This window comes from Streptomyces sp. NPDC047130, assembly GCF_040643475.1.
Lineage (GTDB): Bacteria > Actinomycetota > Actinomycetes > Streptomycetales > Streptomycetaceae > Streptomyces.
This window is the reverse complement of sequence record NZ_JBEYUK010000012.1, coordinates 113418-171088: the sequence shown is the minus strand read 5'-3', so window position 1 is coordinate 171088 and position 57671 is coordinate 113418. Positions and strand designations below refer to the sequence as shown.

39 protein-coding genes and 1 tRNA gene (1 of these 40 only partly in view) are annotated in these 57671 nt (G+C 74.5%); 17 read left to right on the top strand and 23 right to left on the bottom strand.

What is annotated here, in order from left to right; genetic code table 11:
* The first annotated feature begins 1227 nt into the window (after positions 1-1227).
* The 4 genes from ABZ836_RS17135 to ABZ836_RS17120 all read left to right on the top strand — a co-directional run bounded on the left by ABZ836_RS17135 (position 1228) and on the right by ABZ836_RS17120 (position 6103).
* Complete coding sequence (locus ABZ836_RS17135; protein WP_356135808.1) at positions 1228-2517, top strand: extracellular solute-binding protein; 1290 nt, start codon at positions 1228-1230, stop codon at positions 2515-2517.
* 10 nt (positions 2518-2527) lie between these two features.
* The gene (locus ABZ836_RS17130) at positions 2528-3556 is read left to right on the top strand and encodes a sugar ABC transporter permease (RefSeq protein ID WP_361142926.1); all 1029 of its coding nucleotides are present in this window, start codon (positions 2528-2530) and stop codon (positions 3554-3556) included.
* Positions 3553-4455, top strand: coding sequence for a carbohydrate ABC transporter permease (locus ABZ836_RS17125; protein WP_356135812.1), 903 nt, complete (start codon positions 3553-3555; stop codon positions 4453-4455). Before ABZ836_RS17130 ends, ABZ836_RS17125 begins: the two co-directional genes overlap by 4 nt.
* Before the next feature lie 148 nt (positions 4456-4603).
* Entirely contained in the window at positions 4604-6103 is a 1500-nt protein-coding gene (locus tag ABZ836_RS17120) for an alpha-L-arabinofuranosidase C-terminal domain-containing protein (protein ID WP_361142923.1), read from the top strand.
* 21 nt (positions 6104-6124) lie between these two features.
* On the opposite strand, the gene ABZ836_RS17115 is transcribed toward ABZ836_RS17120, so the two are convergent.
* The 7 genes from ABZ836_RS17115 to ABZ836_RS17085 form a co-directional block, all read right to left on the bottom strand.
* Positions 6125-8446, bottom strand: coding sequence for a hypothetical protein (locus ABZ836_RS17115; protein WP_361142920.1), 2322 nt, complete (start codon positions 8444-8446; stop codon positions 6125-6127).
* Positions 8443-9636 (bottom strand): VWA domain-containing protein, encoded by a 1194-nt coding sequence (locus ABZ836_RS17110; protein ID WP_361142918.1) that lies wholly within the window; start codon positions 9634-9636, stop codon positions 8443-8445. The genes ABZ836_RS17115 and ABZ836_RS17110 overlap by 4 nt, the downstream gene beginning before the upstream one ends.
* Positions 9633-12017, bottom strand: coding sequence for a DUF5682 family protein (locus ABZ836_RS17105; RefSeq protein ID WP_361142917.1), 2385 nt, complete (start codon positions 12015-12017; stop codon positions 9633-9635). The genes ABZ836_RS17110 and ABZ836_RS17105 overlap by 4 nt, the downstream gene beginning before the upstream one ends.
* Before the next feature lie 7 nt (positions 12018-12024).
* Positions 12025-13137 carry an AAA family ATPase gene (locus ABZ836_RS17100; protein WP_356135820.1) on the bottom strand — a complete coding sequence of 371 codons (1113 nt, stop codon included), beginning with the start codon at positions 13135-13137 and terminating at the stop codon, positions 12025-12027.
* A 10-nt stretch (positions 13138-13147) separates the two neighbouring features.
* Entirely contained in the window at positions 13148-16495 is a 3348-nt protein-coding gene (locus tag ABZ836_RS17095; protein ID WP_361142914.1) for a DUF4132 domain-containing protein, read from the bottom strand.
* Positions 16496-16884: 389 nt separating this feature from the next.
* A complete protein-coding gene (locus ABZ836_RS17090; RefSeq protein WP_361142911.1) occupies positions 16885-17319 on the bottom strand; it encodes a hypothetical protein in 435 nt (144 codons plus the stop codon).
* A gap of 122 nt (positions 17320-17441) precedes the next feature.
* Complete coding sequence (locus ABZ836_RS17085) at positions 17442-17942, bottom strand: GNAT family N-acetyltransferase (protein ID WP_361142908.1); 501 nt, start codon at positions 17940-17942, stop codon at positions 17442-17444.
* Positions 17943-18378: 436 nt separating this feature from the next.
* Between ABZ836_RS17085 and ABZ836_RS17080 the strand changes: the two genes are divergently transcribed.
* Both ABZ836_RS17080 and ABZ836_RS17075 read left to right on the top strand, forming a co-directional pair.
* The gene (locus ABZ836_RS17080; RefSeq protein WP_361142905.1) at positions 18379-19488 is read left to right on the top strand and encodes a hypothetical protein; all 1110 of its coding nucleotides are present in this window, start codon (positions 18379-18381) and stop codon (positions 19486-19488) included.
* A gap of 81 nt (positions 19489-19569) precedes the next feature.
* Positions 19570-20436, top strand: coding sequence for a DUF3592 domain-containing protein (locus ABZ836_RS17075; protein WP_361142904.1), 867 nt, complete (start codon positions 19570-19572; stop codon positions 20434-20436).
* 225 nt (positions 20437-20661) lie between these two features.
* On the opposite strand, the gene ABZ836_RS17070 is transcribed toward ABZ836_RS17075, so the two are convergent.
* Both ABZ836_RS17070 and ABZ836_RS17065 read right to left on the bottom strand, forming a co-directional pair.
* Positions 20662-21174: a DinB family protein gene (locus tag ABZ836_RS17070; protein ID WP_361142901.1), complete on the bottom strand. Its 513-nt coding sequence runs from the start codon at positions 21172-21174 to the stop codon at positions 20662-20664.
* 156 nt (positions 21175-21330) lie between these two features.
* Positions 21331-21404, bottom strand: a tRNA-Pro gene (locus ABZ836_RS17065).
* 104 nt (positions 21405-21508) lie between these two features.
* Here ABZ836_RS17065 and ABZ836_RS17060 point away from each other — a divergent pair.
* Positions 21509-22042, top strand: a complete 534-nt coding sequence (locus tag ABZ836_RS17060) for a DUF309 domain-containing protein (RefSeq protein ID WP_361142898.1) — start codon at positions 21509-21511, stop codon at positions 22040-22042.
* A gap of 101 nt (positions 22043-22143) precedes the next feature.
* Here ABZ836_RS17060 and ABZ836_RS17055 read toward each other — a convergent pair whose 3' ends face one another.
* Positions 22144-22917: a sulfite exporter TauE/SafE family protein gene (locus ABZ836_RS17055; protein ID WP_361142895.1), complete on the bottom strand. Its 774-nt coding sequence runs from the start codon at positions 22915-22917 to the stop codon at positions 22144-22146.
* Positions 22918-23074: 157 nt separating this feature from the next.
* Here ABZ836_RS17055 and ABZ836_RS17050 point away from each other — a divergent pair, with 157 nt between their 5' ends.
* Positions 23075-24052, top strand: a complete 978-nt coding sequence (locus ABZ836_RS17050) for an ABC transporter substrate-binding protein (RefSeq protein WP_361142892.1) — start codon at positions 23075-23077, stop codon at positions 24050-24052.
* Between the two features lie 392 nt (positions 24053-24444).
* On the opposite strand, the gene lhgO is transcribed toward ABZ836_RS17050, so the two are convergent.
* From lhgO to ABZ836_RS17030, 4 genes are all read right to left on the bottom strand, one after another.
* On the bottom strand, positions 24445-25662 hold the full coding sequence (lhgO, locus tag ABZ836_RS17045; protein ID WP_361142889.1) for an L-2-hydroxyglutarate oxidase: 1218 nt from the start codon (positions 25660-25662) through the stop codon (positions 24445-24447).
* A gap of 319 nt (positions 25663-25981) precedes the next feature.
* A complete protein-coding gene (locus ABZ836_RS17040) occupies positions 25982-26209 on the bottom strand; it encodes a hypothetical protein (protein ID WP_361142886.1) in 228 nt (75 codons plus the stop codon).
* 12 nt (positions 26210-26221) lie between these two features.
* Entirely contained in the window at positions 26222-27316 is a 1095-nt protein-coding gene (locus ABZ836_RS17035; protein WP_361142883.1) for a 4-oxalomesaconate tautomerase, read from the bottom strand.
* A 48-nt stretch (positions 27317-27364) separates the two neighbouring features.
* Positions 27365-28015, bottom strand: coding sequence for a GntR family transcriptional regulator (locus ABZ836_RS17030; RefSeq protein WP_356134496.1), 651 nt, complete (start codon positions 28013-28015; stop codon positions 27365-27367).
* Between the two features lie 154 nt (positions 28016-28169).
* Between ABZ836_RS17030 and ABZ836_RS17025 the strand changes: the two genes are divergently transcribed.
* From ABZ836_RS17025 to ABZ836_RS17015, 3 genes are all read left to right on the top strand, one after another.
* On the top strand, positions 28170-28697 hold the full coding sequence (locus ABZ836_RS17025) for an NUDIX hydrolase family protein (RefSeq protein ID WP_356134643.1): 528 nt from the start codon (positions 28170-28172) through the stop codon (positions 28695-28697).
* A 154-nt stretch (positions 28698-28851) separates the two neighbouring features.
* The gene (locus tag ABZ836_RS17020; protein ID WP_361142880.1) at positions 28852-29085 is read left to right on the top strand and encodes a hypothetical protein; all 234 of its coding nucleotides are present in this window, start codon (positions 28852-28854) and stop codon (positions 29083-29085) included.
* Between the two features lie 536 nt (positions 29086-29621).
* On the top strand, positions 29622-32663 hold the full coding sequence (locus ABZ836_RS17015; RefSeq protein WP_356134500.1) for a BTAD domain-containing putative transcriptional regulator: 3042 nt from the start codon (positions 29622-29624) through the stop codon (positions 32661-32663).
* A 122-nt stretch (positions 32664-32785) separates the two neighbouring features.
* Here ABZ836_RS17015 and ABZ836_RS17010 read toward each other — a convergent pair whose 3' ends face one another.
* Positions 32786-34036: a saccharopine dehydrogenase NADP-binding domain-containing protein gene (locus tag ABZ836_RS17010; RefSeq protein WP_356134501.1), complete on the bottom strand. Its 1251-nt coding sequence runs from the start codon at positions 34034-34036 to the stop codon at positions 32786-32788.
* A 171-nt stretch (positions 34037-34207) separates the two neighbouring features.
* Positions 34208-34405 (bottom strand): hypothetical protein, encoded by a 198-nt coding sequence (locus ABZ836_RS17005; RefSeq protein WP_361142877.1) that lies wholly within the window; start codon positions 34403-34405, stop codon positions 34208-34210.
* A 197-nt stretch (positions 34406-34602) separates the two neighbouring features.
* Between ABZ836_RS17005 and ABZ836_RS17000 the strand changes: the two genes are divergently transcribed.
* From ABZ836_RS17000 to ABZ836_RS16975, 6 genes are all read left to right on the top strand, one after another.
* A complete protein-coding gene (locus tag ABZ836_RS17000; RefSeq protein WP_361142874.1) occupies positions 34603-36654 on the top strand; it encodes a BTAD domain-containing putative transcriptional regulator in 2052 nt (683 codons plus the stop codon).
* Between the two features lie 131 nt (positions 36655-36785).
* On the top strand, positions 36786-40178 hold the full coding sequence (locus tag ABZ836_RS16995) for an amino acid adenylation domain-containing protein (RefSeq protein ID WP_361142871.1): 3393 nt from the start codon (positions 36786-36788) through the stop codon (positions 40176-40178).
* Positions 40175-41554, top strand: a complete 1380-nt coding sequence (gene glyA / locus ABZ836_RS16990) for a serine hydroxymethyltransferase (protein ID WP_361142868.1) — start codon at positions 40175-40177, stop codon at positions 41552-41554. The genes ABZ836_RS16995 and glyA overlap by 4 nt, the downstream gene beginning before the upstream one ends.
* Entirely contained in the window at positions 41551-42234 is a 684-nt protein-coding gene (locus ABZ836_RS16985; protein ID WP_361142866.1) for a DUF2461 family protein, read from the top strand. Before glyA ends, ABZ836_RS16985 begins: the two co-directional genes overlap by 4 nt.
* On the top strand, positions 42231-43334 hold the full coding sequence (locus tag ABZ836_RS16980) for a GntG family PLP-dependent aldolase (protein WP_361142863.1): 1104 nt from the start codon (positions 42231-42233) through the stop codon (positions 43332-43334). The genes ABZ836_RS16985 and ABZ836_RS16980 overlap by 4 nt, the downstream gene beginning before the upstream one ends.
* A gap of 89 nt (positions 43335-43423) precedes the next feature.
* The gene (locus ABZ836_RS16975) at positions 43424-43912 is read left to right on the top strand and encodes a GNAT family N-acetyltransferase (protein ID WP_356134514.1); all 489 of its coding nucleotides are present in this window, start codon (positions 43424-43426) and stop codon (positions 43910-43912) included.
* Between the two features lie 115 nt (positions 43913-44027).
* Here the strand turns inward: ABZ836_RS16975 and ABZ836_RS16970 are convergent, their stop codons facing one another.
* The 7 genes from ABZ836_RS16970 to ABZ836_RS16940 form a co-directional block, all read right to left on the bottom strand.
* A complete protein-coding gene (locus ABZ836_RS16970) occupies positions 44028-45161 on the bottom strand; it encodes an acyl-CoA dehydrogenase (RefSeq protein WP_356134516.1) in 1134 nt (377 codons plus the stop codon).
* Positions 45158-46348 (bottom strand): acyl-CoA dehydrogenase family protein, encoded by a 1191-nt coding sequence (locus ABZ836_RS16965; RefSeq protein WP_356134518.1) that lies wholly within the window; start codon positions 46346-46348, stop codon positions 45158-45160. Before ABZ836_RS16965 ends, ABZ836_RS16970 begins: the two co-directional genes overlap by 4 nt.
* Before the next feature lie 16 nt (positions 46349-46364).
* Entirely contained in the window at positions 46365-47783 is a 1419-nt protein-coding gene (locus ABZ836_RS16960; RefSeq protein ID WP_361142858.1) for a condensation domain-containing protein, read from the bottom strand.
* Positions 47780-51139 (bottom strand): amino acid adenylation domain-containing protein, encoded by a 3360-nt coding sequence (locus tag ABZ836_RS16955; RefSeq protein WP_361142856.1) that lies wholly within the window; start codon positions 51137-51139, stop codon positions 47780-47782. The genes ABZ836_RS16960 and ABZ836_RS16955 overlap by 4 nt, the downstream gene beginning before the upstream one ends.
* Positions 51132-55238 (bottom strand): amino acid adenylation domain-containing protein, encoded by a 4107-nt coding sequence (locus ABZ836_RS16950; RefSeq protein WP_361142853.1) that lies wholly within the window; start codon positions 55236-55238, stop codon positions 51132-51134. Before ABZ836_RS16950 ends, ABZ836_RS16955 begins: the two co-directional genes overlap by 8 nt.
* 121 nt (positions 55239-55359) lie before the next feature.
* A complete protein-coding gene (locus ABZ836_RS16945) occupies positions 55360-56688 on the bottom strand; it encodes an MFS transporter (RefSeq protein ID WP_356134526.1) in 1329 nt (442 codons plus the stop codon).
* A gap of 62 nt (positions 56689-56750) precedes the next feature.
* Positions 56751-57671, bottom strand: partial view of a winged helix DNA-binding domain-containing protein gene (locus ABZ836_RS16940; protein ID WP_361142850.1) — the 3' portion only. The gene runs 183 nt beyond the window's last position; the window shows 921 of its 1104 coding nt (coding positions 184-1104); its start codon lies off the right edge, out of view; its stop codon occupies positions 56751-56753.

Here is a 57671-nt window from a genome sequence, read left to right as displayed (position 1 = left end):
GGCTCGTGGGGGCAGGAAGTGACGAGGTGGTGCGATACCAGTGGGAGCGCTCCCATGGTTCGCACGGGGTTTGAACACTGTCAACCCCCTGCGTTCGCCCTTCGAATACAGCGGTCGCGACGCGGTGGCCGGGCGATCAATTAGTGAATCCGGCAACGGGTCGGACATTCTCGCCCATTCGGCACTCCGGGCCGGAAAAGCGGAATCGACGCGGAACGCGGCGTGCGCTTCTTGCGATCGGAACGAACGCCCGCCGACCCGGCGCGACGCGCCCCAGGGCGCCCCCGCGGGCCGTCGGCGACCCCGCCCGGCACAACGGCCCCGGTGACACGCCATGAGGGCCGCCGGGCGGCCCGACGGGCCGGTGTCGGGGCATCGATCGGAATTCTTTCGTATACGGACCGCCCCGGACGGTGGGGCCGGACCGATCGCACGGACGAAACGGAAGCCCGGCCGTCATCGCGGGACCGCGACCGGACGCCGTGGCGCGGCCGGCGATCGCATCACCGTCACTTCCGGTGCCGTGCGCCCGTCCGCGCCGGACCTGCGCCCCCCGCGGGGCGTGCGATCGGCCGGGCGGCCCCGCGAGGGCCGGAAGGCCGCACGGGCCGCCGCCGTACACCCCGTTCCGTGCCGTGCGGCGGCCACGGGCTGCGGCGACGCGGCACTCGCGGGCCCTTGCGGTCGCCTCGGGAAGGACCGGGCGGGAGGCGCGGCGGCGGCGCGGCGATCCAAGGCGGCCCCGCCCTCCGGGGCCCTCGCCGCCACGCGCGGCCCAGGACCGGGAGGCGGGGACGGCGATGGCCGGATCGCGCGGGGCGGCGGGCGTCCGGGCGGGCGTGAGCGACGGACGGCGTCGAAATGTTTCGACGGTCCTCGCAGGCTGTCGCAGATAAGTTTCGACAAACTTTCGAAAACGAGTCATTGACTGCCGCTCTGCGGCGAGCGCATACTCTCGTGCGTTCGCAACCCCCAGTAACCGAGACGACTTCGTACGGTCATACAGTCCACCTGGCACGTTCACAAGCGCATGCCCGCAGCCGGAAGCACGAGTTGGCAGTGATCACGCGAATTGGCCACGTGCCCGAGGACCCTCATTGTTGTCGCGGCCGCTGTCTGACTGAGCACCGGATCAAGCCATCGCGCGATTACGGCGCCCGGCAGGCCATTACTTTGCGCACACCTATCGCAGCCATTGTGTCAAGAATCAGATCAGGGAGTTCCACGATGACGAGGAAAATACGCGGTGCGGCGGCTGTGGCGTTCGGCTTGGGCATCGCTCTCGTCGCCACGGGCTGCGCCGGCAACGGCGAGGACACCAGCGACTCGGCCAACGGTGAGGTCACGCTGACCGTGTGGGAGAACGCCTCCCCCGGCCCGGGCCAGGAGTTCTGGGAGTCCGCCGTCAAGGAGTACATGGCGGAGAACCCGAAGATCACGATCGAGCTGCAGACGGTCCAGAACGAGGACTTCGACGGCAAGCTGCAGACCGCGCTCAACTCCAACTCCGCTCCGGACATCTTCCTGCAGCGCGGCGGCGGCAAGATGCGGGCCATGGTCGAGGCCGGCCAGCTCAAGGAACTGCCCTTCACCGAGCAGGACAAGGCGAACGCGGGCGCGGCGGTCGCCGGCGCCACGATCGACGGCAAGGTCTACGCGGTCCCGCTGTCCACGAACCCCGAGGGCATCTACTACAGCAAGGAGCTCTTCGAGAAGGCCGGCATCGCCGAGCCCCCGAAGACGATGGACGAGCTCGAGGACGCCGTCGCCAAGCTGAAGAAGATCGACGTCGCCCCGATCGCGGTCGGCGCCAAGGACGCGTGGCCGGCGGCCCACTGGTACTACAACTTCGCCCTGCGCAACTGCAGCCAGGACACCATGAGCAAGGCCGCCGCCGAGCTCAAGTTCGACGACCCGTGCTGGACCAAGGCCGGCAAGGACCTGGAGAAGTTCCTCAAGGTCGAGCCGTTCCAGAAGGGCTACCTGACCACCCCCGCCCAGCAGGGCGCCGGTTCGTCGGCGGGCATGCTCGCGAACCACAAGGCGGGCATGGAGCTCATGGGCAACTGGAACCCGGGCGTGATCGCGGGCCTCACCCCGGACAAGAAGCCCCTCCCCGACCTGGGCTGGTTCCCCTTCCCGGCGGTGGACGGCGGCCAGGGTGACCCCAGCGCCATGATGGGCGGCAGCGACGGCTACTCGGTCGCGAAGGACGCGCCGAAGGAGGCCTTCGAGTTCCTCCGCTGGCTCGCCACGAAGGAGCAGCAGGAGAAGTACGCCAAGGGCTTCAGCACCATCCCGGTGAACAAGGAGGCCCAGGGCGTCGTCACCGACGACTACAACGTCTCGGCGCTGGAGGCCTTCAACAAGGCGGCCTACACCATGATGTTCCTCGACACCGAGTACGGCCAGAACATCGGCAACGCCATGAACACCGCCGTCGTGAACCTGATGGCCGGCAAGGGCACCGCCGAGGACATCGTCAAGAACACCAACGCGGCCGCCGCGAAGGGCTGAGTAGGGAACCATGAGCGACACCCTGGGTACTGACGCGGCCACCGGCCGCCAGTCGCAGGGCACGCCCGAAGCCGGGGACGCGGCCAAGTCCGCCTCCCCGGCTTCGCCGCGAGCGGCTGGACGCCGCCGCAGTGGCCGTGCCCGGATGCGGCTCGAGATCGCGATCCTCTCCGGACCGGCGATCCTCATCTTCTTGGCGTTCGTGATCTTCCCGGTGACCCTGGCCGCGTACTACGGCTTCTACCGGTGGAAGGGCTACGGAGACCCGACCGACTGGGTCGGGCTGGACAACTACAAGCTGATCCTCACCGACCCCGCCTTCCACGAGGTCCTCACGCACAACCTGCTGATCGTGGTGCTCTCCCTGGTGGTCCAGGGACCCCTGGCGATCGGCCTCGCCCTGCTGCTCAACCAGAAGATCCGCGGACGTTCGGTGATCCGCATCCTGATCTTCGTGCCGTACGTCATCTCCGAGATCATCGTGGGTACCGGCTGGGGCCTGATGCTCCAGTCCAACGGCGCGGTCAACGACCTCCTGGGCAAGCTGGGGCTGGAGTCCTGGCAGCGGGACTGGCTGTCCGACCCGGATCTGGCGCTGTGGACGCTGATGACGATCATCACCTGGAAGTACATCGGGTTCGCGGTGATCCTGATGCTCGCCGGCCTGCAGTCCATACCCGACGAGCTCTTCGAGGCCGCGGAGATCGACGGCGCCTCCTACTGGCAGATCCAGCGCCGCATCACGCTGCCGCTGCTGGGCCCGACGATCCGCATCTGGGGCTTCCTGTCGATCATCGGCTCGCTGCAGTTGTTCGACCTCGTCTTCATCATCTGGGGTCCGTACATCGCGGGCACCGCGGGCACCTCGACGATGGCGATCTACATGGTCGCCGAGGGCCGCAACGCGGCCAACTTCGGCTACGGCAGCGCCATCGCGGTCGTCATGTTCGTGATCTCGATGTTCGTGGCGCTGCTCTACCAGCGCTTCGTCCTGCGCCGTGACCTGCAGGGCGCCCTGACCGACGGAGGCTCCCGATGAGCGCGACGACCGCCAAGTCCGCGAACCTCACGGGGATCGCACGGCGCAGGCGCCCCGGCCGCGGCGACGACGGAGGCCGGCAGAAGTGGGGCAACCCCTTCACCTACATCGTCGCGCTGCTCCTCATCGGGGCGTGCATCGCCCCGGTGCTGTTCATCGTGCTCGGCGGGTTCCGCACCAACTCGCAGTTCACCACCGACCCGTCGGGTCTGCCGAGCCCGTGGTCCTTCGGCAACTACACCGACGTCCTGGCGACGCAGACGTTCTGGGGCCAGTTCGTCAACTCGATCGTCGTCGGTCTGGCGAGCACGGTGGGCATCGTGGTGCTCGGCCTGATGGTCAGCTTCGTGATCGCGCGCTACGACTTCAAGTTCAAGGGCGCGATGTACTCGCTGTTCGCCGCGGGTCTGATGTTCCCGCTGGTCATCGCGATCACGCCGCTGTACATCATGATCAAGAACCTGGGCCTGATCGACAACCTGCTCGGCATCATCATCCCGCAGATCGCGTTCGGCCTGCCGACGACCGTCATCATCCTGGTGCCGTTCCTGAAGGCCATCCCCAAGGAGCTCGAGGAGGCCGCGTCGATCGACGGGACGAGCCGGCTCGGGTTCTTCTTCCGGATGGTGATCCCGCTGTCGACGCCCGGCGTCGTGACGGTCAGCATCCTCGGCTTCCTGGGCAGCTGGAACAACTACCTGCTGCCGCTGTACGTGCTGAACTCGCAGGCGAACTACACCCTGCCGCTCGGCGTGCAGGCGCTGTCCGCCTCGCAGTACTCCCAGGACACCGCGAAGATCCTCGCGTTCACCTCGCTCGCGATGCTGCCGGCGCTCATCTTCTTCTCCATCTTCGAGAAGAAGATCGTCGGCGGTCTCACCGGCGCCGTGAAGGGCTGATCCCCCCAGGGGCCCCTCCCCGCGCACCGTCCGTCCTGCCTGCCCCCGTCGTGTCCACGGCGGGGGCAGGCCCGCTCCCCGGCCCCGCGGTCCCGCGGGGCCCGCGCCCCGCCCTGCCCCGTCCCGCCCCATCGAAAGGACCAGCGCCTTGCCCCGCGCCCACATCGAGCTCGACCGGAGGGCCGTGGTCGGCCCCGTCCGCCGCCGCACCTTCGGTTCGTTCGTCGAGCACCTCGGCCGCTGCGTGTACACCGGGATCTACGAGCCGGACCATCCGACCGCGAACGAGGACGGGTTCCGGATGGACGTCGTCGAACTCGTCCGGGAGCTCGGCACCACGACGATCCGCTATCCCGGCGGCAACTTCGTCTCCGGCTTCCGCTGGGAGGACTCGGTCGGCCCGCGGGACAGGCGCCCGGTCCGCCGCGACCTGGCCTGGCACTCGCTGGAGCCGAACCAGGTCGGCCTCGACGAGTTCGCCCGCTGGCTGAAGCTCACCGGCTCCGAGCTGATGCTGGCCGTCAACATCGCCACCCGCGGCATCCTGCCCGCCCTGGACCTGCTCGAGTACGCCAACCACCCCTCCGGGACGGCCCTCTCAGACCTGCGCGTCGCCAACGGCACGCCCGAGCCGCACAACGTGCGCATGTGGTGCCTCGGCAACGAGATGGACGGGCCCTGGCAGACCGGATTCATGACCGCGGACGACTACGGCAAGCTCGCCGCCCGCACCGCGGCCGCCATGCGGATGGCCGACAAGGACCTGGAACTGGTCGTGTGCGGCTCCTCCGGCTCCGGGATGCCGACCTTCGGCGACTGGGAGCGCACGGTCCTCGAGCACAGCTACGAGCACGTCGACCACGTGTCGTGCCACGCCTACTACCAGGTCCACGACGGCGACCTCGGCTCGTTCCTCGCCTCCGCGCTTGACATGGAGCACTTCATCGACACCGTCGTGGCGACCGCCGACCACGTGGGGCACAAGAAGCGCTCCCGGAAGAGGATCGGCATCTCCTTCGACGAGTGGAACGTCTGGTACCTCAAGGAGCACCAGGAGTCCGACGAGGTCAACGACGAGTGGCGCTTCGCCCCCCGCCAGCTGGAGGACGTCTACACGGTCGCCGACGCGGTGGTGGTCGGGAACCTGCTGATGACCCTGCTGAAGCGCAGCGACCGGGTCACCTCGGCGTCGCTCGCTCAGCTCGTGAACGTGATCGCCCCCATCATGACCGAGCCGGGCGGGCCGGCCTGGCGGCAGACGACGTTCCACCCGTTCGCGATCACGAGCCGGCTCGCCTCCGGAGAGGTGATCCGGCCCGTGATCGACGCGCCGTCGTACCTGACGGCCCGGCACGGCGAGGCGTCCCTGGTCGACGCCGTCGCGACCGTCGACGAGGACCGGGCCGCGGTGTTCCTGGTCAACCGGGACCTGCGGGAGCCGGCGCGGCTGACGGTCGACGTGCGGAGCCTGGGGTCCTCGCGGGTCGTCGAGGCGCTCACCCTCGCCGACGCGGACGCCTACGCGAAGAACACCCTGGCGGAGCCGGAGCGGGTGGCGCCTGCCGTGAACGCGAGCGCGGTGGTCGCCGACGGGGTGCTGTCGGTGGAGCTGCCGCCGGTGTCCTGGACGGCGATCGCCCTCCGGTGAGGCCGCGGCCCGCCGGGTCGCTCAGCCGGCGTTCCCGGAGCGCCGGTGGAGTTCCCGGGTGACGGCGAGGCGGATGGTGGCGTCGGTCCAGGCGGGGACGGCCGCGGCCGGACCCCGGGCGCGCAGGGCGGCCGGCAGGCCGGCGAGGGCGTCGGCGGCGGCCCGCAGCCCGGCGCGCCGCAGGCCGTCGCACGCCCGGTCGAGATCCGCGCGGGCGGTCCCCGCCAGGTGACGCAGACCCCGGTGGGCGGCCTGGGCGAGGGCGGCCAACGCCTCGTCGGCGGCGGCGGTCAGCGGGTCCCGCGGAGGGGCGGGAGCCACGGGCAGGGCACCGTCCCCGTCCCCCGGGGCCAGGTCGGGCACCAGGACGCCCTCCGCGGTCCGCACGGCGAGCGGGTCGACGACGATCCCGCCCGCCTCGTGCCTCAGGAAGCCGCTGACCTGGAGGACCTGGCCGCTCCTCAGGGCGACGGCCAGCGCGTCGAGGGCGCCGGGGCAGTACGGGTTGTGGTGGGCGCTCAGCAGGGCCTCATGCCCGGCCGGGTCCTGGAGGACGGCCTCCAGCCGCTGGCGGGCGGGGTCGTAGCGGACCGGCCCGACCTCGCCGACGGTGAGCACCCGCACCGACTCGGCCTCGACACGGGGCCGGACCAGGCTCGGCGGCAGTTCCTCCGGGGCGGGCAGCTGGGCGGCGAGGTCGTCGATCCGCAGGCCCGGGGGCAGGTCCTGCCAGGCGGAGCCGACCGGGGTGACCGTGGCGGCGGCGACGCGGCCGCGGGAGATCTCGACGGCCCGCCCGGCGGTGCGCGTGGTGTTCTCGCTGACCACGTTGGACGCGGCCAGGGTACGGAGCGTGGTGCCCAGCAGGCGCCGGGCGCCCAGCCGCTCGCCGGTGAGCGGAGGCCCGTCCTCGTCCGCATCCCAGCGGCGGCGGAGCGTGAGGACGACGCCCGCGGAGGGGTGGGCCAGGTGGATCGCCGCGGTCCGCTCGCCGTGCGAGCCGCCGACGCGGCAGCCGAGGGCGGTCAGCCGGACCAGGCGCAGCGGGGTGCGGGCGGCCTCGCCGGTGCCGAGCACGCCGGCCGGGTCGGTGGCCGCCGCGCGGTGGCGGGCGTGCAGTTCGGCGAGCAGCAGGGCGTACGCGTCGGCGTCGTGGCGGGCGGCGCGGTCGGCGTAGGCGGCCAGCTGGTCGCGGATCGCGGCGACCACGGCGGCGGGCCAGTGCTGCCCGTCGCGCGTCAGGTCCTCCTGTGCCCGGCGCAGCGTGCCGTCCAGCACGGGTCCGGCGGCGGGGACGCCGTCCAGCAGCAGGTCGTCGACGAGGTCCAGCGCGGCGACCCGCACGCGGTACGACCGGCCCTCCGCGGGGGGACCGCCGGGGGCCGGGTCCCCGGCCGCCCGCCGGCCCGTGGTCCTCGGGGGCGCGGGGGGTTCTTCCCGCGGGGCGGGGTCGACCCGGGCGGTGTGGCTGTCCGGCGGGGTGGGGGTGTCCGGGGCCGTGGGGCGGTCCTGCGGGGTGGGGCCTCCCGGGGCGGAGGGGCTGTCCGGAGAGAGTCTGTCCAGGGCCGTGGAGCGGTGCGGCGGGACGGGGCTGTCCGGGGCCGTGGAGCGGCCCGGCGGGGTGGGGCCTCCCGGGGCGGAGGGGCTGTCCGGGACGGTGGAGCTGTCGGGGGCCGTGGGGCTGTCGGGGGCCGTGGGGCGGTCCGGCGTGGCCGGGTGGCCCTGGGGGCTCGGGCCGCCGACGGTGAGGCGGTCGGTGCCGCGGGCGTCGGCCTCGCGGAAGGCCCACACGGCGAGGGCGACCACCTCGTCCCGCAGTTCGGGGACGGCGTCGGTGAGGGCGAGGCCCACCTCGTGGGGCACCGGGAAGCGGACGGTGCAGGCGGGCAGTTCGACGGCCGGCGTGGGCGACTCGGGGCGGGCCCGGTGGACCACGGCCACGTACCCCCGTTCCCGGGCCTGCCGGGCCGCCGCCGGTACCGGCCGCCCGAGGGCCGTCTCCAGCGCGGCGTCGTCGACGGCGCCCGGCGACCAGTCGGTGAACCCCCTCGGCCGCGGGTCGCCGCCCTCGGCCTCCCGCGTGTAGGCGAGCACCAGTCCCACCCGGTGGCGGCACACCCCGGTGGCCGCGCAGGAGCAGACGGCGCTCTCCAGCCCCTGCCGAGGCGGTAGTTCGCTCTCGGTGCCGTCGGGGTAGCGCCCCCGGACGGTGCCGTCGGCGGCGGTCTCGACGGTGGGGCCGGAGCCGGCCTCGAGGTCCTTGAGGGCCCGCTTGACCAGGCCGCGGCTGGAGAGCGCGGCGAGCAGGTCGGGGGTGAGGGCCAGCAGGTCCGTCCTGGTCATCCGCGGCCCACCTTCTCGGCGACGAACTCGGCCAGCCGGCCGGGGGTCATCGCCCCGACGTGGGCGCCCGCCTCGGCCAGCCGGGCGGCCAGTTCGCGGTCGTAGGCGGGCTCGGCCTCCTCGTCCAGCGCGGCGAGGCCGAGCACGGTGACGCCCTGGGCGGCCATGTCCCGCACGGTGCGCACCAGGCGGTAGGGGTCACCGCCCTCGTAGAAGTCGGTGACCAGGGCGACGACGGTGCGGCGCGGGTTCTCCACCAGTCCGGCCGCGTAGTGCACGGCCCGGGCGATGTCGGTGCCGCCGCCGAGCTGCACCCCCATCAAAAGCTCCACCGGGTCGGGCACGTCGGCGGTGAGGTCGACGACCTGGGTGTCGAAGGCGACCAGGTGGGTCCGCAGCCCGGGCAGCCCCCAGAGGCAGGCCGCGGTCACCGCGGAGTGGATGACCGAGCCGGCCATGGAGCCCGACTGGTCGACCAGCAGGATCAGTTGCCACTGCTCCAGGTGGCGGCGGCTGCGGGAGTGGAAGCGGGGCCGCTCGATCAGGACGCGCCGGTGCTCCGGCTGGTAGTGGGCGAGGTTGGCCCGCAGGGTGCCCTTGAGGTCGAAGTCGCGGGACAGCGGGATCCGGCTCGGCCGGCGGTTGCGGGACCCGGTGAGGGAGCGGCGGATCTCCGGCCGCAGCCGCCGTGTCAGGTCCTCGACCACGGCCTCCACGATGCGCCGGGCGGCGGCCAGCACCCGGGGGTTCATCAGGTGCTTGGTGCGCAGGACCGCGCGGAGCAGGCTCTGGCTGGGTTCGACGCGGGAGAGGACCTCGGGGTCGGTGACGATCTCGTCGATGCCGTACTGCTCGACGGCGTCCCGTTCCAGGCGTTCCACCGTCTCCTTGGGGAAGAGGCGGTGCACGTCGTCGAGCCAGTCCACGGCCGTCACCTCCGACGGTCCGTGACCGCCCTCCCGGGTGGCGGTGGGCCCGCGGCGGACACCGCGGCGGCCGAGGTCCGGGTCGCGGCCGTAGAGCCAGTCCAGCGCGGCGTCCCGGGCGGCGGCCTCGCCGCCCAGGGGGCCGGTGCACGCCTCGGCGGGGGCGCCGAGGATCAGCCGCCACCGCTCGAGACCGGGGTCGGGCGTGGGGGGTGGTGCAAGCGGTGCAGGCGGGGTGGAGGGCGTGGGCGGGGGTGCGGTCATCGGGGTGCTCCGAGTGCGTACCGGTCGAGCACGAGCGCGGCTCGTTCCTCCAGCGCGGCGGCACGGGCCCGCAGCAGCGGGTCGGCGGTGACGCGCAGCAGGGAGCGGGCGGAGCCGCGCAGGTGGCGTCGGTCGAGGAGGTGCTGGGCGAGGCGTTCGCGTTCGCGGGGCGGGAAGTGGGCGAAGGCCTGGCGCAGGGCGGGCAGGCCGGTCAGGAAGTCCTGGTCGGTGAGGGCGGTGACGACGTCGTCCAGGACGTCGAGCAGGGGGTCGCGCCGGTCCCGTTCCGGGCCGAGGACCTCCTCGCGGGCCAGGGCGAACAGCCCGGCGAGCCAGTCGCCGAGGGTGTCGGTCCCGGCGGTGGCGAAGCTCCGGGCCAGTGCGGCGGTGCCGCTGCCGCCGCCGCTGCCGCTGGGGCTGTCGCCGCCGCTGTTGCCGTCGCCGGCGAGCGAGCGGCGCAGGCCGAGGGCGGCCCCGCGCAGGTCGGCGGGCGCGCGGGGGTCCTCGGCGACGCGTGCGGCGGCCTCGGCGGCGTACCGCGGGGTGAGGGTGAGCGCCTCCGGCGCGTACCGGAGGGTGTCCCGCGCCGCCGCGAGGGCGCGCAGCCGGGGCCGGTCGACGCCGGTGCCTCCGGTGACCCCCTCGACGAGCCGGAACAGCCGGTCCACGGCCCCGTCGAGCACCGCCGCGAGCAGCGGTGTCCCGGCGACGCCGAAGACGCGGTCGTGCCGCCACAGCCCGAGGGCCGTGGTGAGCGTGTCGCCGAGCGGACCTGGCTCGCTCGCGCCGCGGACGCTGTCGGCGAGGGTGCCCAGCAGGTCGTGCGAGAGTCCGGTGACGCCGCAGAGCACGGCGTCGAAGAGCAGGCCGGAGAGGGCGGCGACGTCGGTGCCCGCGACGCGGACCTGTTCGGTGAGGCGCGCGGCGGCGGCCTCGTCGGGCAGGGCGCCGTACGCTCCGGCCTCGATCAGCGCGGCCTCCCGGCCGGTCCGCGGGTCGGCGTGCCAGCGTTCGCGGAAGACCGGGTCGGTGCCGTGCCCGGGGCCTCGGGCACGGGTGTGTCCGGGGATGCCGAGGACCCTGAGGCGGTGCAGGAAACGGCTGCGTGCGAGGCCGTCGCCGGTGGCGAGGTCCAGCGTGAGGGGGTCGTCGGCGGCGAGGCCGAGGCGCCGTTCCTCCTCGTCGACGGCGTGCACCAGGGGCGGCAGCGGGGTGTCGGGGTGGAGGCTTCCGGTGCGGTCGCCGGTGCAGGCCACCGTCATCTCGACGACCACGGGGTGGTCGTCGGGGGTCAGCGCTCCCCGGGCGTTCCAAGGCAGCGGCCGTCCGAGGTCCTCGCCGACCAGGGCGCCCGCCAGGCCGTCGAGCACGTCGACGCGGGCCGGGCGGGGGTGGCCGCGCAGGGCGGCGAGGCCCTCGGTCAGGGTGCGGGCGGCGACGAGGTCGGCGGTGGAGACGGGCAGACCGCGAGCCCGGAGCCGCTGGACCACGTCGCGCAGCAGCCCTCGCGCGGCCTCCTCGGGTCCCTCCTCCCACAGCCGCTGGTAGTAGGCGGGGGACGGCATGCCGGACTGGTAGCCGCCGAACGCGTCCATCAGCCGGAAGGAGTACGGCACCAGGAAGCTGCCGGCGACCGCGTCACCGGGCGGGCCGGGCACCTCGGGCCAGTCGGCGGGGGTGTCGTCGTGGCGGGCGAGGGCGCGCAGGGCGGGCCGGTGGAAGCCGCCGGTGACGACCAGGACGGGCCGGTCCCCGGCGTGCGCCGCGGCGGCGCGGACCCAGGAGGCCATGTAGGCCTCGCGGGCCCGGTCGCCGTCGTCGGCGCGGGCATCGCCGCGCACCAGGTCGAAGTAGGCGTCCAGGCGGCGGGCCAGCGGGTCGTCGAGCGGGTCCGTGCTGCCCGGCGGGGCGGTCTCCGCCGGGTCGTCCGCCACCTCGAACAGCCGGTCCCACAGGGCGTCCAGCGTGTCGACCGCGTAGTGGGCGCGGAGCCGTCCGGTGGCCTCGGCATGGCGGGCCTCGGCGTCGGCGTACCGGTTGGCCGCGCCGCCCGCGCGTTCGGCGAAGGCGGGGTGCCAGGCGGGCAGGTCGATGAAACGGACCTCGGCCCCGGCGGCCCTGCCCTCGGTGAGCGCGCACCACTCCGGGGAGTGGTCGCACAGCGGGGCCCAGCTGGTGGCGACCCGTCCGGCGTCCCGGTAGTGGCTGAACACGGCGACCGGGAGCCGGTGTCCGAGCAGCAGCTCGTCCAGCCGTGCGTTCATGTCGGCCGGGCCCTCCACCAGGACGTACGCGGGCCTGAGCGCGCGGACGGTCCGCCGGACCAGCCGGGCGCAGGCCGGCGAGTGGTGCCGCACACCGAGGTAGGTGACGGTGCTCATGCCCGGGTCAGCCGTCCACGAGCAGGTGGCGTGCCCGGTGCAGCGCCTGCCAGTGGTCGCCTCGCCGCCGGCCGGCCTGGTCGAGGAAGCGGCGCAGGCGGGCGAGGTCGTCGGGACTGTCCTTGGCGGCGGTCCCGGCGAGGCAGGCGACCACGTCGGTCGCGTCCCCGGGCTCGCCCCGCAGGAACCAGCCGCGCACGCCCACGGCGTGGGCGACGGAGACGGCTTCCGCGGTGCTCATCACGGCCGCGCCCCGCCCGGCGCGGTCCTCGGCGCCCCGCAGTTCGCGGAAGGCCCCGACGAGCACCTCCAGGACGCCCCGGTCCGGCGGCGCCTCCACCCCGGACGCCTGGAGCAGGGCGGTGGCCTCCGCCTCGACCAGGTCGAGTTCGGTGTCGAAGTCCGCGATGGGGAAGACCGTCTCGAAGGTGAAGCGGCGTTTGAGGGCCGCGCTCATCTCGTTGACACCGCGGTCGCGGGTGTTGGCGGTGGCGATCACGTTGAAGCCCTGCCGGGCGAAGACCATGCCGTCGGGGCCGTCGAGTTCGGGCACCGCGATCACCCGTTCCGACAGCAGCGAGAGCAGGGAGTCCTGGACCTCGAGCGGGCAGCGGGTGATCTCCTCGAAGCGGACGATCCTGCCCTCGGTCATGCCCTTCAGCATGGGGGCGGGCACCAGGGAGCGCCGGGAGGGGCCCTCGGCGACCAGGAGGGCGTAGTTCCAGGAGTACTTGATCTGGTCCTCGGTGGTGGCCGCGCCGCCCTGCACGGTGAGGGTGGAGCTGCCGCTGACGGCGGCGGCGATCAGCTCGGAGAGCAGGGACTTGGCGGTGCCGGGCTCCCCCACCAGCATCAGGCCGCGGTTGGTGGCCAGGGTGACCAGGGCGCGCTCCACCAGGGAGGGGCTGCCGGCGAACTTGGGGCTGATGCCGGTCTCCGGGTCGCCGCAGACGAAGCGGCGGGCGGCCCGCAGGCCGAGCTGCCAGCCCGGCGGGCGCGGTCCGGTGTCCTGTGCCCTCAGCGCGGCCAGTTCGTCGGCGTACCGCACCTCGGCGGGCGGGCGTTGGAGCCGTGCTCCGGCGGGGGCGGCCTCGACGGCCGCCGTGATGTCCGTGGTCATGGTCGGGGCGTCACTTCTCGGTGAGCTGGGTGAGGTCGGCGAGGAACTCGGAGGCGGTGACGGCGTCGACGTCTCCCAGGCGCAGCGTGTGGGGGTCGAACCCGCGGTAGTCGCCGGGGACGTCGTCCAGCCAGACCTCGCCGAGCGGCTGGTCGGGGAACTCGTCGACCATGCCGACGGCGATGCCCTCCTCGAGCTGGATCACCAGGAAGCGGTCGCCGGGGAGGCGCTTGGAGATCCAGCGCTCCACGCCGTTGTCCTCGGGGTTGCCCCGTTCCCAGCCGCGTTTGGTGAGGCCGAGCAGCTTGCCGACCTGCACGGTGACGCCCTCGAAGCGGGTCAGCCGGTGACCGCCGGCCTCCTCCTCGGTGAGGGTGTGCACGGGCCTGCCGAGCTGCGGGAACGGCTGGAGGATCTCGTAGTCGGCGAACAGCTCGGCCCACGCCTCCAGGTCGGCGCCCAGGTGCAGGGGGTGGGCGAGGCGGACGTCGGCGCCGTCGGGGAGGGTCCACTCGTCGTCGTGGACGTCGGCGAAGGTGCGGTCCTCGGCGACGCGGAAGGCGGTGGTGGCGCCGTCGTGGTCGGCGAGCCAGACCAGGCGGCGCACCAGGTGCCACACCAGGGGGTGGCCGACGAGCAGTTCGCGGAACTCGGCGGCGGTCCAGGAGCGGCCCGAGACCATGGCGGCCTCCAGGCGGCGCACCTGGTCGGAGGCGAGGGTGCGGACCTCCTTCTTGAGGGCGGCGAACCGCTTGCGTTCGGCGGGTGCGAGTTCCGGGTCGTCCTTGACGCCGGGCGCGGGCAGGGCCTTGCGGCGCTTGCCGTCGCCGTCGAGGACGTAGGGGCGCAGCTGTTCGTCGAAGCCGACGGTGAAGCGGCGCGGGCCGTAGTCGATGACGGTGCTGCCGTCGGCGGAGAGCCCGAGGTCGGGCACGAGGCGGTCGGCGAGCTGCTCGCCGGTGAGCCCGAGGCCCTCGGCGACCTCCTCGATCTTCTCCTGGGCGCGCTTCTTGAGTGCCTTGAAGGGCACGCGCTGGGAGATGCCGTGCAGGTGCGCCAGGGCGGCGTCGGTGCCGATGGCGGCGAGGACCGCGAGGCCCTCGACGGCGCGGTGGTGGGCGCTCTCGCCGGGCCAGGCGCGGATGACGGGGGTCAGGCGGCGCACGCTGTCGTCGTCGCCGAGCATGCCGAGCGCGTGCAGGGCCCAGGTGTCCTGGGCGGGCATGCCGTTGAACCTCCAGGCCTCGAAGAGGGCCCAAGCGAACTCGGCGAGGGAGCGGGCCTCGCAGTGCTCCTGGAGGAGGCGGACGCCCGGGTAGGGGTCGCCGGGCTTCGAGAGCTGCAGCATGGTGACGGCGTGCCGGACGGCGTCCGCGGGCAGGGCGCCGCCGCCGTCGGCGAGCAGGAGCTGCGGGAGCAGCGCGGGGTCGGCCCAGGCGCAGGGGGCGGGCATCTTCGCCGGGAGGGCGTTCACCAGCGGGTCGGCGGCGAGGGTCTCCGCCACCAGGCCGGCCACCTCCTCGCCGTGCACGGCGGCGATCCGGCCCACGACGGTCTCGGTGCCGAGCTGTCCGGCGAGCAGGCGCAGCGCGTGTTCCGCGGCGGCGCGGGCCTTGCCCGCGCGGCCGACGGCGTCGGGCGCGAGCAGCGGGGCGGCGGCCTCGCCGTGCCGCTGCAGCCAGGTGCGGGCGACGGCGGCCGTGGACTTGAGCCGGGTCAGCCAGTCCGCCATCCGGCGGGCCACCTCGACGCTGCGGTAGGGCAGGAGCAGCGGTCCCAGGGTGGCGGGGTGCCGGGCGGAGACTCTCAGCAGCATGGGCAGGGCGTGCAGGCCGTGGCGGGCGGCCACGGGCTTCAGGTAGGTCTCGCCGTCCCAGAGGTCCTCGGGGTCGAAGGCGGACAGCAGGGGCCGGACGACGTCCTCGGGGCAGACCACGAAGAGGTGGGCGTCCCACGCCCGGTGCGGGGACTCGCCCCTGCGGAGTCCTTCGATCTCGCTCTTCCACGCGTAGTCGGGGCGCCAGCGGGCGTGCCAGGCGGCCCGCTGGGAGTTGGCCGCCGCCCACGCCTCCTGCTCCTTGTCCGCCCAGTGGAGTTCCGGCTCGGGGTCGGCGCCCGGCTCGGCCGACCGGGGCTTGGCGCGCTTGCGCTCCCGCATCCAGGGCGGCGAGACCAGCACGTCGGGCAGCGCCTCGGCCGGCGCGTCCGCGACGCGGCCGGGCAAGCCCTCCAGCAGCGGGGTCACGAGGGCGGCGGTCCCCTCCGGGAGGTCGGGCAGCGCCTCCCGGACGAGGGCGGCGTGGGAGACGACGTGCGAGGTGAGCAACTGCTGGAGCAGGGCGGCCTCGTCCTTGTCCTTGTCCGCGGCGGTCACCGCGGCGGACAGCAGGCGCAGGGCGCGCAGGGGGTAGCGTCGCATGGCCTCGAGGAGGGTGGGGCGGACGGCGCGGTCGTCGGCGCGCTGGAGCAGCAGTGCGAAGGCCTCGTCGGTGGGCAGTTCGAGGAGCCAGCCGGCCGTCGTGCGGTAGCGCTCCGCGTCGTGCCACCTCCCGAACCGCTCGGCCAGCAGCGGCGCGAAGGCGGGGCCGACGCGGTCGGCGAGCGTGGCGACCAGCTGCGCGCTCCAGCCGCTCCACTGCAGTCCGGCCTCACCCTCGAAGCAGTCGAGCTGGTCGGGGCGGTACACCAGGGAGAGCAGCATCAGCCGGAGTTCGGCGTCGGCGGGCAGCGGGGCGACGCAACACGCGTCGATCCATTCGCGCTCGTCGGGCATCAGGTGGGCGGCCAGGATGCGGCGGGCGGCGGTGTCGCCGCAGGAGGCGAGTTCCTCCCTGGTCCGCCGGTACGTCTCCTCGTCGGCGGCGGCGATCAGCAGGCGGAGCCGGTCGGCCATCCCACCGCGCAGCCAGGAGAGGTTCGGGGCGTCGGGTGCCGTGCGGCGCAGTTCGGGGTTGCCGCGCACCTGGCCGGCCTGCCGGTAGTGGGCCTCGACGGCGGTCATCTCCACCAGCGTCCGGGCGGCGAACGGCAGTCCGTGCTGCAGCACCCAGAAGTCGACGAAGAGACTCTGCAACTGGTGGTGGAAGGCGATCCGGGTGAAGACGGCGGCGCCGAGGGGGTTGTGATCCCCGTCCACGTAGGCGCGGGCGGCCGCGACCAGACCGGGGTCGCTCTGCGGGGCGTTGAGCATCCGCCCGATCCACCCCGCCTCGTCGCTGAGCTGCCGTGAGATCCGCGCCGGCGCCTCTGCCGACGGACGCGCCGTCCCGCCGCGCCGCAGCGGGGCCGGGACCGCCCTCCGCCAGGCGGCGGGCATCTCGAACAGGTCCTCGGCGGCCAGTTGCTCGCGCACAGTCATCGCACGCCCTCCCCCACCGGCCACGACGGGGCCGGCTCGATCGCTCGCTCGTTCATCCATGCATTCGTTCGTTCGTTCGTGGATCACGCTAGCCCCCACCACCGACAAACAACCGGCCGGCCCGAACGCCCCCGCTCGAACGCGCCTACCGCGGAACTGGGCGGTTGGCGGCTGCGTACTCGTCCGCGATGCCGAAGACGCCGGCGCACTGCGGGCATGCGGCCCGGCCGAAGAGGTGGGCGACACCGTCGGCGAGGATCTCCTGCCCGTCGCCGACGGCGGTCCACGTCGCCCCGGTGCCAGTCCCGGATCGGACGGCTGCGATGCCGTGATCACACGACCCGCTACGGGAGCCTCACACGGTTCTCGCCCTGACTGGTGCGTTGATATCACTTGCTCGACAGGCAGAGGTCGCCGGACCAGGTTTCGCATCGGACACGGCCGGAGTCGAAGGTGATCTCCAGGGCGATCCGGCCAGTTTCCGGGATGCTCTCCTCGCTGACTGCCCGCACCGTCTCGCCAAGGTGATCTGCGAATGGGGTCTCGCCACCGACAGGCGCCACCTCGACGCGTCCTGACTCCGCCATGTCGTACCCGGCGAAGGGTGCCGATGCCTCCACGATCAGGCACCAGTCCGAACCGGTCGTGATCAGCGTGGAGACTGCTTCGCTGTCGATCAGCCACACGTCCAGTGGGCCGGACGGAGCCTCCGAGCCATACAGGTGCCACGAGGCGACTACTTGCTCAAGACGGCGTCCGACCAGGTAGTCGGGACGCACACCGCCCCCGTGCAACGGGCACTCGCTTCGTGTCGTCGACTCCACGCGTCGACCGTACTGCCAGGCGAACACCGAGCTCACGTCCTTGTACGAGACATCCCCTGGACGGTGCCCCTGCCCTCCTCCCCCATTGCAGCGCACGTTGTGACCGGCGGCTGCTCCGCCGGTCACAACGTGCGCTGCATGCACACCAACTGCTCCCGCTCGTCCCAGGACCGCGTGACGGCGAAGCCGAGCCGTTCGTACAGGGCGATGGCGCCGGTCCGCCATTCCCAGACCGAGAGCCGGACGGTGTGCACGCCGCTTTCCGCGGCGTGACGGAGCGCGGCGCTCATCAGGGCCGAGGCGATGCCCTGGCCGCGAGCCTCCGGGTCGGTCCAGAGCCTCTTGATCTCCGACAGTCCGTCGTCCGCGGAGGTCACCACCAGGCATCCCACCACGTCGTCCTCCCGCAGAGCCACCAGAACGAGGTCGTCGGCCAACGCCGTCCCCGGGTCGGTGACCTCTGCCCGGTAGCGGTCGGGCAGGTCGTCCGCGTCGGCCACCGGCGCGCCCTTCTCGGCCTCCGTCTGGAGGTGGTAGGCGGCCAGCAGCGCGGAAAGGCCGTCTCCGACCGAAGGGGTCCGGCCATGCCAGCGGACGATGGCGACCTCACGGTGATCCGTCATGACAGCAGCATCGCATCAGGGCAGGCGGGCCTCCCACCGGCGCTTTCGCGGCTTCCACGAGGCCCTCGGCCGCGACCTCTTACGGCCCGGAGGGCCGTCAGATCCAGGGAGAGCGGGAACGCCCAGGTCAGCGCCGCAAACGCAAGGACGGAAACGACCGTGGGACGACGAAGCCCCGGCTCGGTGCAGTCCACCGGCCGGGGCTTAGCCGTCGCCTTCAGATCGGCCGGCCCCGGGGCCGACTCAGGGACACGCTCATCGGCGTGGTCGAGTAGTCGCGGTTTCCCGGCCCCCGGAACGGTCGTCGTAATCGGCCCATCAGCCACCTGCCCATGTGCCTGGAAGGTGACAACTTCCCTTTTTAGAACCGCCGTTGGGGGGAGAGAAGGCGCCCGGACACCTACCAGCCTGCGGCCCGGGCCGCCACAATCTCGGTATGACGATCACGCCGGCCCCTCCGAGCACAGTGCCGACGCGCCGCAGCCCCCTCGACCTGGCCCGCGGGATCCTCACTGGGGCGGTGATCGGGAGCTCACTCGCCGCACTCGTCGTCGGCACTCTCCTGGAACGCGTTCCCCTGCTGGTCGGTGGCTTGGCCGTCCCCATCGCCTACGGACTGCTGGTCCTCGCCGCTGGGGCGCCCGAGCGCGCACGCGAGGCGGCCGTCGTCCCCCGTACCGCGCTCGCCAGGATCGAGAGCCTGAGCGCCACCGGCGGGGAGACCAGCGACGTGCCCGTCCGCTTCGACCTCACCGTCGCCCCGGACAGCGGACCTTCGTACCGCGTCAAGTCCACCCAGTCCGTCAATCTCGTCGACCTGCTGGACTACGAACCAGGCGGCATCGTCGTCGTCCAGTACCCACCGCACCGGCCGTGGGCGGTGAAGCTGGTGAAGCGCCCGACACCGGAATGGGAGGACCGCGCGACCGCGGCCCGCATCGATTCAGCCCCCGGCCCGGCCCTGACCGAGGAGCCGCCGCCGGACAGCACCTTCAGCGGCTACCTCACCCTCCTCGCCCTGCTGCTCGGCGCGGCCGGCGTGGTCTTCGTGTTCCGTACCGACCTGTTCGGCCCGGAGCACCCAACCGACCGGCCCCCCTCGGCCGCTGGGCCCGCGGAACCCGGCACCTCGTCCACCACGATCGTCTCGGCCGCGTCCGGCACCGTCGCCCTCGGCCCCGGACAGTCCCTGTTCGACGAGGGCCGACTGCGTGCGGCGGTCGATTCCCTCACCAAGGGTGACGGCAGAAAGCGCCAGGCTCTCACCGTCGTCGCGCAGGACCGCGTCCTCACCGTCGTCTTCACCCCTGCGGGCTCGCAGGCGCCCGGCTTCGACCTGGACGCGCTGCCCTACCCGCGCATCCCCGCCCTCGTCCGGGAGGCCAAAACCACTCTCGGCGTCCGCTCCCCGCAGACCTGGCAGCTCACCGCCGAGAGCCTGTCCGGCACCCTCACCCTCAGAGTCGGGGTGGCCGGCCCCGACGGCGCCGCCTCGTTGGAGGCGGACGGCCACGGCGAGATCGTGCGGCGCGTCTCGGCACGCTGACCGACGGACGGGACGGCTTCCGAACAGAACGGGTGAGCCGGGCGGGGCAGGCCATGAGGACCAGGACCAGGAGGAGCGCGGATGGGCTGGCACGGATATCTGGCGTTGTGGTGCATCGTCCTCGGCGCCGTCGCGCTCGTCGGATACGGACGGTCGCTGGCCGGGGTGACCCGCGGCCAGCGGGCGGTCCGCGTCATGGGCCGGATCGAACGGGTCACGGAGCCCCGGCACGGGAGCTCGGGACGCGAGGGGATCGCCGTGGTCGTCACCTTCCGCGATCCCGCCACGGGGCAGGAGTTCACCGTCACCAACGACGGAGACTGCGGCGACCGAATCAGCACGGCCTGGACAGGCCGGGAGATCGGCATCCGCTACCCTCCCGGCCGCCCGCACGCCTACCGCTTCACCACCGACCCGGACGCCGGACGGAGCGGCCTCGGCTGGCCCAACTTCGCGGTCTTCCTCGTCTACGTCGGGCTGGTCGTCGTCGCCTCGATCGACCGGGGCTGGCCGTGGGCCCTGATCGGCTTCGGCGTCCCCTGGACACTGCTGTGCGCGACCTACCTGCCCGGAGCCGTACGCGACTCACGCCTACGCATGGAGGACCTCGCATCCGCCGGTCCGGTCCCGGGCCGCGTCATCGCCGTACTGAAGGACGTCACCGTCGATGAGGACGGCCACACCGCCACCAGCCACACCCCGGTCGTCGCCTTCACCACCCACGACGGCACCGCCGTCACCGCCTACCGCACCGTAGGGCTGAGCGATCCCGCCCGCTCGCGCGGCCGGGACCTCACGATCCACTACCGCCCCGACGACCCGGCCGTCTTCACCACAGACCTCGCCGCCGAACACCGCTCCCACGTCGGCGAGATCGCGTTCACTGCCGGGGCCCTTCTCGTTGGGGTCGCTGCGGCCGTGGCGGGAGGGGTCTTGATCGCGGGCTGACGCCACACCGCCCTTGACGAGCCGGCCCCGCGACCGGCACGACGTCAGGCGACAGCCGCCGCCGAATCGCCGAGCCGGCAAGGGGCCGAACGCGGGGCCAGGCGCGGGGAGCCCGACCGCGGGGCCACGCGCAGGTGGTGGGCGACCTGCAGCCGTTACGGCCGGTACGGCACCTGTTCGCCGTTCGCGATGTCGTCGCCACGGCCGACGCCGCCCGGTGCGGCGCTAAACGCCGGTTGTGCCGTCGACGCGTTCCCGGACCAGGTCGGCGTGGCCGTTGTGGCGGGCGTACTCCTCGATCATGTGGATGTAGATCCAGCGGAGGCTGACGTCCTGCTCCATGAAGCGGCCTGTGTCGGTCAGAGCACGGTCGGTGCAGTGCTCTCGGGCGATGGCGATCTCCGCGTGCCAGGTGGCGAGGGCGTCACTCAGGGTGGCGTCCGCGGCCACCTCGAAGCCGCCGTCGGGGCCGTCCGGGTCGGCCTGCGGGTCGTAGATGGGCGGGACCTGTTCCCCGGCCAGCACGCGACGGAACCAACTGCGCTCCACCTCTGCCATGTGCTGCACGAGACCGGTCAACGTGAAGCCGGACGGAGGCACGGACGCCACGGCAGCCTGCCCGTCGTCCAGGCCCTCGCACTTCATGGCGAGCGTGACGCGATGAAAGTCGAGCCAGCTCTCGAGCGTGGTACGTTCGTCGGCGTTGAGGGGCGGCATGGGGCGTTCGAGGGCGCTCATCGGTCGATTATCGCCGGCAGCCGAGACCGTCGACAGGCAGGACCGCACAGCAGGGCGAACCTCGCCTGTCACGGCACCGGCAACGCCTTCGGCGAAGGCACCTCTGGAAACATCAAGAGGGGCCCCGAAGGACCCCTCCATCCGTGTACGTCACCGTCGGGACGACAGGATTTGAACCTGCGACCCCTTGACCCCCAGTCAAGTGCGCTACCAAGCTGCGCCACGTCCCGGTGCGCTCTCCCGCGGCGGTGCCGCGCGATCACGTGAGGAGTACTTTACCGCACGTCGGAGGCCTGATCGACGCGGCCGAGGGCCCGGGCGGGACAATGGGCGGATGAGCAGCGCATCCGAGAACGGTACGGCCGGCAGCATCCGTGGGGGCCGCCGGGACCGCGACGAGGAGGGGCGGGCGCGCAACGCCCGGCCGCGGGACGGGCTGGGGCGTCCGCTCCCGTACGGGGCCGAGGGCGTCGACCGTCAGCCCGAGGGGGTGGTCCGCACGCCCGCCGACACGGTGGCCGAGGCGCAGGCGCTGCTGGACGCGGGCCGGCCGTTCCACGCGCACGAGGTGTTCGAGGACGCCTGGAAGTCGGGCCCCGAGGAGGAACGCCGGCTCTGGCGGGGGCTGGCCCAGACGGCGGTGGGTCTGACCCACGCGGCGCGCGGCAACCTCACGGGCGGCGCCCGGCTGCTGCGGCGCGGGGCCGGTCATGTCGAGGAGTGGTGCCGTGGAGCGGGGCGGGACGGTGTGCACGGCATGGACCTGACGGCGGTGGCCGCCTGGGCCCGCGCGCTCGCGGCCGACGTGGAGGAGGCGCGGGGCCCGCTGGACCCTCGCGCCCACGCCCCGCACCTGCGCGGCGACTGAGGGACGGCGGGCCGAGCACGTCGCTTCGAACCCCCCTCAGCAGCGTCGAGCCCCCGTGGCCGCGTCGAACCCCGTGGCGGCGTCGAACGGCTCCCGCCCGCTCACCGCAGGAGCAGCTGGAGGGCTCCCAGGACCGTCGCGGCGATGACGAGTTGCTCGAACAGCCGCTGGTTGATGCGGTCGACCGCCCAGCGGCCGAGCAGCGCGCCGGGGATGACGAAGAGCACCAGGGCGGCGTCCAGGAGCAGGGCCTTGGTGTCGATCAGTCCGAGGCCCACGCTGAAGGGGACCTTGGCGACGTTGACGATCAGGAAGAAGAACGCCGAGGTGCCCAGGAAGCCGAACTTCCGGAAGCCGGCGGAGAGCAGGTACATCGACATGACCGGGCCGCCCGCGTTGGCGACCATGGTGGTGAAGCCTCCCAGGACGCCGTAGGAGCGGGCCTTGATCCGCCCGGCCCGGGTGACGACGGCGTCGGGGTCGTCCGCCCGGCCGGCGCGGCGGGTCCGCCACACGGTGAGGCCGGTCATCAGCAGCAGCGTCAGGCCGATGGAGACGCGGACCACGCCGTCGTCGGCCCACATCAGGAAGAGGGTGCCGAGGACGACGCCCACCGCCACGGCGGGGAACAGCCGCCAGAGGGTGGGCCAATGGGCGTGCCGCCGGTAGGTCAGCACCGCCAGCACGTCGCCCGCGATCAGCACCGGAAGCAGCACGCCGACGGACTCCCGGGCCGGGAGCACGGCGGCGAACACCGCCAGGCTGACCGTGTTGGCGCCGCTGACCGAGGTCTTGGAGAAGCCGACGAGCAGGGTCGCGGCGGCGAGTGCGGCGAAGCCCCAGGGGCTGATGTTCCAGAGCGTCATCGTGTCCATGCGGAGACCGATGGTACGGGGAACGATCTTTCGCCGGAGCGGTGCCGCCGGGGCAGGTGCGGCACGGGGGTGCTGGCGGCGCCGACACGCGTCGTCTCGAACCGGGCACCCTACTCCCGGTAGCGTTCCGATCACCTTCGTCGCGAGGAGTGCCCGTATGCCGATGCCGTCGATCCGCCACCGGCCCACGCGCCGGGCCGTGCGCCTGCCCGTGGCCGTCGCCGCCTGTGCGGCGTTGCTGCTCGCGGGCTGCACCGGTGAGGATCTGGGCCCCGCCGAGGGGTCGGAGGACTCGGAGATCACGGGGCCGGTGGGCACCCGCCGGATCGTGGACGCGCGCGGGCGGACGGTGGAGGTGCCGCTCGGTGCGCAGCGGGTGGTGACGCTCAGCCGGTCGACCCTGGACGCGGCGCTCGCGCTCGGCGTGGAGCCGTACGGGACGGCGGTGTTCGCCGAGGACGGGGGCCGGACGCCGTCCTATCTGGCGGACCGGGCCGTGCCGGCGCGGGTGGTGGCCGAGGAGGGACGGGTCCGGGCGGGGCGTCTGAAGGAGCTGGAGCCGGACCTGATCCTGGTCGACGAGTCCACCCCCGCGGTGGACAGCCTGGCGGCGCTGCAGGCCGTGGCCCCGACGGTGGTGACCTCGACGGGCCGGTACGGCTGGAAGCAGGCGTTCACGGCGACGGCGGAGGCCCTCAACATGGCCTCGGCGGCCCAGCAGGTGCTGAGTCAGTACGGGGCCGAACTCGCCGAGACGGCGCGGGTGGTGGGGCCGCGGCTGGAAGGCACAAGTCGGGCGGTGGGCGTGGTGCGGTGGTCGGGCGACGCGTTGGTGCGGCCGGCGGCGGCCGACCATGTGCGCTCCACGCTGGCGTCGCTGGGCCTGGGCCGCGCCCCGGGCAGGGGCACGGACGGCGACTGGGTGTTCTTCGGGGTGCGCGGCGGCGGGCGGGAGGAGGCGGTGCAGGCGTTCTCCTCGGCGCGGGACCGCCCGGCGCTGGCCTCGCTCTCCGGGGCGGAGGGGAGGGACCGGGTGACGGTGGTGGACGGGTCTGCCTGGGAGGGGCCGGGCGGCCCCATCGCCGCCCGCACGGTGCTCCAGGACGTACGGCGTGCGGTGGCCTCGTCCGGCTGAACGGGGCCACATCCCGTTGACGCCGTCACCCCCGGCCCCCGCGACAACCGCCGCCCGCACCGCGGCCGGGAGCCCCGTCGGCTGCCGGACGGGACCACCGCCCGGCAGCCGACGGGGCAGCAGCCGCAGCCGCAGCCGACGGGACCCCTCCCCGCAGGCGAACGAAGCGGCAGCCGGAGCCGCTGCCCGAAGTCGGACGGGCAGCAGCCGGAATCGGACGGGCCAACAGCCGGAACCGGACGGGACCGCCGCCCGAAGTCGGACGGGCCAACAGCCGGAACCGGTCGGGACCGCCGCCCGAAGCCGGACGGGCCAACAGCCGGAACCGGACGGGACCGCCGCCCGGGAGGCGAACGGAGCGGCAGCCCGGGCCGGGCGGGCGGCGCCCCCGCTCAGGCGGAGGGGGCGCGGTCCAGGACGGCGTCCGCGATGTGCTCGGCGATGGCCATGGACGACGTCGCCGCGGGCGAGGGCGCGTTGCGCACGGCGGTGACCGGGCCGAGGTGGTGGACGACGAAGTCGTCCACCAGCGCCCCGTCGCGGCCCAGCGCCTGGGCCCGCACACCCGCCCCCGCCCGCACCACGTCACCCGGTCCGATGCCGGGGACGTACGCCTCGGCGGCCTTCATGTAGGCCCGGACGGACAAGGACCCCCGCATCTCGCGGGCGCCGGTGCGCCAGTGCTTCCTGGCCAGCCGCCAGGTGCCGGGGAAGGCGGCGACCCGGGCGAGTTCCCGCGGATCGACGTCGGTGAGCCGGTAGCCCTCGCGGGCGAAGGCGAGGACGGCGTTCGGGCCGACCTCCACGGAGCCGTCGACCCGCCGGGTGAAGTGGACGCCGAGGAACGGATAGCGCGGGTCCGGCACCGGATAGACCAGGCCGCGCACCAGGCCGGCCTTCTCCGGCCGGATGGTCATGTACTCGCCCCGGAAGGGGACGATGCGCGGGTCGGCCGGGTCGCCGGCGAGCCGGGCCACCCGGTCGCTCTGCAGGCCGGCGCAGATCACCAGGCGGTCGACGTGGACCAGCGACTTGCCGTCCCGCGAGATCACCTCCACGCTGCCGTCGGCGCCCTCGCGGATCCGGCCGACGGGGAAGCCGAGGCGGACCTCGCCGCCGGCGTCCTCGACGTCCTGGGCGAAGGAGCGGGCAACGGCCGTGTAGTCGGTGATCGCGGTGCGCGGCGAGTGGATCGCGGCGAGCCCGGCGGCGTGCGGCTCGACCTCGCGGATCGCCGCCGCGGGGATCCGCCGGACGCCGGGCACCCGGTTCTCCAGGGCGTTGGCGTACAGCGCCTCCAGCCGCGGGACCTCCTCCGGGGTGACGGCCACGACCAGCTTGCCGCACTCGTCGTAGGGCAGGCCGCGGTCCTGGCAGTACTCCCGGAGCAGGGACACACCGCGGGCGCACAGGGTGGCCTTGAGACTGCCGGGGCGGTAGTAGATCCCGGCGTGCACCACGCCGGAGTTGTGGCCGGTCTGGTGGGCGGCGATCCTCCGCTCCTTGTCCAGCACCACGACCCGGGTACCGGGGCGGCGCGCGGCGATCTCCCGCGCGGTGGCGAGGCCGACGATTCCGGCGCCCACGACGCCGATCGTTTCCTCGGGCATCGGCTCTCCTTCCTGACGGCCCGGTGCGGGTCCGGGGACCTCGGACGATCCTCTCCCGACAGGGGGCGGAGGGGGAAGATCGGCGAAGCGCAGCGGCACGCCCGCTCGCGTACCCCGCGCCTCGGGCTCGTCCCGTCGTGGGCGGTGGCGAGCCGGCCACCGCCCGAGTGGGCCCGTCGCACACGCGGAACGGGCCCCGGTCGGGCGCGGTGAGGCGCCCGCCTGCCGTTGCCTCGGCCCACCGGCGGGGTGCCGTGGGTGGGGAAGGACTCGATGGTCGTGAGGCCCCACGCCGGGCCCGCGGCGCGCCCCGCCTCGGTCAGGTGATCAGCGCCCGGTCGGGGGTCTGCTGGACGGCGTGCTGGTGCGGGCCGGTCTCGAAGAACACGTCGTTGCAGAGGCAGAGGCAGAGGCAGCGGCAGCAGCAGAGGCAGCGGCAGCGGCAGCGGCAGCGGCAGCAGCGGAGGCAGCGGCAGCGGCCGGCCGGCGCGGGGGGCGAAGCGGCCCGGGCCGGTGCGGGTGCCGTGTCTCCCGGCGGCGGGGTCACCGCTGCGTCTCCTCACGTGGCGCGTGCGGTTCCGGCGGGACGGGGGAAGACCGTGCCGTCGAAGATCTTGCGGGCGGTGCGGACCACCGCGGTGCGGCGGGCGGCCGGCGGGGCGCCGTCACCGCCCTGGTCGACGGCGGACTCGAGGTCGAAGAAGCCGGTGGGGTGCTCGACGCGCACCCGGTCGCCCCTCTCCGGGAGGCGGGCGACGCCCTCGCCGACGGACCCCGCGAGACGGATCCCGGCGGCCACGCCTGCGGCGCCGAGGACGCCGATGGAGGTGTGGCAGCGCACCGGGATGAAGGTGCGGGTGGTGACGGCGCCCTGGTCCGAGCGGGGCGGGGCCAGCAGGGTCAGCTTGGGCACGGTGGTGTGCTCGACGTCGCCGAGGCCCATCAGGTGGCCGGCGGCGAGCCGGATCTCGCGCAGCCGCGCGGCGAGTTCGCGGTCGGCCTCGAGTTCGGCGGGGCTCTCGTAGCCGGTGACGCCCAGGTCGGCCGCGGCCATCAGGACCACCGGCATGCCGTTGTCGACGCAGGTGACGCGGACGCCGGCGATCTCGTCGCGGACCTTCCCGGTGGGCAGCAGGGGGCCGGCGCCGGGCGGGAAGTCGACGACGACGGGAGCGGCGGCGCCGGGCACGCCGGATATCTCCGCGTCGCCGGCGTAGGAGACCCGGCCTCCGGGGGTGGGCACCTGGGCGACGGCGTGGTCGCCGCTGTTCACCATGCGGATGCGGACGGCGGTGGTGCCCTCCCTGGCCGGGACCAGGCCGCGCTCGACGGCGAAGGGGCCCACTCCGGCCAGCAGGTTCCCGCAGTTCTGGCGGTCGGACACCTCGGCGGCGTCCACCGCGACCTGGAGGAAGAGGTAGTCGACGTCCGCGGCGGGGTCGGTGGAAGGCGCGACCACGGCGACCTTGCTGGTGAGCGGGTGGCCGCCACCGAGTCCGTCGATCTGTCGCGGGTCCGGGCTGCCCATCACCCGCAGCAGCAGTCCGTCGCGCTCGGCGGGGTCCGCGGGCAGGTCGTCCGCGAGGAAGTAGGCGCCCTTGGAGGTGCCGCCGCGCATCAGCATGCAGCGGACCTCGTCGTGCCGGCGGGTCATGGTCCAGCCTCCTTGGACAGGTTCCGGACGCCCTTCCCGCCGGGGCGATCACTCGCGCAGCGCGGCGATCACACTCGTGAGATGGGCGCGGACGGCCTGGTCGGCCGCCTCGGGGTTCCTGGCCGTCACCGCGTCGATGATGGCCAGGTGTTCGGGCAGGGACTTCTGCGGCCGCCCCGGCCGCAGCGCCAACTGGAAGCGGTGGCGCACCAGTTGGCCGTTCAGGCGCTCCAGGAGCTCGTTGGCGACGCTCTGCCCGGAGTACTCCCTGAGCAGGGAGTGCAGCTCGCGGTTGAGCTGCGAGTAGGTCATCGCCTCGCCGTCGGCCACCGCCCTGGACATGTCGGAGCCCAGCCGGCGGAGCCGGTCGAGCTGTTCCTCGGTGGCCGCCAGGGCCGCCTTGGCCGCGCACAGCCCTTCCAGGACCATGCGGCACTCGGTGATGGCGACCGCCTCCTCGACGCTCACCACCCGCACCCGCGACCCGCGGTTGCGGATCCGTTCGACCAGTCCCTCGGCCGCCAGATCGATGAGGGCGGCCCGGATGCTCGCCCGGGTGACGTCGAACTGCTCGGCGAGCTCGTTCTCCACCAGCCGCTGGGCAGGGGCCATGTCACCGCGCAGGATCGCGTCCCGCAGGAGCTTCAAGGCGTGCTGCTTGGCCTTTTCCCCGGTGCCCGGACGAGCGCTCGGATCCATGTGCCCTCCCTGAGTGCGTGTCGAACGTAGAGCCGGCCCGACAGCATTGTCAACAATTTTGTTCCCACTGAGGTCCGGTCCCTCGTGCGGGGGTCCTCGGCAGTGCCATCCCCCTGGACGGACCAAGGAAAGTATGATCGCCAGCGTGTCTGACATGACCGAAACCACGCCCGGTTGGCTGACCACCGACGAACTCGAACTCGCCCGCGCCCGGATGCCGATCCTGTACGTCGAGGCGGTGCCCGTGCGCGTCGACGACAGCGGGGAGGTCACCAGCGTCGGACTGCTGCTGCGGATCGGCCCGGACGGAGCGGTGACCCGCTCCCTCGTCTCCGGCCGCGTCCTCCACCACGAACGGGTCCGGGACGCGCTCCTGCGCCACCTCGAGAAGGACCTCGGCCCGGTGGCCCTCCCCCGGGTGCCGGCCTCGCTGCAGCCGTTCACCGTCGCGGAGTACTTCCCCACGCAGGGCGTCACGCCGTTCCACGACCCCCGGCAGCACGCGGTGTCGCTCGCGTACATCGTCCCCGTCGCCGGCGACTGCAGACCTCGGCAGGACGCGCTGGACCTGGTCTGGTTCAGCCCGCAGGAGGCCGCTTCGCCGCTGGTGCAGAACGAGATGCCGGGCGGCCACGGCGTCCTCCTCAAGCAGGCGCTGGCCCACATCGGCTGCCTGGGGTGAGCGGGTCCGGGCTCACGGGGCCGGCGCCCCGCCGACCCTCCTGAGCTCGGCGTTCCCCGTTTTCGGGCGGGCGCGGCGGGTACCCGCCTGCTGCGCCGAGCCCGTCCGGCCGGGAGCCGGGCGGGCGCCCGGAATCCTGAGGATGGGAGCTGACATGGCGGAATCCGAGAGCCCCGACGAAGAGCGGAACGACGCCGAGGAGCGGGAGTCCGGGACCCCGGACCGCGGTCCCGGCGCGCACTCCGGGCTGGAGCAGGAGGCGCAGGAGCGCGTCGTCCCCGGCACGGCGAGCGCCACCGAGGGGTACAGCGGCGGCGGCACCGGCGCCGGAGAGCCCCTGAAGGGCGTCGAGGACGAGGACGCCGCGGAGGACGAGAAGGACTCCTGAGCCCTGATCAGGACCGCCGCGCCACGGCCGGGACACCTCGGACAAGGGTGTCCCGGCCGCGGCGTGTTCAGTGGGTGCTCCACGTCTCCGGAACGGCGGCACGCCTGGGGCGAGGGACGCGCCCGGATCGACGGACGCGACCGGGCCGGCGGGACACCCGCGGTTCGGCGGGCGCGGCCGGAAACCGCTTGCTCCCGCCGTGTGCCGGGGCCTCGGGAGGGCGGGTGGGGCGGGGTGGCCGGAAGCCCCGTTTCCGGCGGTCAGGCTTCCGGTTGGCGCGGCCGGGACCGCCTGCGTGGGCACAGGCGTGCGACGGGTCGGCCGATGCCAATGTGGCCGAAACCGCGCGCACGACGCACTGGTCTCGGCGGGCGGCGTCTCCTGTCGCTGCGGGTTCGCCGCGGGAGGGGCCGCGACGGCGTTCGCGCCGAGGGCGGGAAATCGCCGTCGATGACAACGAGTGACGGTCCGCCCTCTCATCGTGGCTGGTTCGTTGTTGTAGCGTGGCCGCCCTGACTCAGGTCTTGGGGGGGCCGTTGAATCAGTTCGTCTTCCGCCTGCTGGGGCCCTTGGTCGTCCAGGCCGACGGAATCCCGCTGCGGATCAAGGGCAGGCGGCAGTCCGCGGTGCTGGCGATGCTGCTGCTGTCCGCGGACCGGACCGTGTCCGTCGACGCCCTCGTGGACGCCGTCTGGCCGGACGACCCTCCGGCGACCGCGCGCAACCAGATCGCCATCTGCGTCGCGACGCTGCGCAAGACCTTCAAGGAGGCCGGCGAGAGCGACCTGGTGCGCACCTCCCCGCCGGGATACGTGCTGGTGAGCGGGGACCACCGCATCGACGTCGTGGAGTTCCTGCGCGAGGCCGAGCGCGGGCGGGACGCCGCACGGCACGGGCGGGCGGACGAGGCCTGCCGCCTGCTGGAGGAGGCGCTGAGCAAATGGCGCGGCGCGGCCCTGGACGAGCTGCCGGGCGGGCGCATCGAGGCGGAGGCCGCGCGGCTGGAGCAGCTGCGGCTCGACCTGATGGAGGAGCGCGCCGGGCTGATGCTGGAGCTGGGGCGGCACCGGGTCCTGACCGGGGAACTGGGCGAGCTGGTCGCCCGGCATCCGCTGCGCGAGCAGTCGCGCGAGCATCTGATGCTGGCGCTGTACCGTTCCGGGCAGCGCGCCGAGGCGCTGGAGGCCTTCCGCCGGGGACGGCGGCTGCTCAACGACGAACTGGGCATCGATCCGGGCCCCGGACTCCAGCAGTTGCACGACCTGATCCTGCGGGACTCCCCGGAACTGACCCGGCCGCCCACCGCGGCCCCGGGCGGCCCGGCGGCCGCGGTGGGCGGTGTCGAGGCGGCACCGGCCCAGCTTCCGGCGGACGTCCGGCGGTTCACCGGGCGGCAGAACGAACTCGCCGCCCTGGACCGGCTGTTGAAGGAACCGTACCGCCCGCACGCGCCCGTGGTGGCGACGATCGCCGGTGTCGGCGGCGTCGGCAAGACGGCGCTGGCGGTCCACTGGGCGAGCCAGGCCGCCGAACGCTTCCCCGACGGCCAGCTCTTCGCCGACCTGCGCGGCTACGACGAGGGCTCCCCACCGGTCTCCCCCGCCGCGGTCCTGGACCGCTTCCTGCGCGCCCTGGGCGTGCCCGCCCCGCACATACCGGAGGACGCCGACGAGCGGGGCGCGCTGTTCCGCAGCATGCTCAGCACCCGCCGCACGCTCATCGTCCTCGACAACGTGCGGTCGTTCACGCAGCTGAGACCCCTGCTCCCGGGCGGCGGCCGCAGCGTCGTGCTCGCCACCGGGCGGGAGGCCCTGGACGACCTGACCGGGGACTACACGGCGCTGCGGATCAGACTGGGCGTGCTGGCGCCGACCGAGGCGACGACCCTGCTGACGAAGATCGCCGGGGCGGAGCGCTTCGGCAGCGACCCGGTGGCGCTGGAGCAGCTGAGCGCGCTGTGCGACTGCCTGCCGCTGGCGCTGCGGATCGCCGGGGCGCGACTGGCCGCCAAGCCCGGCCTGACGGTGCGGGGGCTGGTGGAGCGGCTGCGGGACCAGCGGCGGCGGCTGGACGAGCTGAGTCCGGAGGAGGGCGGGGTGCGGGCCGGTTTCCGGCTGACGTACCGCGACCTCACGCCCGAGGCGGCGCGGATGTACCGCCGGCTCGGGCTGATGCGCACCGCGGACTTCGCGGCCTGGGTGGCCGCGGCCACGGTGGGCACCGACCTGTGGCACGCCGAGGAACTGCTGGACCAGCTTGTGGACGCCCAGTTGCTGGAGGTGATCGAGCCGGTGCCCGGACGGGCGGCCCGTTACCGGTTCCAGGACCTGCTCCAGCTCTTCGCCCGCGAGCGCGCGGAGGCCGACGAGACGCCGCGGGCCTGCGACGAGGCGCTCGACCGGGTCTTCGGCGTCTGGCTGTGGCTGGCCGAGGAGGCGCACCGGCGGCTGAACGGGAACGCGTTCCCCGTCGGCCGACCCGCGGAGCCGGCTCCGGAGTACCTGCGGGAGGGGGTGGACGAACTGCTGGCCGCACCGCTGGACTGGTTCGACTCCGAACGCGGTCCCCTCGCCGACACGGTGGTGCACGCGGCCGGCACCGGCCGGGCACGGTACGCCTGGGCGCTGACGGAGAGCGCGGTGCCGCACTTCGAGACCCGCAACTACCTGGAGGACTGGCAGCGTTGCGCCGACGCGGCACTGTCCGCAGCACGCCGGGCCGGCGACCGGACCGGTGAGGCCACCATGCTGCGGCTGCTGGGCTCGCTCGCCATCTACCAGCGCCGCTACGAGCAGGCCGAGGGCTGGAACATGGCCGCGCTGCGGCTGCTGAAGGGGACCGGCGACCTCCACGGGGCGGCGCTCGCCCAGCGGAACCTGGCCATGTGCGCGCGGTTCCAGGGCGACTGGGAGCGGGCCCTGGAGTCCTGCCGGGCCGCGCTGGACGGGTTCTCCCGGACCGGCGACATCCGCAACCAGGCCCATCTGCTCGGTTACCTGGCCCAGATCGAGCTGGACCGCGGCGAGACCGAGCAGGCGCTGCCGCTCGCCGTGGAGGCGGTGGAGCTGAGCCGGCGGGCCGGGTCGGTCCGGGCGGAGACGCAGGGCCTCTACCGGCTCGCCGAGGTGCGGCTGCGGGCGGGGGAGGCCGAGCAGGCCACCGAGTCCTTCCACGAGGTGCTGCGCCTGGCCCGCAAGGAGGGCGACCGGGTCGGTGAGGCCCACGCGCTGCGCGGACTGGGCGAGGCCCAGTGGAGCCTGGGTCTCGCGGCGGCTGCCGGGCACACGCTGCGGCAGGCGCTGGAGATCACCAAGGAGCTGGCCGACCGCTTCCTGTGCGCCCGGGTGGAGACCGACCTGGGCTGCGTGGACGCGGTGGCGGGCGACCACGCGGCGGCCGTCGAGAGGTTCGAGCGGGCCCTGGACGTGCTCGGGGAGGTGGGCGCGCAGCCCTGGCGGACCCGGGTGCTGGCGCTGCTGGCCGCGGTGCGCGACGCGGACGCGGGGACGGAACGTTCCCTCACGCCGGGCGAGTTGCGGCGGCTGCTCACGGACGGGGCCGGCCCGGCGGAGGCCTGACGCAGGGCCGCGGCCCCGTCGAACGCTGCCCATCGGGCGCGGCCCCGTCCGGCGCGCCTCCCTCGGCCGCCGCCCCGGCGGGCGTGAGCCCGTCAAGGGCGACCGCTCCCCCGCCGGTGGGCTCAGGCGCTGATCCGTTCCGTCGTGAGGGTGAATCCGGCGGCGCGCAGCCGTCCGGTGAGGGCGTCGGGCATGGCGGTGGCCGGGGTCAGGACGCCGGCGGTCGCGGGGAGGCGCGGTCCGTCGAGGGCGAGGGCGAGTCCGCTCTCGCCGAGCATCACCGCCGTGGCCTGGTAGCCCGGGTCGCCCTTCGCGGCGCACACGGCCCGGTAGCGGGCCCCGGTGGTGGTGCGGGTGACGGTGGTCATGGTGAAGTGCCCGTTGGCGCGGGCCTGTTCGTCCGGTCCGGTGCCGGGCGCGGGCGCGAGGCGGCGCAGCGCCTTCAGTCCCGCTCCCCGGGCGACGAGGGGCCCCAGCGTCTGGTAGGCCACCATCGCGGCGGCGACGCCGGTCGCCAGGACCGGCGCCGTCCGGGACCTGCCGGTGGACATGACCTCGCGGTAGCGGAAGTCGGGGCCGTAGGCCCGGTCGAGCAGGGCCGCGCTGCGGCGCACGATCTTCGTGTTGTGCGAGGCCATGATGAAGGTCGTGACCCATCCGGACAGGCTGGGGTCCACGGTCCGGGCGCGGCGCAGTGCGTGGTCCCGCTGGGGTCCGAGGTCGGGTTCGCGCGCGCGGTCGGGGCTGAGGGCGTAGGGGTCGGCGAGGACCCGTCCCAGGGACCGGTCGCGGGCGACGGCCTCCAGCTGGGTGATGCCGGAGTCGACGGTGCCGCCGCTCATCCCGCCCTTGAGCGCCGCGACGAGGGTGGTGTCGGTCATCAGGCCGGCGTCGTCGTCCCGCAGCCGGCGGTGCAGGAGGTAGGCGTTCAGGTCGGAGGGGACCGAGTCGAAGCCGCACGAGTGGACGATCCTCGCGCCGGAGGCGGCGGCGACGTCGTGGAACCGCTCCACGCAGTCCCGGACGAAGAGCGGCTCCCCCGTGAGGTCCGCGTAGTGGGTCCCCGCCTCGGCACACGCCTCCACCAGCGGCAGGCCGTGGCGCGCGTAGGGGCCCACCGTGGTGACGACGGCGGTGGTCCGCCGTGCCATCGCCGCCAGGTCGGCGGGGCTGCCCGCGTCCGCGACGACGGTCGCCCAGCCGGTGGCGCCGTCGCCGAGCCCGTCCAGGACGGCGCGCAGCTTCTCCGGCGAACGTCCCGCCAACGCGATCCTGGTGCCGGCGGGGGCGGCCCCGGCCAGGTACCGGGCGGTGAGCGCCCCCACGAAACCGGTGGCGCCGAACAGCACCAGGTCGAACTCCCGCCCGCTCATCCGGTGAACTCCGTTCCCTCTGCCCTCCCGCGGCGGCTCGCGGAAGATCCTCCTCCACGGAGCCTTCCACGGAACGGCCGCTCCTGGACACCCCGGCGGCCCTCCCGAACGCCGAAGGTCCGCCCCCCGTGCGGGGGCGGACCTTCGGCGGAGCACCGGGGCCTGGGGAGGTCAGCCCCAGGGCATGTCGCCGTTCCGGTCGTCCGGGGTGCCGATGGGCTTGACGACGCCCCAGGGCATGTCGTCGTCGTGCGCGGCCATGACCGAGTGGGCGGCCGAGCCGGCCCCCGCGCCGGCTCCCGCGATCAGACCGGCCAGTGCGACCAGACCGGCCAACTTCGCCCGCTTCGACGTCCGAGTGCTGCGCATTGCGATTCCCCCTCATCGGTGGACCGACATTGCCGCTTTGCTGCGGTGCGAAGGACAGTAGGGACGCCCCCTTTCGCTTCCCTGTTCCCGCGATTTCGCGCGCCGGGGCCCCGTGAAATCGACACGATAACGGGACGACAACGATTGCCACTAGCGTCGCCCGGAGATTCTTCGCACGAATCATGAACGGGGGCGCCATGGAATTTCGAGTGCTCGGGCCGGTCGAGGCGCGGGAGCACGGACGCAGGGTGCCGCTCTCCGGCACCAAGCTGCACACCGTGCTCGCCGCGCTCCTGCTGGCACGCGGGGAGGTGGTCCCGGACGACCGGCTCAGCCGGCTGCTGTGGGGCTGGGCCCCGCCGGCGACGGTCAGCGCCCAGCTCTACACCTATGTCTCCCGGCTGCGGAAGATTCTCGGCGCCGACGTCCTCATCGACCGCAGGCACCCCGGATATGCCATGGCCATAAGCAATTCCCGTCTGGACCTGATCGAATTCGAGGAATTGGATCACGCGGGCCGGGAAGCGCTTCTGGCGCGGGACTACGAAAAGGCGGGCGAGCTTCTCCGCGCGGCCCTGGCGTGCTGGAGCGGCCCGCCGCTGCTGAACACCACCGACCACCTCGCCGAGGCCGAGGCGCCCCTCCTGACGGAGGCCCGCACGGCGACCCTGGAGCACCGGGTGGCGGCCGACCTGGCACTCGGCCGGCACGAGCAGCTCACCGTCGAACTCACCGGTCTGCTGGTCGCGTTCCCGCTGCGCGAGCGCATCCGCAGTCAGCTGATGACGGCGCTGTGCCGGTGCGGCCGGCAGGCCGACGCCATCCACCTGTACCACCAGGGGCGTGCGGTCCTGGCGGAGGAGCTCGGCGTGGACCCCGGCGAGGAGCTCCGGGCGACCTACCGTGCGCTGCTCGACGGATCGCTGGAGCGCCCGCCCCGGGCGCGGACCGGGGCGGGCACCGCGGCTCCCGACGGCAGGGCGGCCGGCGACCCGGCCGGGGAGGGCCGGGCTGCCCCGGCGACGCTGCCGCCGGACACCGTGGACTTCACCGGACGGGACCGGGAGCTGGCCGTGCTGGTCCGGGCGCTCGCCCCGGACTCCGACGCCGGCCGCCCGCGCCGGGTGCTGGTGACCGGCATGGCGGGGGTCGGGAAGACCGCGCTGGCCGTCCACGCGGCGCACCACCGCAAGGGCGACTTCCCGGACGGGCAGGTGTACGCCGACCTGCGGGCGCCGGACGGCACCGCGCGGCCCTGCGGGGAGGTGCTGCGGCGCCTGCTCAGGGCGCTGGGCGACACCGTGGAGGCGGGCACCGACCTGGACGAGCTGGTCCGCCGCTACCGGGAGCGCACCGGGGGCCGGCGGCTGCTGATCCTCCTCGACAACGCGGCGGGCGCGGCGCAGCTGGGGCCGCTGCTGCCCAACACCCCCGAGCCGGCGGTGCTGGTCACCGGACGCACCGCGCTGCCGACGGTGGCCGGGGCGCACACCGTGGCCCTGGACCCGCTGGAGGACGGGCCGGCCCACCAGGTGCTGGCCGCCGCGGCGGGTGCGGACCGCCTCGCCGCCGCGCCGGGGGCGGCGGCGGTGATCGTGCGGCACTGCGCCGGTCTGCCGCTGGCGCTGCGGATCGTCGGCACCCGGATCGCCGCACGGCCGCACTGCACGCCCGACCGGCTGGCCCGGCGGCTGGCCGACCCCGCCACCCGGCTGCGGGAGCTGCGCTCGGGCGACCTGGACGTGCACGGCGCGCTGCTGCCGTCCTGGCGTGCGCTGCCGACGGTGGCCCGCCGGGCGTTCGGGGCGCTCGCCGTGCTGGGGAACCGGCCGTTCCCCGCGGTGCGGGCGGCGGAGCTGCTGGCGGTGGCCGAGGGCGACGCCGAGCTGCTGCTGGAGACCATGGCGGACGCGGCGCTGCTGCAGGTGAGCGGTGCCGACGAGTGGGGCCGGCCCTGCTACCTGCTCCACCCACTGGTGCGCCTCTTCGCCCTCTCCCTGTCGGACGCGCCGGTGGACGGCCCCGTGGACGGGCCGCCGTCCGGCGGGGCGCCCGGCGGGCCGTCCGCGGTGCCGCACGGCGCACCGGACGTCCCGCCGGAGACCCGGGTCCCCGGCCGGCTGGACGTCGGGCTCCCCCAGCAGCCGTCCGACGGCGCGTCCGGGCGGCTCCCCGGCGGGGTGCCGGTGCGGCGGTCCGGCGGCGGGCGGGCGAGGGGCGCGCCGGCGGCGCGCTCGGGCGGAGCGTAACCGGTGGCTAACCGGCCCGCCCTAGCCTCGCCGTGTCCCGCGGCGCCCCCCGCCTCGCCCCGCCCCGCGGCGCGACCCTCCCCCAGCCTTCCGGCCCGATGAATTCCCGTTACCGCGAGTGGAGTTGGACCATGACCGAGCTCTTGCACGGCCCCCTCGAGGACGCCGCGCCCCTCACCGAGCCCTTCCCGATGACCGAGACGCAACAGGCTCTGATGATCGGGCGGGGAGAGGGCGTCGAGCTGGGCAGCATCGGCTGCTACGGCTACTTCGAGTGGGAGCGCGCGGGCCTCGACCCCGACCGCCTGGCCGGGGCGTGGCGGCGGGTCGTCGCCCGCCACGACATGCTGCGCGCGGTCGGCCGCTCGGACGGCACGCAGCGGGTGCTCACCGATCCGCCGCCGTACCCGATACCGGTGGTGGACCTGCGCGACCTGCCGGAGGACGGGGCGCGGGCGCGGCTCGAGGAGCTGCGGACGGAGATGAGCCACCGGGTGTTCGCGGTGGGCGCCTGGCCGCTGTTCGACCTGAGGATCGTGCTGCTGCCCGGCGACGACCGTCCTGGGCGCATCCACCTGGGCATCGACCTGCAGGTGCTGGACGCCTCCAGCGCCTTCCAGGTGCTCTTCCCGGACCTGGTCGACCTCTACGAGAACCCCGGTGCCGAACTCCCCGCGCCGGGCCTCACCTTCGCCGAGTACGCGCGGTGGCGGGCCGACGTCCTCCCGCACACGGAGGCCTTCCGCGCCGCCCGCGACTACTGGCTGGAGCGGGTGCCGCAGCTGCCGCCGGCGCCGACCCTGCCGGCAGGCCCGGCGCGCGAGGGGGAGGTCCGCTTCGCGCGGCACGAGCACCGCCTCTCCCCCGCCGACTGGCGGCGCTTCCAGGACGTGGCGCGGGACGCCGAGCTGACGCCGTCGGTGCTGCTCACCGCGGCCTTCGCCGAGGTGGTGCGCTGCTGGGCGGAGGAGACGGACTTCACGCTGAACTACCCGGTGTTCCAGCGGCCCCGGGTGCACGAGGACATCGGCGGGGTGCTGGGCGACTTCACCAACGCGGTGCTGCTCGCGGCGGACGGTTCCGGCGCGACGTTCCTGGACCGCGCGCACGCGCTCCGCGACCAGCTGCGGCGGGACACCGGGCACGGCGACTTCAACGGCGTGCGCGTGCTGCGCGAGCTCACCCGGCTGCACGGGGCGGGCGCCCAGGCCGGGATGCCGGTGGTGGTGACCAGCCTGCTGGACTACCCCGCCCGCCGGCCGGTGACCGACCTGGGGCACGAGGTCTACTCGATCTCGCAGACCCCGCAGGTGTCGCTGGACGTCCAGCTCCGCGAGCTCGGCGGTGAGCTGCGTGTCATCTGGGACTACGTGGACGGGGCGTTCGCGCCGGGCTTCACCGAGGCCGCGTTCGGCGCCTACGTCGGCCTGCTGGACCGGATGGTGAAGGACCCGGCGTGCCTGCGCAGCCGCCGCTTCGACCTGATCCCGGCGGCCGAGCGGGAGTTGCGCCGACGGATCAACGACACCGCCGGCCGGATCCCGTACACCACCCTGCACGAGATGTTCGCCGAGCAGGCGGCCCGGACCCCCGGCGCGGAGGCCCTGGTGGACGGCCGGCGCCGGCTGACCTACGCCGAGCTGGCGGCCTACGCCTGGCGGATCGGCCGCCGGCTGCGGGAGCAGGGCGTGCGGCCCGGGCAGCTGGTGGGCGTGGTGACGGAGAAGGGGTGGGAGCAGTACGCGGCCGTGTACGGCGTCCTGGCCTCCGGGGCGGCGTACCTGCCGCTGGACGCGTCCGTGCCGCCGGAGCGGCTGCGCGGCCTGCTGTCCCGGGCCGGGGTCGGCACGGTCCTCACGCAGTCCTGGGTGGAGCCGCGTCTGGAGGGCGTGCCGGACGTCCGGACGCACCGCGTCGACCTGGACTTCGAGGACGGCGACGCCACCCGGCCGGAGACCGTGCAGACCCCGGCGGACATGGCGTACACCATCTTCACCTCGGGTTCGACCGGTGAGCCCAAGGGCGTGATGGTGGACCACCTCGGCGTGGTCAACCTGGTGCGGGACGTGGCCGCGCGCTTCGGCGTGGACGCCTCCGACCGGTTGCTGGCGATCTCCGGACTGCACTTCGACGCCTCCGTCTACGACGTGTTCGGGGTGCTGACGCAGGGCGGCACGGTGGTCGTCCCACCGCCGTTCGAGCACGCCGAGCCGGACGTGTGGGCCGAGCTGGTGGCGGCGGAGCGGGTCACCCTGTGGAACTCCGTGCCGGTGCTTATGGAGCTGCTGGTCGGCGAGGCGGAGGTGCGGGAACGGCGGGACGGGCCGCGGTTGCTGGAGTCGCTGCGGCTGTCGGTGCTGTCCGGCGACTGGATCCCGCTGACGCTGCCGGACCGGCTGCGGGCGCAGGCCCCCGGCATCCAGGTGGTGGGTTCGGGCGGCCCGACGGAGACCATCTGCTGGTCGCTGTTCCAGCCGATCGGCGAGGTCGACCCGACGTGGACGAGCATCCCGTACGGCACGCCGATCACCAACCAGCGCTACTACATCGTGGACGCCACCGCCCACGAGCGTCCGATCGGCGTCGTCGGGGAGATGGCCGTGGCGAGCGACGTGGGTCTGGCGCTCGGCTACCGGGACGACGAGGAGCGCACCCGCGCCCGGTTCGTCCACCTGCCGGAGACCGGCGAACGCGCGTACCTGACGGGCGATTTGGGCCGTTACCTGCCGGACGGCGGCATCGAGATCCTGGGCCGTGACGACTTCCAGGTGAAGATCCAGGGCCACCGGATCGAGCTCGGCGAGATCGAGGCCGCGCTGCGCCAGGACGAGGAGGTCACCGCGGCCGTGGTGGTCGCCCCGGCCAGCGCCCACGGCGTCCGGCGGCTGCACGCCTTCGTCGTGGCGGCCGACGGCGCGGGCCCGGGCGCGCGGATCCTCGCCCGGCTCTCGGAGCAACTGCCGGGCTACATGGTCCCGTCCGCGATCACCGTGCTCGAGGAATTGCCGCTGACGCGCAACGGCAAGGTGGACCGCCTGCTGCTGGCGTCCACGTCCGGCAGCCGGCAGCCGGACGGGAGCCCCGCCGCGGCCGGCGGGGACGGCGAGGACGGCGGGATGCTGAGCCCGCTGGAGCTGGTGTGCTGCGCGGCGGTGGGCGACATCCTCGGGATCGACCAGGTCGCTCCCGACGACAACTTCTTCAAGCTGGGCGGCGACTCGCTCAGCGGAACCAGGCTGGCCGGGCTGCTCCAGGATCTGCTGGGGGTGCCGGTGCCGGTGCGGACGGTGTTCCGGACGCCGGTCGTCGGGGAGCTCGCCGCGAAGATCGCCGCCGACGAGGAGCACGGCGCCGGCGCGGTGGCCGCCGCGGAGGCGCTCGGCGCGCTGTCCCCCGACGACCCGGCCGGCCCCGACAGCGCGGCCGACCCCATCGACCCGGCCGGCCCGGCCGACGGCCCGCCCGACGAGCCGGACGGTACGCGGGCCGCGGCCGCCGCACACTCCAGGAGGGAACAGTCATGACGTTCACCCTGCCCGCGCCGCTCGACGCGGCCGAGGACCGGGCCCTGCCGGACGGGAGCGGCCTGACCGCCTTCGCCGGCCACGCCGCCGACCGGCTCCGCCGGACCGACGCGGCCCTGTACGACCTGCTGAACCGGGAGACGGCGCGGCAGAACAGCACCCTGATGATGGTGGCCGCCTCCAGCGTCGCCGACCCGTCGGTGCTGGCCTGCGGCGGCAGCCCGCTCGGCAACCTCACCGCCGAGGGCTACCCGGGCGCCCGCTACCACGGGGGCTGCCAGGTCGCCGACGAGATCGAGCGGCTGGCGGTCCAGCGGGCGTGCACGGCGTTCGGGGCGCAGGACGCGATCGTCCAGCCGCACTCGGGGTCGTCCGCCAACCTGGCCGTGCTCACCGCGCTGCTCGCTCCCGGGGACACCCTGCTCGGGCTGGACCTGGACTGCGGCGGCCATCTCACCCACGGCTCCCCCGCGTCGGTCAGCGGCCGCTACTACGACGCCAAGGGCTACCGGCTCACCCGGGACGGGCTGCTGGACTACGACCAGATCCGCGAACTCGCCCTGGACCACCGGCCCAAGCTGATCGTCGCCGGGGCGAGCGCCTACCCCCGCACCATCGACTTCGCCCGGTTCCGGGAGATCGCGGACGAGGCGAACGCCTACCTCCTCGCCGACATCTCGCACATCGCGGGCCTGGTCGCCGCGGGCCTGCACCCGAGCCCGATCGACCACGCGCACGTGACCACGACCAGCACCTACAAGCAGCTCTACGGGCCGCGCGGCGGGCTGATCCTGCTCGGCCGGGACGCCCGGCGGGCCGGCCCCGAGCGGGGCACGCTGGCGTCGACCATGCGCCGGGCGGTGTTCCCCTTCACCCAGGGCACCCCGGACCTGGCCTCGGTGGCGGCGAAGGCGCGCGCCCTGCACCACGTGGCGGGACCCGGCTTCGCCGAGCTGGCCGAGCGGCTCGCGGAGGGCGCCCGGGCCATCGCCGAACGGCTCACCGAGCGCGGCCTGAGGCTGGTCACCGGCGGCACCGACACCCACATGGTCCTGCTCGACCTGCGCGGCACCGGCCTGACCGGCGACGTCGCCGAGGAGGCACTGGAGTCCTGCGGGGTCATCGTCAACCGCAACCGGGTGCCCGGCGACACCACTCCGGTGCGCACCACCGCCGGGCTGCGGCTCGGCAGCAACACCCTGGCGGCGCGCGGGATGGACCGCGCGGCGGCCGCCGAGTGCGCCGACCTGGTCGCCGACGTGCTCGACGCGCTGCGCGCGGGTTCCGGGACCCTGCCCGAGGCGGTGCGCCGCGCGGCGCGCGCCCGGGTGGCCGAGCTGTGCGCCCGTCACCCGCTGCCGGGGTACCTCGCGTGACGTTCGGCGGTTTCCCGGCCTCGGCCCCGCGGCTGTACGCGGACCTGTCGGCCGACAACACCAAGGAGGCTTGGCGGTCGCGCCTGCGCGAGGTCTACGAGCGCGACGTGCGGGCCCCGATGCTCGTACTGGCCGCGGAGCTCTCCGCGCACTTCGCCGGCGACGCCGGCGAGGTGCGCGTCCTCGGCCCGGTGCGGGACACCCGGATGTCCCGCGACAAGTCGCCCTACAAGACCTACCAGGGCGCCTACCTGGACCTGCTGCCCGCTCTCGGGTTCTGGGTCCACCTGGACCGCGACGGGCTCTACGCCTCCGGGCGCTGGTACCCGCACGGGAGCGCCGAGGTCGCCCGTTACCGCGCCGCCGTCGAGGAGGAGGACGGCGGCGCGGAGCTGGCCGCGATCGTGGCCGGGCTGACGGAGCGGGGTTTCGCGGTGGGCGGCAACCGGCTGGTCTCCCGGCCGCGCGGCGTCGCGGCCGGCCACCCCCGCCTGGACCTGTTGCGGCACCGCACCGTCGACGCCGGAAGGCGGCTGGGCCCGGGCCCGGCCCTGGCGTCGGCGGGGGCGGCCGCGTTCGTCCGGGAGACCTGGGAGCTGACGCGCCCGCTGCTGGAGTGGGCCGCGGCCCGCGGGCTGACTCCGGAGCCCTACGACCGAGGAGCTGACGCCCCGCCATGACCACGACGACCGTGACCGACCTGCGCAGCGACACCGTCACGCGACCCACGCCCGGCATGCGCAGGGCGATGGCGACCGCGGAGGTCGGCGACGACCTGTTCGGGGAGGATCCCACCGTCCGCGCGCTGGAGGACCGGGTGGCCGAGATGTTCGGCTTCCCGGCCGCGCTGTTCGTGCCGTCGGGGGTGATGGCCAACCAGATCGCGCTGCGCCTGCTGGTCGCGCCGGGGCAGGAGCTGGTCTGCGACGCCGAGGCCCACGTCCTGGCCCACGAGGAGGGCTCGCCGGCGCGGTACGGCGGGATCCAGACGCGGACCGTCTCCGGCGAGCGGGGGCTCCTCGACGGGGAGGCGCTGGCGCGCGTCCTGCGGACGGGCAACGCCTACACCGTCGGCACCCGCGCGGTGGCGCTCGAGCAGACCCACACCCGGGCCGGCGGCACCGTGTACCCGCTCTCCACCCTGCGCGAGATCCGGCGGCTGACCGCGGACGCCGGGATGGCGGTGCACCTCGACGGCGCGCGGATCTGGAACGCGCACGCCGCGACGGGCACGCCGCTGTCCGCGTACGGGGCGGCGGTCGCGGACACGCTCGCGGTGTGCCTGTCCAAGGGGCTGGGGGCGCCGGTCGGGTCCGTGCTGCTGACGACGGCCGAACACCTCTCGCGCGCACGCTCGTTGAGGCATGGCATGGGGGGCGGGATGCGGCAGTCGGGGATCCTGGCCGCCGCCGGCCTGCACGCGCTGGACCACCACCTGGAGCGCATCGGCGAGGACCACGTCCACGCGGAACTCCTCGCGGCGGGGCTGCGGGAGGCGGGGTGCGTGGTGCGGGCGCCGGAGACCAACATCGTGCTGGTCGAGGTGCCGGACGCCGAGGGCGTGGCCCGGCGGGCGGCCCGTGAGGGAGTACTGGTGACCGCGCCCGGACCGGACGTGGTCCGGCTGGTCACCCATCTGGACGTCGGACGACGGGAGTGCCACCGGGCCGTGCGGGTCCTGGCCGCCGCCGTCCGCGAGGACCGGCGGGTGCCGCTGCGGGCCGAGGGCCCGGGCACGGCATCCGCGACGGCGAGAGAAGAAAGCGAAGTAGCGCGATGACATGGGAAGTTCTGCCGGCGACCGCCGGGCGATGGGACGACGTCCAAGCCGTTCTGCAGCCGCGGAGGAGCGCGCACACCTGCTGGTGCATGGCGTGGCGGCTGACCACCGGTGACTACGGGCGGATGACCGCCGACCAGCGGGGGGAGCACCTGCGCTCCCTGGTGGAGGCGGCCGACCCGCCGCCGGGGGTGCTGGGCTACGTGGACGGCGAGGTGGCCGGCTGGTGCAACGTGGCGCCGCGCGAGCAGTTGGACCGGCTGGCCTCGTCGCGGACGATGCCGCCGGTGGACGAGGTGCCGGTGTGGTCGGTGACGTGCTTCGTGGTGCGCAAGGAGTTCCGCGGGCAGGGTGTGGCCTCGGGGCTGCTGGAGGGCGCGGTGGAGCACGCGCGGGTCAACGGGGCGCCGGCGGTGGAGGGTTACCCGGTCGACCCGGAGGGCGGCCGGGTCAACCCGACGCTGGCGTACGTGGGGACGATGGAGATGTTCGAGCGGGCCGGGTTCCGCCGGGTGGCGAGGACGGAGGCGAAGAGCGACAAGCGGTACCGGTGGGTGATGCGGCGGGACCTCGGGTGAGAGGATCCGCCCGCCGCGGATCCGCCCGCCACTGATCCGTTGGCCGCGGCGTGGCGGGCGGGCGAGGGCGAGGGAAGGGGCTCCCGGGTGGGGGCCCCTTCCCCCGTGGGCGCCGTCAGGGGGTGTGGGCGGCGAGGTCCCAGAGGTGGGCGGGACGTCCGCAGCGCAGGGCCTCCCAGGCGGCGCGGCGGTAGCAGCCGGCGACCGGGCCGTCCTTCACCAGGCCGAGCGCGCCGTGCAGGTGGACGGCGTCCCGGGTGACGTCGAGCGCGGTCTCGGCGGTGAGCGCGATGAGGCCGGCCGCCTCCCCCGGCGTCAGCCGTCCGGCGTCGAGGTCCTTGGCGGCGTCCCCGACCGCCCAGCGGACCGCGTCGAGCCGGGCCAGGAGCCCCGCCACCCGCAGCCGGGGCCCCTGGTGCTTGACCAGGGCCTGCCCGAACTGCCGGCGGCTGCGGATGCGGGAGACCACGGCCGTCAGCGCTGCGGCGGTGATCCCCGCGAGCAGCGACGCCTGGTGCACGGCGGCCCGCAGTCCGGCCCGGGCGAGCGCCTGCTCGGCGGCGACGCCGCGCAGCACGACGGCGGTGGCGGGCAGGCGCACCTCGTCGAGGTCCGCGGCGGCGATCGCGCCGCCGCCGTGGTCCCGCAGGGGGCGCAGGGTGACGCCCGGGGTGGGGAGTTCCACCAGGGCGACGCACGGCCCGTCGGGGCCGGAGGCGGTGACCAGGAGGGAGCCCGTGCCGACGCCGGCGGCGAAGGGCCCGCCGGTGCCGGTGAGCACCACCCCGCCGTCGTCCCCGTCGGGTTTCCAGCCGATGCCCGGCGGCACGGTGCCGCGGGGGTCGGGCAGCCTGCCGGGCACGGCGAGGGGGTGGGCGCCGTCCCGGACCCGGTCGAGGACCGCGTCGAGCCCCTCCGGGGCGAGGGGGCCGAGGCCTGCCAGCAGGTCGAGGGCGAAGAGGGTGTCGGTCAGCGGGACGGGCTGCATCGCGTTGCCGCCCTCCTCGCAGACCATCGCCAGCACGGCCTGCCCGAGGTCGAGGCCGTCCATCGCGATCGGCAGGGCGAACTCCCAGGCTCCGACCTGGGTCAGTGCCTCCCAGGTGTGGCCGGGCGTTCCGGCGTCGATCTCCAGGCCCTGCCGGACGGTGAGCCTGAGCTGCCGGAAGAGGGCGTCCTCGTCCTCCCGCTCCCGCCACCGCTCGGCCGGCTCCCTGTCCTGCGCCGTCTGTCGTGCCTCGTGTGTCACGGCCGTACCTCCGCCCCGGAGTCGAGACGCAGCCGGGCCAGCGTCTCCAGCATCATTTCGGCGGTGCCGCCGGATATCCGCATCCCGGGGGCTTCGCGCATCGCCGAGTCCAGTGGGTGTGCCACCCCGTCGGTCGCGGGGTCGTCGAGGGTCATGCTGTGGTCGCCGTCGAGTTCGGCCGCCCACCAGGCGACCTCGGCGGCGAGTTCGGTGGTGTACCACTTGGCCGCGGCCGCCTCGTCCTCGTTGAGCTCGCCCCGGTCCATGCGGGTGAGGACCCGGCGCACCAGGGTGCCGGCGGCCAGCAGCCGGGCGTTCAGCTTGGCCAGGCCGATCTGGTCGTGCTGGCCGGCCTCCAGCCGGTCGGTGTGGGCCTCGAGCCGTTCGACGGCGGCCCGGTACCAGCGCAGCGCCTTGACGTAGTAGTCGAGGCCGGTGCGTTCGAAGGCGAGGGTCTTGACGACGATGGCCCAGCCCTGGCCGGGCTCGCCGACCACGTCGTCGGCGGTGACGGCGACGCCGTCGAGGGTGACCTCGTGGAAGGCGTCGTCGCCGATGCCGGGGATGGCCCTGATGGTGACGCCGTCCTGGTGGAGGGGGACCAGGAACAGGCTGAAGGCGTCGTCCTCGCCGCGTGCCAGGCACAGGCCGTAGTCGGCGAGGCCGGCGAACAGCGAGTGCACCTTGGTGCCGTAGAGCTTGTAGCCGCCGGCGCCGTCGGCGACGGCGCGGGTGGAGAGGATGTTGAGGTCGGAGCCGGCCTGCGGTTCGCTGAAGAGGACGCAGCCGAAGGCGGTGCCGGCGGCGAAGCCGGGCAGGTGGCGGGCCTTCATGGCGGGGCTCGCCACGTTGAGCAGGGTGGAGCCGACGATCTGGACGGTCAGGGTGTGCAGCAGGTCGGGCACGTCGTGCATGGCCAGTTCCTCGACGAGCACCGCGGCGGCGACCTGGCTGACGCCGCGGCCTCCGTACTCCTCGGGCCACTGCGGGGCGAGCAGTCCCGCCGCGCCGAGGGCGCGGTGGACGGGGCGCGGGTCCCTGGTGCGCCGGGCGGCGGCGACGGGCGCGGACACCAGGAGGTCGTGGATCTCCTCGCGGAGGACGCGCATGGGCGTACGGGGTACGCCGTCGCCGGAGCGGACCAGGCCGCAGTCGGCGGGGGCCCGGTAGAACTCGGTGGTGAGCAAGGGGTACTCCCAGGGGCTAGAGGGTGATCCCGGGGGCGGAGGGGGAGGCGGCTGCGCGCCGCAGGACGTCTTCGACGCCCGTGAGCAGCGCGGTCACCTCCTCGGGGGCGGCGGCCCGGCGGTTGAACTCGGCCGTGCCGCCGATCTCCCCGTCGCGTTCGACCAGGCCGATGCAGGCGAGGGTCGCGGCGGGGTCGGGACTGTACAGCTCCAGGTGGCGCGCGGGCGGTCCGGGCAGCTGGCTCACCTCGATTCCGGGCAGGCCGAAGGGGACGGCGGGGTAGTTGTGGAGGGCGAACAGCACGCTGTACGGCTGGACGCCCGGGGCGAACAGTTCGTCGACGGGCAGGCGCTGGTGGGTCAGGCCGTCGGCGACCGCGGCGCGGGTGCGGCGCAGGAGTTCGGTGAAGGACGGGGCGCCGGAGAGGTCGATCCGGAGCGGGATCACGGTGGTGAACTGGCCGACGGCGCCCTCGAGCCGGGCGGCGAACCGGCCGGCGGCGGGGGTGCCGACGACGACCTCGGTGCGTCCGTCGCGGGCGGCCAGGACGACCGCGAGGGCGGCGAGCAGCGTCATGAACGGGGTGGCGCCCCGGGCCGCTCCGAGGGCCAGGCCGGCGTCGAGCGCGCTGCCCGGTCCGCGGGCCAGCCGGACGGGCAGGTGGCCCCGTTCGAACCCGCCGGCCGCGGGCGGGGCCGGCGGGAGTCCGTCGAACGCGGCGCGGCGTGCGCGCAGGGCGGCGGCGCCGTCCGGGGAGGCGAGCCAGCGCCGCTGCCAGTCGGCGTGGTCGGGGAACTGGAGTTCGGGCGGGGTGAGGCTGTCGGCGCCGTGGCGGTAGCCGGCCGCGAGGTCGGTGAGGAACACCCCGGAGGACCAGCCGTCGAAGACGGCGAGGTGCGAGGCGAGGACGAGGACGTGCTCGTCCGGGGCGAGGGTGAGCAGTTCGAAGCGGCTGGTGCGGCCTGCCTCCAGGGACAGGACCGTGGCGGCGCTCCCGGTGAGGGCGCGCAGGACGGCCTCCCGGCGGACCTCGGGCGTGTGTCCGCCGAGGTCCGAGCGGGTGAGCCGCAGGCAGGGGGCGTCGTCCACGGTAAGGAGCGGCGGTCCGCCGTCCGGCGGGGCGGCGATCCGGCAGCGCAGCGCCTCGTGGCGGGCAAGGACACCGGTGAGCGCCTCGCGCAGCCTCCCGTGGTCGAGGCGTCCGGTGAGCCGGACCGCGTGGGATCCGGTGCCGCTGCCCGGCGCCGACCGCTGTTCGCGGCGGAGCAGGCGGGCCTGGAGCGCGGTGGCGGGCACCGGCCCCGCGCCGGAGCGCGGGGCGGGGGCGGCGGGCACGGGGGCGCGGGCGGCGAGGAGCATGCGGGCGAGTTCCCGTTTGGCCTCGGGCAGGGCGGCCAGCGCCCGGTCGACGCCGGCGGGCGCGGGGCCGGTCATCGGGCGCCGTCCGGGTCCTGCAGGGAGCTGAGCAGTGCGGCGGCCTCGTCGTCGCTCATGTTCTCGATCTGGTCGAAGACGGCGAGCAGGCGGTCCTGTTCGCCGGCCGCCTCGCTCCGCGCGGCGCGGACCAGGTCGGCGAGTCCGGCCACGGTCGGGCGGCCGAAGAAGTCGGCGAGCGCGATGTCGATGCCGAACAGGGCGCGGACGCGGGAGACCACGATGGTGGCCTGCAGGGAGCTGCCGCCCAGGGCGAAGAAGTCGCCCTCGACGTCGGGGGTCGACCACTCCAGCAGCGGGGTGAGGATGTCCCGGCAGATCTGCTCCTCGACGGCGTCGCGCGGGGCGGTCCCCCGGTCGCCGGCCTGCTCGGCGGGGAGCGGCAGGGCCGCGGCGTCGACCTTGCCGTGCGGGGTGAGGGGCAGTTCGTCCAGGACGACGACGACCGGGACCATGTAGCCGGGGAGGCGGGAGGCGGCGTAGGCGCGCAGGGCCTCGGCGTCGACGACCTCGGAGGCGTAGGAGCCGACCTGCTCGGCGGTGACGTAGGCGACGAGCATCCGTTCGCCGCCCGCGGCCGGCCGGGCGACCGCCACGGCCTGCTGGACGGCGGGGTGGCCGAGGAGGACGTTCTCGACCTCTCCGGGCTCGATGCGGTGACCGCGCAGTTTGAGCTGGCGGTCGGTGCGGCCGAGGAACTCCAGGTTGCCGCCGGGCAGCCAGCGCACCAGGTCCCCGGTGCGGTAGAGGCGCTCGGTCTCGGGGCCGTCGGCGTAGGGGTTGGCGACGAACCGTTCGGAGGTCAGCTCGGGGCGGCCGAGGTAGCCGCGGGCGATGCCGGGGCCGGCGACGCAGAGTTCGGCGGGCACCCCGGGCGGCACCGGGCGCAGCCGGGCGTCGAGGACGAAGGCCTGGTGGCCGGGCATGGGCCGGCCGATGGGCGGGTTGCGGTCGTAGGCGCCGGAGCAGTCCATGAGGGTGACGGCGACGGTGGCCTCGGTGGGTCCGTAGCCGTTGACGAAGCGGCGTTCGCCGGCGGTCCACTCGGCCACCAGCTTGCCGGGGAAGGCCTCTCCGCCGACGGAGACCAGCCGCAGCGCGGGCAGCGCGGACTGGTCGAGCAGGGGCAGCAGCGCGGGCGGGAGTTCGGCCACGGTGACCGCGTCCTCGCGCATGCGGGCCTGGAGGAGCGCCGGGTCGCGGCGTTCCTCGTCGTCGGCGACGACGAGTTCCCCGCCGGCCAGCAGGGTGGCGAAGACCTCGAAGACGGAGACGTCGAAGGTGAGCGGGGCGAACTGCAGGACGCGGTCGGCGGGGCCGATCTCGTAGGCGCGGGCGATGGCGCGGGAGAAGTGGGTGACCGAGCGGTGTTCGATCATCACGCCCTTGGGGGTCCCGCTGCTGCCGGAGGTGTAGAGGACGTAGGCGAGGTCGGCGGGGGTGGAGCTCGGGGGCAGCGAGGGCACCTCGCGCACGGGCGCGGTGGTGCCGGTGGTCACCTGCTCCAGCGGCAGGGGCAGGTCGGCGGAGCCGTCGACCAGGGCGTGGCGCACCTTGGCGTCGGTGAGGACGGTGCGGGTGCGCTCGGCGGGTGCGGCCGGGTCGACGGGGACGTAGTGCGCGCCGGCCTTGAGGGTGCCGAGGAGCGCCGCGACGGCGGCGGGGCCGCGTCCGAGGCGGACGGCGACCGGGTCGCCGTGGCGGACGCCGCGGTCGCGCAGGCGGTGGGCGATCGCCTCGGACCAGCGGTCGAGCGCCGCGTAGTCGAGGGTGGAGCCGCCGTGGCGGACGGCGACGGCGTCGGGCTGGATGGTGGCGCGTTCACGGAAGGCGCGGTCGAGGGTGGTGGTCCAGGCGGTCTCGTCGACCGGGCCGCCGCGGGAGAGTTCGCGGGCGTGCCGGGAGGCGGCCGGTTCCTCGACCAGGGTGAGGTCGCCGACGCGCAGGTCGGGGTCGTCGGCGACCTGCTCGATGACGCGCCGGAAGGCGGCGAGGAGCGCGGAGGCGGTGCCGTGCCGGTAGAGCGAGGTGTTGTACTCCAGCGACAGTTCGAGCCCGTCGTTCTCGCCGACCAGGAAGCTCATGTCGAACTTGGCCGCCCCGTCGTGGAGTTGCTCGACGGCGAACTCCACGCCCGCGGCCTCGGCCCGGTGGGCGCCCCAGCGGCCGAGCGAGGTGAACTCGATCTGGAACAGCGGGTGGCGCAGCGGGTCGCGGGCCGGCCGGACGGCGTCGACGACCTGCTCGAAGGGGAGTTCGCTGTGGGTGAAGGCCTCCATCACGGTGCCCGCGGTACGGGTGATCAGCTCGCGGAAGGTGAGGCCGTCGGACACCTCGGTGCGCAGGGTGATCATCTGGACGAAGCAGCCGATGACGCGTTCCAGGTCGGGGTGCGGGCGGGAGGCGCTCGCGGTGCCGACGACCACGTCCTCGGTGTGCGTCCAGTGGCGCAGCAGGGCGTTGAAGGCGGCGAGGAGGGTGGTGAAGACGGTGGTGTCGGCGCTGTCGGCGACCGCCTTGAGGCGGTCGAGCAGCGTCTCGTCGAGGGTGAGGGACAGGCCGCGGCCGTCGCCCCGGGTCTCGGGGCTGCGCGGGTGGTCCGGCATGACCTCGGTGGCCTCGGCGCCGGCGAGCAGGTGCCGCCACTTGTCGGCCAGGGCGCCGCGGTGCTCGCCGTTGTCCAGCTTGGCGCGCTGCCAGGCGGCGAAGTCGGCGTACTCTACGGGCGGTTCCTCGGTCCTGGGCCGGTCGCCGCGGGCCGCCGCGGTGTAGCAGGAGGTGAGTTCCTCGGCGAAGACGCGGGTGGAGCCGGGGTCCCAGGCGATGTGGTGGACGACCCAGAGCAGCACGTGCCGTTCGGCGGCGAGGCGCACCAGGTGGGCCCGCACCGGCGGGGCGGTGGCCAGGTCAAAGGGGGCGGAGGCGCAGGAGGCGGTGAGCTCGGCGAGTTCGCGCTCGGGGTCGTCGCTGTCGGCGAAGTCGCTGGTGCGGATGCCCAGGACGAACGACGGGACCGGTTCCTGCCACGGCACCCCGTCGACCTCGACCAGCTTGCTGTGCAGCACCTGGTGGCCGGCGACGACGGCGTTGAGCGCCTCGTGGAGCGCGGCCCGGTCGAGGGGGCCGTCGAGGCGTATCGCCAAGGCTATGTTGTTGCGCGCCCGGCCGGCGCCGAGCCGGTCGACGAACCACATCTGCTCCTGCTGGAAGGAGGCGCGGGAGCGGGGGCCGTGGTCGGTGCGCTTGAGTTCGTTGCGCGGGCCGACCCCGGCGGTCATCTGGTTGCGCATCCGGCCCAGGAGCCGGGACCGCTGTCCCTGGGGCAGCCGGCCGAGCCGTTCGGCGAGGTCAGACATGGGTTCCTCCGTTGCGGTGCAGGTCGGCCAGCAGTGCGGCGAGCCGGTCGGGCAGGTGCTTGGCGAAGTAGTGCCGGCCGCCGGGGATCACGGCGAGCCGCAGGTCGCGGGCGTAGCGGCCCCAGGCGCGGTGGCCCTGTTCGTAGTCCCTGGTCGCGTCGTCGGCGTCGCCGACGACGCAGGTGACCGGGGTGTCCAGGGGGGCGCCGTAGCCGTCGGGGGTGCGGGCGAAGAAGCGGGCGGCCTCGGTCATGTCGTGCCGGACCATCCGGAGCACGGCGGTCAGGTCGCTGTCGTCGAGGACGCCGTCGAAGCCGTCCATGGTGGTCAGGTAGCCGACGAGGTCGTCGTCGGTGGAGACGCGTTCCATCTCCAGGGCGAAGTCGGGGTCGTCCTCGGGGAGGGCGGCCGCGAGGTGGAGGGCGAGGGGGCGCAGGCCGTCGCGTTCCAGGACGCGGGTGGTCTCCAGGGCGGCGACGACGCCGGCGCAGTGTCCGTAGACCGCGAACGGGCCGGTGACGGCGCGGGCGATCTCCCGGGCGGCGAGTTCGGCGAACTCGGTGACCGGCAGCATCGGACCGGGATCGAGGGGGTCGTGCCCGGGCGGGGAGACGGCCACCAGGTCGATGTGCGGGGGCAGGCAGGCGGCCAGCGGCCGGTAGGCGATGGCGTCGCCGCCGCCGTGCGGGAAGCACACCAGGGTGAGCGCGGGAGGCCCGCCGTCCGCGGGCCGCTGCGAGAGCCGGTGCAGCAGCCGGTGCGCGGGCCTGGGGGCCACGGGCCCGGTGGGGTCCGCGAGTTCGGCGGCGCGGGCGGCCAGTCCGGCGGGGGTGGGACGGCTGAACAGGTCGACCACGCGCAGGCCGCGCGCCTCGGGCAGGGCGTCGGCGACGGCCCGTACGGCGCGGACGGCGGCGAAGGAGTCCCCGCCCAGGTCGAAGAAGTCGTCGTCGGGTCCGACGGCGGGCAGGCCGAGCACCTCGGCCCAGACGGCGGCGACGCGCAGGGCCGAGCTCCCGGCCGGCCCGGGCGCGGTCCCGGGCGCGGTCCCGGGGGCGGCGGCGGGTGCCGCGGTGCGCGGCTCGGGCAGGGCGTTGCGGTCGACCTTGCCGTTGGGGCTGAGCGGCAGCCGGTCGAGGACCACCAGGTCGGCGGGGACGCAGTGCGGCGGGAGGACGGCGCCCAGGGCGGCGCGCAGGGCGGCGGGGTCCGGAGCCGTGGCGCCCTCCTCGGGGACCACGTAGCCGGTGAGCCGGTCGGAGCCGGCGGCCTTCCGGGCGACGACCACGGCCTCGCGCACGCCCGGCTGTCCGCGCAGCGCGCTCTCCACCTCGCCGGGCTCGATGCGCAGCCCGTTGAGCTTGATCCGGAAGTCGGTGCGGCCGAGGAGTTCGACGGTGCCGTCGGTCCGGTACCGGGCGCGGTCGCCGGTGCGGTACAGGCGTTCGGTGCGCCCGGTCTCCAGTTCGACCTGCACGAACTTCTGTTCGGTCAGCTCGGGCCGGTTCAGGTACCCGCGGGCCAGGCCGACGCCGCCCAGGTGGAGTTCGCCGGGCACGCCGACGGGGACGATCCGGTCGGCCGCGTCGAGGACGTACGCGCGCTGGTTGGCCATGGGGCGCCCGTAGGGCAGCTTGGTCCAGCCGGGTTCGACGCGCTCGACCCGGTACTCCAGGGAGTGGATGGACGCCTCGGTGGCTCCGCCCAGCGCGGCGAAGGCGAGGCCGGGGGCGAAGGCCCGCACGCGGTCGGGCTGGTCGACGGGGATCCAGTCGCCGCCGAGGAAGGCGGCGCGCAGCGAGGGCAGGCCCTCGCCGCCGTCGTGCTCGAGCTGGTCGATCAGCAGCCCGAGCAGGGCGGGGGCGGAGTTCCACACGCTGACGCGGTGGCGCCGGATCAGGTCCGCCCAGTGGGCGGGGTCCTTGACGGCCGCCGGGTCGGGCAGGACGACCGTGCCGCCGGCGGCGAGCATGCCGAGGGTCTCGTAGACGCTCATGTCGAAGCTGGGCGAGGACAGGGCGAGCACCGCGTCGTCGGGGCCGATGCCGTAGGAGCGGTTGAGGTCGAGCAGGTTGTTGACCACGCCGCGGTGCTCGAGGGCGATGCCCTTGGGCGTGCCGGTGGATCCGGACGTGAAGATGACGTAGGCGAGGTCGCGCGAGGTGACGGGGACGTCGGGGCGGGTGGCGGGCAGCGCCTCCAGGTCGCGGCGGTCGGTGTCCAGCAGGATGCGGGTGGTGGCGTCGCCCAGCGGCAGCCGGCCGGCCAGTTCGGAGTCGCTGACCACGATCGGCGGCGCGGCGTCCCGCAGCAGCAGCCCCAGGCGCTCGGCCGGGTAGTCGGGGTCGAGCGGCACGTAGGCGGCTCCCGCCTTGAGCACGGCGAGGACGGCGGTGACCAGGCCGGGGCCGCGGCGCAGGCACAGGGCGACGGTCCGGTCGGGGCCCGCGCCGGCCTCGACGAGCCGGTGGGCGAGGCGGTTGGCCCGCTGCTCCAGCTCGCCGTAGGTGACCGCCCAGCCGCCGGCGCCGCCGCAGACGACGGCCGCGCTCCCCGGACGCCGGTCGGCGTGCTGCTCGAAAAGGTGGTGGAGGCAGGCGTCCTGCGGGAACGGGGCGCGGGTGGCGTTCCAGTCGTCGAGGGCGGTGCGGCGCTCCTCCTCGGTGAGCAGCGGCAGCGCGGCCAGCGGCTCGGCGGGACGGTCGACGGCGGCCTCGAGGGTGGTGAGGAAGTGGCCGAGGAGGCGGTCGACGGTGGCGGCGTCGAAGAGGTCGGTGGGGTACTCCACCAGGGCGCGGACCGAGTCGCCGGCGTCGTGGACGCTGATCATCAGGTCGTACTTGGTGGCACGGGAGGAGAAGTCGACGGCCTCGGTGGCGAGTCCGGCGAGCCGGGGGGCGGTGTCCGCGGTCTCGTCCAGCAGGAACATCACGGAGGTCAGCGGGGGGCGGCTGGGGTCGCGCGGCAGTCCGACCGCGTCGACGATCAGGTCGAAGGGCAGTTCCTGGTGCGCGTACGCCTGGAGGGTGGTGCGCCGGGTGTCGCGGACCAGGTCGGCGAAGCCGAGGCCGCCGCCGGTGCGGATGCGCAGCGGGAGGGTGTTGACGAAGAAGCCGATGAGGTCGCCGAAGGCGGGGTGGTCCCGGCCCGAGACGGAGGTGCCGACGACGATGTCGTCCTGGCCGGTCCAGCGGCGCAGGGTGGCGGCGAAGCCGGCCAGCATCGTCATGTAGAGGGTGGCTCCCTCGGAGCGGCCGAACTCCCGCAGACGGGCGATGAGCCGCGGGGGGAGGTCGATGTAGCGGGAGGCGCCGGCGTGGCTGAAGACGGGCGGCCGGGGACGGTCGGTGGGCAGGTCCACGGGGGCGGCGCCGGCCAGCTCCTCGCGCCAGAAGGCGGTGAGGCGTTCCCGTCGCTCGCCGCCGACGCGGCGGCGCTGCCAGGCCGCGAAGTCGGCGTACTGGAGGGCGGGCGGGGCGGGCGGTTCGCCGTCGGCCCCGGTGCGCAGGGCGTAGGCGCGTTCCAGTTCGGTGGTGAGCAGCCGCATCGACCAGCCGTCGGTGACGATGTGGTGCAGGTTCAGCACGAGGACGTGGTCGTCGGCGGCGAGCCGGGCGAGCGAGGCGCGCAGCGGGGCAGCGCCCGCGAGGTCGAAGGGGGCCGAGGCGTCGGCGTCGTAGAAGGCGCGGACGGCCGCCTCGTCGGGGAGGTCGGTGACCGGCAGCGGCAGCCGGTGGCCGTCCAGCACCCGCGGTACGGCCTCGGCGGCGCCGGGCACGTCCCGGTAGACGGTGCGCAGGACCTCGTGCCGGTCGACGACGTCCTGGAGGGCGCCGTGCAGGGCGGGGACGTCGAGGGGGCCGCGGATGCGGGTGGCGACCGGCACGTTGTAGGCCGGGCTGCCGGGCTGGAGCTGGTCGACGAACCACAGGCGGCGCTGGGCGAAGGAGAGCACCGGGGCCTCGGCGGGGTCCCTCGGCGCCGGCTCGGACTCCTCCGGTGCGGTGGACCGTCCGCCGGCGCGGCCGGCGAGGGCCTGGAACAGTGCCCGGCGGGCCTTCGGCAGTTGGGCTATGCGTTCGGCGAGGGACTCGCTCACCTGGTGCCTCCGTGCGTCTGGTGGAGAGGGAGAGGGGTACGGCGAGGGCCGCGCGGGGCGGGGCCGCGACCGGGCGGGCGCCGGCGTCGCGGCCGGCGCCCGCATCGGTCCGCGGGAGGGGCTAGGCCCCGACCTTGGTGCCGTCCGCGGTCGGCCCCGCCGCGTCGGCCGCGAGGGCGGCGTCCCCGGTGGAGGCGGCGCCGTCGGAGGTGCCGTCGGGGGTGTTGTCGCCGCCGGGCATCTCCTTGATGGCGGCGACCGGGCCCTTCAGCAGCGTCAGGCCGCCGAGGACGGTGATCGCTCCGGCGACGGCCAGGCCTCCGGTGAGGCCGACGCTCTCGCCGAGCGCGCCGCCCACGAAGTAGCCGAGCGACAGCGCGCCGTACACCGCCGAGAGGGCGGCGCCGCTGACGCGGCCCATCTGCTCGTTCGGGGTGACGCCCTGGACCAGGCTGAGGACGTGGATGTCGAACATCGGCGAGACGAAGCCGATGACGGCCTGCACCACGATCAGTCCGACGAAGCCGGCGACCGCGCCGCCGGTCGGCACCAGGATGTAGCCGATGCCCAGCACGACGGCGGTCAGGACCAGGGTGCGGCCGACCGTGAGGACCTTGGTGACCTGCTCGGAGAGGACCGCGCCGGCGATGACGAAGACCGACATCACGGCGAAGGCCACGCCGACCTGGCCGGGGCTGAGGTCGAGGACCTGGTACGCGTACACGATCAGCAGCGCGTCGCCCATGGCGGCGCCGAGGTTGACCACGACGTTGGCGGTGAACAGGCCGCGCAGCACCGGGGTGCCGAAGAGGGTCTTCAGGCCCTCCTTCATCTCGGCCTTCGCGGAGGCCTTGGTCTCCTCCACCCGGGCCCGGCTGTCGCGCTGCCGGATGAACAGCAGGGCGGCCAGCGAGATCAGGAAGGTGAAGGCGTCCACGGTGATGGCGCGGGCCGCGCCGAGCAGCTGCATCAGCGCGCCGCCGGCGCCCGCGCCGACGGCCTCGGCGAGGCTGCGGCTGATCTGCAGCTTGGTGTTGCCCTCGACGAGGTTCTCGGTGCCGATCAGCTGCGGCAGCCAGGACTGGTAGGCGACCTCGAAGAAGGCGGTGAGGACGCCGGAGACGCCGGCCACGATGTAGACGTGCGTCATCGTGACGGAGTCCAGCGCGAAGGCCAGCGGGATCGAGCCGAGCGCGGCGAAGCGGCCGAGGTCGGCCACGATCATGATGGTGCGGCGCGAGACCCGGTCGGCCACGAGGCCGGCGACCGGGGCGAGCAGCAGGAACGGGAGGAAGCGCAGAGCGCCGAGGACACCGACCTCGAACGCTCCCCCGTCGAGTATGACGACCGCGAGGGTCGGTAGTGCGAGCAGGGAGATCTTGTCACCGAAGTTGCTGACGGTCTGCCCGAACCACAGCCGGTTGAAGTCGTGATGCCGACCGAGTGCCATGTCGACGCCCTTTTCTGGTGGGGGACGGTATGTCGAACGGCACCGAACGTAGGAAGGGCGGGTTAGGGCCCGGTTACGAATCCGCGCGGCCGGAGACCGGTCGTGGAGTGCGTATGAGAGTCGTTGTAGAAGCGTGCGAGGTCGGCGCTCTCCCGCTCGACGCCCTCACCGATCCGCTCCGCGTCGGCGGAGTCGTCCAGTGCCCCGCCGGGGAACGGTTCGACCACCGGCTGGGTGCCGCGCCGGCCGCCCGACCAGGTGGCCACCGCCAGCCCGTCCACCAGGACGGTCGCGCGGATGACGCCGCCGCCCGGCCACACCCGGCGCTCGTGCTCGGCCGGCACGGACAGCTCCCTGCGGCGGTGGGCGAGCAGGTAGTTGTCGTAGGCGGGCAGCAGCCGCACGTCCCCCTGCGGGGCTTCCGCGGGGACCTCCTCCCACCGCGGTTCGCCGGCCGCGGCCCAGGCCTTGCGGCAGACGGTGGTGCGCAGCCCGGACCAGTGGGCGAGGTCCGCGGCGTCCGAGGGGCCGTGGGCCCGGCGGTAGCGGCGGGCGAGTTCGGCCACGGCCGCGTCGCCGGTGAACGGGAGCGGCCCGGTCGCGGGCAGCCAGGAGTCGAGGGGGACGAACGTCGCCTCCCCGGCCCGCTGGGGGCCGTGGCAGATCAGCCCGGACAGCGCCGCCCGGCGGATGAGGTGGAAGGCGGCCTGCCCCTTGCTCTCCACGCCCAACGAGCCCAGCCGCTCGGTGAGTTCGGCACGGGTCAGCGGGCCCTCGCCGTCCACGGCCCGCAGCAGGAGCCGGTCGGCCCGTTCGCACAGGCGCTCGTCCAGGCCGAGTTCGCGGAGCCTGCGGACGCCGAGCGCCAGGTGCACCGGGCCCAGCAGGGCGAGCAGCCAGCGGGCGTCGCCCGCCGCCACCAGCTGCAGCGTGCCGCGCATGAACCAGCCGCGGATCGCGGTGCGTTCGACGTCGGTGGCGCG

What these genes read in the sequence shown, in the direction of transcription:
- ABZ836_RS17135 (WP_356135808.1), top strand. Translation starts at nt 1,228, where the DNA reads ATGACGAGGAAAATACGCGGTGCGGCGGCTGTGGCGTTCGGCTTGGGC.
- ABZ836_RS17130 (WP_361142926.1), top strand. Translation starts at nt 2,528, where the DNA reads ATGAGCGACACCCTGGGTACTGACGCGGCCACCGGCCGCCAGTCGCAG.
- ABZ836_RS17125 (WP_356135812.1), top strand. Translation starts at nt 3,553, where the DNA reads ATGAGCGCGACGACCGCCAAGTCCGCGAACCTCACGGGGATCGCACGG.
- ABZ836_RS17115 (WP_361142920.1), bottom strand. Translation starts at nt 8,446, where the DNA reads ATGACCAGGACGGACCTGCTGGCCCTCACCCCCGACCTGCTCGCCGCG.
- ABZ836_RS17110 (WP_361142918.1), bottom strand. Translation starts at nt 9,636, where the DNA reads ATGACCGCACCCCCGCCCACGCCCTCCACCCCGCCTGCACCGCTTGCA.
- ABZ836_RS17105 (WP_361142917.1), bottom strand. Translation starts at nt 12,017, where the DNA reads ATGAGCACCGTCACCTACCTCGGTGTGCGGCACCACTCGCCGGCCTGC.
- ABZ836_RS17100 (WP_356135820.1), bottom strand. Translation starts at nt 13,137, where the DNA reads ATGACCACGGACATCACGGCGGCCGTCGAGGCCGCCCCCGCCGGAGCA.
- ABZ836_RS17095 (WP_361142914.1), bottom strand. Translation starts at nt 16,495, where the DNA reads ATGACTGTGCGCGAGCAACTGGCCGCCGAGGACCTGTTCGAGATGCCC.
- ABZ836_RS17085 (WP_361142908.1), bottom strand. Translation starts at nt 17,942, where the DNA reads ATGACGGATCACCGTGAGGTCGCCATCGTCCGCTGGCATGGCCGGACC.
- ABZ836_RS17080 (WP_361142905.1), top strand. Translation starts at nt 18,379, where the DNA reads ATGACGATCACGCCGGCCCCTCCGAGCACAGTGCCGACGCGCCGCAGC.
- ABZ836_RS17075 (WP_361142904.1), top strand. Translation starts at nt 19,570, where the DNA reads ATGGGCTGGCACGGATATCTGGCGTTGTGGTGCATCGTCCTCGGCGCC.
- ABZ836_RS17070 (WP_361142901.1), bottom strand. Translation starts at nt 21,174, where the DNA reads ATGAGCGCCCTCGAACGCCCCATGCCGCCCCTCAACGCCGACGAACGT.
- ABZ836_RS17060 (WP_361142898.1), top strand. Translation starts at nt 21,509, where the DNA reads ATGAGCAGCGCATCCGAGAACGGTACGGCCGGCAGCATCCGTGGGGGC.
- ABZ836_RS17055 (WP_361142895.1), bottom strand. Translation starts at nt 22,917, where the DNA reads ATGGACACGATGACGCTCTGGAACATCAGCCCCTGGGGCTTCGCCGCA.
- ABZ836_RS17050 (WP_361142892.1), top strand. Translation starts at nt 23,075, where the DNA reads ATGCCGATGCCGTCGATCCGCCACCGGCCCACGCGCCGGGCCGTGCGC.
- lhgO (WP_361142889.1), bottom strand. Translation starts at nt 25,662, where the DNA reads ATGCCCGAGGAAACGATCGGCGTCGTGGGCGCCGGAATCGTCGGCCTC.
- ABZ836_RS17035 (WP_361142883.1), bottom strand. Translation starts at nt 27,316, where the DNA reads ATGACCCGCCGGCACGACGAGGTCCGCTGCATGCTGATGCGCGGCGGC.
- ABZ836_RS17030 (WP_356134496.1), bottom strand. Translation starts at nt 28,015, where the DNA reads ATGGATCCGAGCGCTCGTCCGGGCACCGGGGAAAAGGCCAAGCAGCAC.
- ABZ836_RS17025 (WP_356134643.1), top strand. Translation starts at nt 28,170, where the DNA reads ATGACCGAAACCACGCCCGGTTGGCTGACCACCGACGAACTCGAACTC.
- ABZ836_RS17020 (WP_361142880.1), top strand. Translation starts at nt 28,852, where the DNA reads ATGGCGGAATCCGAGAGCCCCGACGAAGAGCGGAACGACGCCGAGGAG.
- ABZ836_RS17010 (WP_356134501.1), bottom strand. Translation starts at nt 34,036, where the DNA reads ATGAGCGGGCGGGAGTTCGACCTGGTGCTGTTCGGCGCCACCGGTTTC.
- ABZ836_RS17005 (WP_361142877.1), bottom strand. Translation starts at nt 34,405, where the DNA reads ATGCGCAGCACTCGGACGTCGAAGCGGGCGAAGTTGGCCGGTCTGGTC.
- ABZ836_RS17000 (WP_361142874.1), top strand. Translation starts at nt 34,603, where the DNA reads ATGGAATTTCGAGTGCTCGGGCCGGTCGAGGCGCGGGAGCACGGACGC.
- ABZ836_RS16995 (WP_361142871.1), top strand. Translation starts at nt 36,786, where the DNA reads ATGACCGAGCTCTTGCACGGCCCCCTCGAGGACGCCGCGCCCCTCACC.
- glyA (WP_361142868.1), top strand. Translation starts at nt 40,175, where the DNA reads ATGACGTTCACCCTGCCCGCGCCGCTCGACGCGGCCGAGGACCGGGCC.
- ABZ836_RS16980 (WP_361142863.1), top strand. Translation starts at nt 42,231, where the DNA reads ATGACCACGACGACCGTGACCGACCTGCGCAGCGACACCGTCACGCGA.
- ABZ836_RS16975 (WP_356134514.1), top strand. Translation starts at nt 43,424, where the DNA reads ATGGCGTGGCGGCTGACCACCGGTGACTACGGGCGGATGACCGCCGAC.
- ABZ836_RS16960 (WP_361142858.1), bottom strand. Translation starts at nt 47,783, where the DNA reads ATGACCGGCCCCGCGCCCGCCGGCGTCGACCGGGCGCTGGCCGCCCTG.
- ABZ836_RS16955 (WP_361142856.1), bottom strand. Translation starts at nt 51,139, where the DNA reads ATGTCTGACCTCGCCGAACGGCTCGGCCGGCTGCCCCAGGGACAGCGG.
- ABZ836_RS16945 (WP_356134526.1), bottom strand. Translation starts at nt 56,688, where the DNA reads ATGGCACTCGGTCGGCATCACGACTTCAACCGGCTGTGGTTCGGGCAG.